This is a genomic window from Peribacillus sp. NPDC006672 (assembly GCF_050274955.1).
Lineage (GTDB): Bacteria > Bacillota > Bacilli > Bacillales > DSM-1321 > Peribacillus.
Genome location: NZ_JBNNOR010000018.1, coordinates 1 through 57,671 on the forward strand (window position 1 = coordinate 1; position 57,671 = coordinate 57,671).

General features: G+C 40.1%; 49 protein-coding genes and 1 pseudogene (1 of these 50 running past the window's edge). 16 read left to right on the forward strand and 34 right to left on the reverse strand.

Annotated elements, in window-relative coordinates:
- Nucleotides 1-907: 907 nt before the first annotated feature.
- Together ACQKKK_RS21935 and ACQKKK_RS21940 are read left to right on the forward strand one after the other, a co-directional pair.
- Entirely contained in the window at nucleotides 908-1,666 is a 759-nt protein-coding gene (locus ACQKKK_RS21935; protein WP_427619083.1) for an alpha/beta hydrolase, read from the forward strand.
- 78 nt (nucleotides 1,667-1,744) lie between these two features.
- On the forward strand, nucleotides 1,745-1,915 hold the full coding sequence (locus ACQKKK_RS21940; protein WP_081108663.1) for a CsbD family protein: 171 nt from the start codon (nucleotides 1,745-1,747) through the stop codon (nucleotides 1,913-1,915).
- Between the two features lie 106 nt (nucleotides 1,916-2,021).
- On the opposite strand, the gene ACQKKK_RS21945 is transcribed toward ACQKKK_RS21940, so the two are convergent.
- From ACQKKK_RS21945 to ACQKKK_RS21965, 5 genes are all read right to left on the reverse strand, one after another.
- Complete coding sequence (locus tag ACQKKK_RS21945; protein ID WP_427619085.1) at nucleotides 2,022-3,164, reverse strand: SpoIIE family protein phosphatase; 1,143 nt, start codon at nucleotides 3,162-3,164, stop codon at nucleotides 2,022-2,024.
- A gap of 283 nt (nucleotides 3,165-3,447) precedes the next feature.
- Nucleotides 3,448-4,281, reverse strand: a complete 834-nt coding sequence (locus ACQKKK_RS21950; protein ID WP_427619087.1) for a CheR family methyltransferase — start codon at nucleotides 4,279-4,281, stop codon at nucleotides 3,448-3,450.
- Nucleotides 4,282-4,309: 28 nt separating this feature from the next.
- A complete protein-coding gene (locus ACQKKK_RS21955) occupies nucleotides 4,310-7,111 on the reverse strand; it encodes a response regulator (protein WP_427619089.1) in 2,802 nt (933 codons plus the stop codon).
- Between the two features lie 309 nt (nucleotides 7,112-7,420).
- Entirely contained in the window at nucleotides 7,421-8,719 is a 1,299-nt protein-coding gene (locus tag ACQKKK_RS21960; protein WP_427619091.1) for a hemolysin family protein, read from the reverse strand.
- A gap of 199 nt (nucleotides 8,720-8,918) precedes the next feature.
- Nucleotides 8,919-9,290: a MerR family transcriptional regulator gene (locus ACQKKK_RS21965; protein ID WP_427619093.1), complete on the reverse strand. Its 372-nt coding sequence runs from the start codon at nucleotides 9,288-9,290 to the stop codon at nucleotides 8,919-8,921.
- Nucleotides 9,291-9,849: 559 nt separating this feature from the next.
- On the opposite strand from ACQKKK_RS21965, the gene ACQKKK_RS21970 reads away from it, so the two are divergent.
- On the forward strand, nucleotides 9,850-10,074 hold the full coding sequence (locus ACQKKK_RS21970) for a DUF4395 family protein (RefSeq protein ID WP_427619095.1): 225 nt from the start codon (nucleotides 9,850-9,852) through the stop codon (nucleotides 10,072-10,074).
- Nucleotides 10,075-10,243: 169 nt separating this feature from the next.
- Here ACQKKK_RS21970 and ACQKKK_RS21975 read toward each other — a convergent pair whose 3' ends face one another.
- The 4 genes from ACQKKK_RS21975 to ACQKKK_RS21990 form a co-directional block, all read right to left on the reverse strand.
- Nucleotides 10,244-11,998 carry an FTR1 family iron permease gene (locus ACQKKK_RS21975; RefSeq protein ID WP_427619097.1) on the reverse strand — a complete coding sequence of 585 codons (1,755 nt, stop codon included), beginning with the start codon at nucleotides 11,996-11,998 and terminating at the stop codon, nucleotides 10,244-10,246.
- Nucleotides 11,999-12,085: 87 nt separating this feature from the next.
- A complete protein-coding gene (gene efeB / locus ACQKKK_RS21980; RefSeq protein WP_427619099.1) occupies nucleotides 12,086-13,372 on the reverse strand; it encodes an iron uptake transporter deferrochelatase/peroxidase subunit in 1,287 nt (428 codons plus the stop codon).
- Nucleotides 13,373-14,218, reverse strand: a complete 846-nt coding sequence (efeO, locus tag ACQKKK_RS21985) for an iron uptake system protein EfeO (protein WP_427619101.1) — start codon at nucleotides 14,216-14,218, stop codon at nucleotides 13,373-13,375. It lies immediately after the preceding gene.
- 142 nt (nucleotides 14,219-14,360) lie between these two features.
- The gene (locus ACQKKK_RS21990) at nucleotides 14,361-14,834 is read right to left on the reverse strand and encodes a MarR family transcriptional regulator (protein ID WP_427619103.1); all 474 of its coding nucleotides are present in this window, start codon (nucleotides 14,832-14,834) and stop codon (nucleotides 14,361-14,363) included.
- Between the two features lie 129 nt (nucleotides 14,835-14,963).
- Here ACQKKK_RS21990 and ACQKKK_RS21995 point away from each other — a divergent pair, with 129 nt between their 5' ends.
- Both ACQKKK_RS21995 and ACQKKK_RS22000 read left to right on the forward strand, forming a co-directional pair.
- Nucleotides 14,964-16,475 carry an MDR family MFS transporter gene (locus ACQKKK_RS21995; protein WP_427619105.1) on the forward strand — a complete coding sequence of 504 codons (1,512 nt, stop codon included), beginning with the start codon at nucleotides 14,964-14,966 and terminating at the stop codon, nucleotides 16,473-16,475.
- Between the two features lie 125 nt (nucleotides 16,476-16,600).
- On the forward strand, nucleotides 16,601-17,302 hold the full coding sequence (locus tag ACQKKK_RS22000) for an SGNH/GDSL hydrolase family protein (protein WP_427619107.1): 702 nt from the start codon (nucleotides 16,601-16,603) through the stop codon (nucleotides 17,300-17,302).
- Between the two features lie 44 nt (nucleotides 17,303-17,346).
- On the opposite strand, the gene def is transcribed toward ACQKKK_RS22000, so the two are convergent.
- The gene (def, locus tag ACQKKK_RS22005; protein ID WP_427619108.1) at nucleotides 17,347-17,925 is read right to left on the reverse strand and encodes a peptide deformylase; all 579 of its coding nucleotides are present in this window, start codon (nucleotides 17,923-17,925) and stop codon (nucleotides 17,347-17,349) included.
- A gap of 256 nt (nucleotides 17,926-18,181) precedes the next feature.
- On the opposite strand from def, the gene ACQKKK_RS22010 reads away from it, so the two are divergent.
- A complete protein-coding gene (locus ACQKKK_RS22010) occupies nucleotides 18,182-19,906 on the forward strand; it encodes an AAA family ATPase (RefSeq protein ID WP_427619110.1) in 1,725 nt (574 codons plus the stop codon).
- A gap of 236 nt (nucleotides 19,907-20,142) precedes the next feature.
- Here ACQKKK_RS22010 and nagE read toward each other — a convergent pair whose 3' ends face one another.
- A complete protein-coding gene (gene nagE, locus ACQKKK_RS22015) occupies nucleotides 20,143-22,053 on the reverse strand; it encodes an N-acetylglucosamine-specific PTS transporter subunit IIBC (protein WP_427619112.1) in 1,911 nt (636 codons plus the stop codon).
- A 308-nt stretch (nucleotides 22,054-22,361) separates the two neighbouring features.
- Here nagE and nagA point away from each other — a divergent pair, with 308 nt between their 5' ends.
- The 4 genes from nagA (at nucleotide 22,362) to ACQKKK_RS22035 (ending at nucleotide 25,797) form a co-directional block, all read left to right on the forward strand.
- Nucleotides 22,362-23,540 carry an N-acetylglucosamine-6-phosphate deacetylase gene (gene nagA / locus ACQKKK_RS22020; RefSeq protein WP_427619114.1) on the forward strand — a complete coding sequence of 393 codons (1,179 nt, stop codon included), beginning with the start codon at nucleotides 22,362-22,364 and terminating at the stop codon, nucleotides 23,538-23,540.
- Nucleotides 23,540-24,274, forward strand: a complete 735-nt coding sequence (gene nagB, locus ACQKKK_RS22025; protein ID WP_427619116.1) for a glucosamine-6-phosphate deaminase — start codon at nucleotides 23,540-23,542, stop codon at nucleotides 24,272-24,274. Before nagA ends, nagB begins: the two co-directional genes overlap by 1 nt.
- A gap of 15 nt (nucleotides 24,275-24,289) precedes the next feature.
- Nucleotides 24,290-25,012 (forward strand): GntR family transcriptional regulator, encoded by a 723-nt coding sequence (locus tag ACQKKK_RS22030; RefSeq protein ID WP_427619117.1) that lies wholly within the window; start codon nucleotides 24,290-24,292, stop codon nucleotides 25,010-25,012.
- Nucleotides 25,013-25,074: 62 nt separating this feature from the next.
- On the forward strand, nucleotides 25,075-25,797 hold the full coding sequence (locus ACQKKK_RS22035) for an SIS domain-containing protein (RefSeq protein ID WP_427619119.1): 723 nt from the start codon (nucleotides 25,075-25,077) through the stop codon (nucleotides 25,795-25,797).
- Nucleotides 25,798-25,882: 85 nt separating this feature from the next.
- Here ACQKKK_RS22035 and ACQKKK_RS22040 read toward each other — a convergent pair.
- A pseudogene (locus tag ACQKKK_RS22040) lies at nucleotides 25,883-26,080 on the reverse strand (hypothetical protein); the annotation flags it as partial.
- Nucleotides 26,081-26,280: 200 nt separating this feature from the next.
- Between ACQKKK_RS22040 and ACQKKK_RS22045 the strand changes: the two are divergent.
- The gene (locus tag ACQKKK_RS22045; protein ID WP_427619121.1) at nucleotides 26,281-26,805 is read left to right on the forward strand and encodes a YtxH domain-containing protein; all 525 of its coding nucleotides are present in this window, start codon (nucleotides 26,281-26,283) and stop codon (nucleotides 26,803-26,805) included.
- Nucleotides 26,806-26,873: 68 nt separating this feature from the next.
- Here ACQKKK_RS22045 and ACQKKK_RS22050 read toward each other — a convergent pair whose 3' ends face one another.
- The 10 genes from ACQKKK_RS22050 to ACQKKK_RS22095 all read right to left on the reverse strand — a co-directional run bounded on the left by ACQKKK_RS22050 (nucleotide 26,874) and on the right by ACQKKK_RS22095 (nucleotide 38,355).
- Complete coding sequence (locus ACQKKK_RS22050; protein WP_427619122.1) at nucleotides 26,874-27,764, reverse strand: peptidylprolyl isomerase; 891 nt, start codon at nucleotides 27,762-27,764, stop codon at nucleotides 26,874-26,876.
- A gap of 291 nt (nucleotides 27,765-28,055) precedes the next feature.
- Entirely contained in the window at nucleotides 28,056-29,129 is a 1,074-nt protein-coding gene (locus ACQKKK_RS22055) for an ABC transporter substrate-binding protein (protein ID WP_427619124.1), read from the reverse strand.
- Complete coding sequence (locus ACQKKK_RS22060; protein ID WP_427619126.1) at nucleotides 29,126-29,929, reverse strand: ABC transporter permease; 804 nt, start codon at nucleotides 29,927-29,929, stop codon at nucleotides 29,126-29,128. The genes ACQKKK_RS22055 and ACQKKK_RS22060 overlap by 4 nt, the downstream gene beginning before the upstream one ends.
- A 1-nt stretch (nucleotide 29,930) precedes the next feature.
- Nucleotides 29,931-30,734, reverse strand: a complete 804-nt coding sequence (locus tag ACQKKK_RS22065) for an ABC transporter permease (RefSeq protein ID WP_427619128.1) — start codon at nucleotides 30,732-30,734, stop codon at nucleotides 29,931-29,933.
- The gene (locus tag ACQKKK_RS22070; protein ID WP_427619130.1) at nucleotides 30,724-31,833 is read right to left on the reverse strand and encodes an ABC transporter ATP-binding protein; all 1,110 of its coding nucleotides are present in this window, start codon (nucleotides 31,831-31,833) and stop codon (nucleotides 30,724-30,726) included. Before ACQKKK_RS22070 ends, ACQKKK_RS22065 begins: the two co-directional genes overlap by 11 nt.
- A gap of 67 nt (nucleotides 31,834-31,900) precedes the next feature.
- Nucleotides 31,901-32,443: a helix-turn-helix domain-containing protein gene (locus tag ACQKKK_RS22075; protein ID WP_427619132.1), complete on the reverse strand. Its 543-nt coding sequence runs from the start codon at nucleotides 32,441-32,443 to the stop codon at nucleotides 31,901-31,903.
- Between the two features lie 475 nt (nucleotides 32,444-32,918).
- Nucleotides 32,919-34,304: a protoporphyrinogen oxidase gene (locus ACQKKK_RS22080; RefSeq protein ID WP_427619134.1), complete on the reverse strand. Its 1,386-nt coding sequence runs from the start codon at nucleotides 34,302-34,304 to the stop codon at nucleotides 32,919-32,921.
- 186 nt (nucleotides 34,305-34,490) lie between these two features.
- On the reverse strand, nucleotides 34,491-35,003 hold the full coding sequence (locus tag ACQKKK_RS22085; protein WP_427619136.1) for a GNAT family N-acetyltransferase: 513 nt from the start codon (nucleotides 35,001-35,003) through the stop codon (nucleotides 34,491-34,493).
- Between the two features lie 117 nt (nucleotides 35,004-35,120).
- Nucleotides 35,121-37,154, reverse strand: a complete 2,034-nt coding sequence (locus tag ACQKKK_RS22090) for a Na+/H+ antiporter (protein ID WP_427619138.1) — start codon at nucleotides 37,152-37,154, stop codon at nucleotides 35,121-35,123.
- Nucleotides 37,155-37,467: 313 nt separating this feature from the next.
- Nucleotides 37,468-38,355, reverse strand: coding sequence for a diacylglycerol/lipid kinase family protein (locus tag ACQKKK_RS22095; RefSeq protein WP_427619140.1), 888 nt, complete (start codon nucleotides 38,353-38,355; stop codon nucleotides 37,468-37,470).
- A 507-nt stretch (nucleotides 38,356-38,862) separates the two neighbouring features.
- Here ACQKKK_RS22095 and yhfH (ACQKKK_RS22100) point away from each other — a divergent pair.
- From yhfH (ACQKKK_RS22100) to yhfH (ACQKKK_RS22115), 4 genes are read left to right on the forward strand one after another with little or no spacing between them, the layout of a single operon-like run.
- The gene (gene yhfH / locus ACQKKK_RS22100) at nucleotides 38,863-38,997 is read left to right on the forward strand and encodes a protein YhfH (protein WP_427619141.1); all 135 of its coding nucleotides are present in this window, start codon (nucleotides 38,863-38,865) and stop codon (nucleotides 38,995-38,997) included.
- A gap of 45 nt (nucleotides 38,998-39,042) precedes the next feature.
- Complete coding sequence (yhfH, locus tag ACQKKK_RS22105) at nucleotides 39,043-39,180, forward strand: protein YhfH (RefSeq protein WP_081108660.1); 138 nt, start codon at nucleotides 39,043-39,045, stop codon at nucleotides 39,178-39,180.
- Between the two features lie 29 nt (nucleotides 39,181-39,209).
- Nucleotides 39,210-39,347 (forward strand): protein YhfH, encoded by a 138-nt coding sequence (gene yhfH / locus ACQKKK_RS22110; protein ID WP_081108659.1) that lies wholly within the window; start codon nucleotides 39,210-39,212, stop codon nucleotides 39,345-39,347.
- A gap of 28 nt (nucleotides 39,348-39,375) precedes the next feature.
- The gene (gene yhfH, locus ACQKKK_RS22115) at nucleotides 39,376-39,516 is read left to right on the forward strand and encodes a protein YhfH (RefSeq protein ID WP_284469059.1); all 141 of its coding nucleotides are present in this window, start codon (nucleotides 39,376-39,378) and stop codon (nucleotides 39,514-39,516) included.
- Between the two features lie 127 nt (nucleotides 39,517-39,643).
- Here the strand turns inward: yhfH (ACQKKK_RS22115) and ACQKKK_RS22120 are convergent, their stop codons facing one another.
- From ACQKKK_RS22120 to ACQKKK_RS22175, 12 genes are all read right to left on the reverse strand, one after another.
- Nucleotides 39,644-41,275 (reverse strand): PucR family transcriptional regulator, encoded by a 1,632-nt coding sequence (locus ACQKKK_RS22120; protein ID WP_427619144.1) that lies wholly within the window; start codon nucleotides 41,273-41,275, stop codon nucleotides 39,644-39,646.
- 267 nt (nucleotides 41,276-41,542) lie between these two features.
- Nucleotides 41,543-41,758, reverse strand: coding sequence for a hypothetical protein (locus ACQKKK_RS22125; RefSeq protein WP_427619146.1), 216 nt, complete (start codon nucleotides 41,756-41,758; stop codon nucleotides 41,543-41,545).
- 16 nt (nucleotides 41,759-41,774) lie between these two features.
- Entirely contained in the window at nucleotides 41,775-43,259 is a 1,485-nt protein-coding gene (locus ACQKKK_RS22130; RefSeq protein ID WP_427619148.1) for an NCS1 family transporter, read from the reverse strand.
- Nucleotides 43,260-43,301: 42 nt separating this feature from the next.
- Nucleotides 43,302-44,720 carry a dihydropyrimidinase gene (hydA, locus tag ACQKKK_RS22135; protein WP_427619149.1) on the reverse strand — a complete coding sequence of 473 codons (1,419 nt, stop codon included), beginning with the start codon at nucleotides 44,718-44,720 and terminating at the stop codon, nucleotides 43,302-43,304.
- A gap of 14 nt (nucleotides 44,721-44,734) precedes the next feature.
- On the reverse strand, nucleotides 44,735-46,021 hold the full coding sequence (gene preA, locus ACQKKK_RS22140) for an NAD-dependent dihydropyrimidine dehydrogenase subunit PreA (protein WP_427619151.1): 1,287 nt from the start codon (nucleotides 46,019-46,021) through the stop codon (nucleotides 44,735-44,737).
- Between the two features lie 26 nt (nucleotides 46,022-46,047).
- Nucleotides 46,048-47,406 (reverse strand): NAD(P)-dependent oxidoreductase, encoded by a 1,359-nt coding sequence (locus ACQKKK_RS22145; protein ID WP_427619181.1) that lies wholly within the window; start codon nucleotides 47,404-47,406, stop codon nucleotides 46,048-46,050.
- A gap of 693 nt (nucleotides 47,407-48,099) precedes the next feature.
- Nucleotides 48,100-49,362, reverse strand: coding sequence for a GTPase HflX (gene hflX, locus ACQKKK_RS22150; RefSeq protein ID WP_427619153.1), 1,263 nt, complete (start codon nucleotides 49,360-49,362; stop codon nucleotides 48,100-48,102).
- A 392-nt stretch (nucleotides 49,363-49,754) separates the two neighbouring features.
- On the reverse strand, nucleotides 49,755-51,878 hold the full coding sequence (locus ACQKKK_RS22155) for a heavy metal translocating P-type ATPase (RefSeq protein WP_427619155.1): 2,124 nt from the start codon (nucleotides 51,876-51,878) through the stop codon (nucleotides 49,755-49,757).
- Nucleotides 51,871-52,242 (reverse strand): ArsR/SmtB family transcription factor, encoded by a 372-nt coding sequence (locus ACQKKK_RS22160; protein ID WP_427619157.1) that lies wholly within the window; start codon nucleotides 52,240-52,242, stop codon nucleotides 51,871-51,873. Before ACQKKK_RS22160 ends, ACQKKK_RS22155 begins: the two co-directional genes overlap by 8 nt.
- A gap of 556 nt (nucleotides 52,243-52,798) precedes the next feature.
- On the reverse strand, nucleotides 52,799-52,999 hold the full coding sequence (locus tag ACQKKK_RS22165) for a cold-shock protein (RefSeq protein ID WP_034304915.1): 201 nt from the start codon (nucleotides 52,997-52,999) through the stop codon (nucleotides 52,799-52,801).
- A gap of 341 nt (nucleotides 53,000-53,340) precedes the next feature.
- Nucleotides 53,341-55,035 (reverse strand): methyl-accepting chemotaxis protein, encoded by a 1,695-nt coding sequence (locus ACQKKK_RS22170; protein WP_427619159.1) that lies wholly within the window; start codon nucleotides 55,033-55,035, stop codon nucleotides 53,341-53,343.
- A gap of 13 nt (nucleotides 55,036-55,048) precedes the next feature.
- Nucleotides 55,049-56,218 (reverse strand): ATP-grasp domain-containing protein, encoded by a 1,170-nt coding sequence (locus tag ACQKKK_RS22175; protein WP_427619161.1) that lies wholly within the window; start codon nucleotides 56,216-56,218, stop codon nucleotides 55,049-55,051.
- 495 nt (nucleotides 56,219-56,713) lie between these two features.
- On the opposite strand from ACQKKK_RS22175, the gene ACQKKK_RS22180 reads away from it, so the two are divergent.
- A protein-coding gene (locus ACQKKK_RS22180; RefSeq protein ID WP_427619162.1) for an ABC transporter ATP-binding protein crosses the window boundary here: on the forward strand, nucleotides 56,714-57,671 show its 5' portion. It continues 788 nt past the right edge of the window; only the first 958 of its 1,746 coding nucleotides appear in the window; the start codon lies at nucleotides 56,714-56,716; its stop codon lies off the right edge, out of view.

Genomic DNA, 57,671 nt, shown 5'->3' on the forward strand with positions numbered 1-57,671 from the left:
GTTTGACTTGCTCATTTTGCTTTTTTAATAGTGTGTGCTCACTTAAAATTTAACGTTGGCGCTTTGTTTTGTTCAGTTTTCAAAGAGCAATTTTCAACAATCATTCTTTCGAACGGCTTGTTTATTCATCATAACATCTTATTGATTAGTTGTCAACTTCTGCGAAGTTTTTAACTTATTTTAAATCGCCGTGTTTTTCAGCGACCATTTCATCTTATCATCTTCATAATAAGAAGTCAATAGTTATTATTTTCTTCTAGCAATCTGCCAAAAGCGGATGAAGTTTTTCGTTTGTCTTAGTTGGTGCTTATTTATATTAATCCTATTTCACCTTAAAGTCAACGCTTTTTCTCTATTTATTATATTTATTTGAGTGCACAGTTTATTAGCTTCTTCAGTTCATAAACAATTCCATGACAGTACTTATATAATAGAAAGAGATGTAACTATACATGATTACTTTTGTGGATTATGTATTATCATTCTGCAGGGATGTTAAAGTATGAAACAGAGCTCCTTCACTTGTTTAATTAAATTGACTACTCCCTCTCCCCTCGAATATTCATTGGTTTTTCCTTATTCTTGAATGACTTGCTAGTATACCTATCGGTTCTTTCTCCCTCGGAGGTAAAAATTTGCGAAGAACAGATAGAGTTATCAACAAGAAAACTCAGAATTCCTCTGTAAACATCCATAAACATATAATAGGCCTAATAAGTATCTGTATATCTTTTTTATGAATGACATCTAAATCTAATGGGAGCATGGAATATAACCAAGTTGACTTCAAAATTTCCATTATGTTAATATATAACCAAGTAATATAATCGGAATAGTTAATATTTATACTTTTTACAAGCTAACTTTTAATTAAACTTAACTATATAGCTAAAAGGAGATGGGGAATATGAAAGCAGCAATGGTAATACCAGGTGCGGAATCTTTTTTCTTACCCGGCAATTCTATCGGTATCCTTATTTGCCATGGTTTTAATGGAACACCACAAAGCGTAAGGTATTTAGGTGAAAAATTCGCTGCCAAAGGATTTACTGTCTTCGCCCCCAGATTGGCGGGCCACGGAACGAATGAAGGTGAAATGGAAACGAGTCATTATCAAGAATGGATACAAGATGTTGAAATGGCCTACGCAAAGTTAAAGCGAACCTGCACCAAAGTATTCGCTATCGGCCAATCAATGGGAGGAGCTCTTGTCCTGGATTTAGCGACAAAAGTGGCTTGTGACGGGATTCTAACCATCAATGCCGCTCTTCAAGTTCCTGAATATGAAATATACCGTAACCAATTGCTTCCACGCTTCATTCCTGAAGGCAAACCAGACATAAAAGATGATACAACCAAAGAAGTCACATATGACCAAGTTCCGTCAAAAGCGATTAATCAATTGCTCGATATAATGGAACATAGCAGTCAACTACTTAAAAACATTACGTGCCCAATACTCCTCTTCCATTCTCCAGAAGATCATGTTGTACCAGACCTATGTTCCTATCAGATTTACGAAACTGTCATGTCCAGTGATAAGGAAATGGTGCCCCTTGAAAATTCATATCATGTGGCCTCGTTGGATCATGATAAAGATCATATCATTGAACGGTCATGTCAATTCATTCAAAAGCAAAGTAAAAGGGCAACAATCGCTTCTTAACCTCCTTTCACTATAAATTGGGTTTACCCATAAACTTCAGGGGTATATAAAGTATATAAAGAAAAAGGAGGTAACATAATGAGCGGTTTATCAGACAAAGTAAAAAGTACTGTAAATAAGGTTAAAGGCGAAACAAAAGACCAAGTCGGTAACGCGAAAAATGATCCTCACTTACAAGCAGAAGGTAAAGTCGATAAATTAAAAGGCAATTTACAGGATAACATTAGTAAATTGAAAAATAACCGTTGAAGCAATAGCTGGATACATTATTCACTCAATACTCTAAACGGACATTCTCAAGTGACCCCCCTTATATAGAGAAGAGGCGGCAGATAATCTGCCGCCTCTTCCTTCTTCAATTTGCTTGAATAACAACAACACACATATCATCAGGTTGATCTTGCTGCATTTCCGGGGACATCAAAAAATCGATAGGGGGAGATTCTTTACAATCAAACCATCTCGTCGAGACCGCTTGTTTTATTTGGTCGAGTCCTTCTGTCCCTTCCCGGTCTATAGCTTCCATGACTCCATCCGTAAATAGCATAAGCTGAATCTTCTCTTCATAATGAATGATGGACTTTTCAATTTTCATCTCGGTAAAGAAACCAACTGGACATGTCCCTTTTGAAAGTAATGCCACTTTTCCATCATCTATTAAAGCAAAGCCTGGAGGATGTCCAGCATTCACATATTCCACTGTCTTTTGCTCTGTATCAATGATCAAATAAATCGCGGTAAAATAATAATGCACAAGGTTGTCTTTTTTATTAAGGGTACTCATCCAGCGATTCATTTCGTTTATGACTGCCACTGGATCAGTATGTGTCCTGATGGCATCTCTCAAAACTGAAGAAATGAACATACACACAAGTGAGGCAGATATGCCATGCCCCATCATATCCAACAGGATGATCCCATACCGATTTTCATCGATACGGTGCCAATAGTACATATCCCCTGCCAATTTATTCGCAGGTAAGTATGATGCTCTTATAGTTAAGTGATCATTTCTAATGGGCTCACTTAATAAACTGCTTTGAACTTGCATGGAGAGATCCAATTCGTTGCGAATTTTTTCATCCTGCATTTTATGCCAATCTTTTTCATATTTAAGTCTTAAACCCACGCGAATCCTCGCAAGTAAATCTATTTTATTGATAGGCTTCATTATATAATCAATACCGCCCACATCAAGTGCCTCGGCCACCTTGTTTGAATCTTCAAGAGCGGTCACAAAAATAACCGGTATATCTTTAAGGTGAGGAATACTTTGAAGCCTCTTGCATGCCTCTATCCCATCGATCTCCGGCATCATGATATCAAGCAGAATGATATCAACTGAAGTCTGTTTAGGTTGAGGACTATCCACCTGTAAATATTCAAACATCTCAACAGCTGAAGTTAATGATAGAAAGTCCGTATAGCCAGCTCGCTTTAGAATTTTCTCTATAACGAAAAGGTTAACCTGATTATCATCTACGATTAGAATCTTCATTCTTTCATTCCCCTTTTGGCTTATATCGAGCAGCAACATTTATCTTTATAATATGGATTAGTTTAATAAAGCTCCCATAACAAGTATTTTCCCATTATATTATAACGAAGTTCAGTCTCTTTTAATAATAATAAACCACAACAACGAATATTAACTGAAGACCAACTCATTGTTTATACCCCTTCTTCCGACACCATAAACATAGAAATCCAAAAAAGTGAAAAATATAGTATATGCTCTAAATTAAAAAGAAAGAGTCCGCATATATGCGAACTCTTTCTCTTTACAATTTCCGATAAATTCGTTCCTTTGAGTCAAAGTCCTCATAATCTTTCGAAAAGGATGATGTATGAAGTGTTTCCTTACTACCAACTGCAAGGAAACCGTCTTTACAAAGACTGTCATAAAACAGCTGATTAACATAGGTCTGTAATTCGCCAGTAAAGTAAATCATCACATTCCGGCACATTATGATATGAAATTCATTGAACGAACCATCAGTAACTAAATTATGCTGGAAAAACACAATGTTTTTAAGGAGATCCGAATCAAGATAAGCATTTTGATAATCGGTTGTATAATACTCCGAAAATTCCTGGTTACCTCCAGCTTGCAAATAGTTTTTCGTATAAGACTGCATTCTGTTTAAAGGTAATATTCCTTTTTCCGCATGACGGAGGACTTCTTCATTCATATCAGTGGCATAAATCCTTGCCCTATCATAAAGTCCTTCTTCCTTGAGGATGATCGCCATGGAAAAGGCTTCTTCACCGGTCGAACAACCAGCATGCCATATTCTGATTTCGGGAAGGTTTTTCAAAAGCGGAACGATATTTAAACGAAAGGCTTTAAAGAAATCCGGATCGCGAAACATTTCCGTGACATTTATTGAAAAATCTTTCAAAAGCTTCTCGACATACCCTTCTTCATATAAAACCATTTCTATCATTCCGCTAATCCTTCGAATATGGTCCAGTCTCATTCTATTTTCAACTCTTCTTTTTATTGAAGAACGCATATATTTGCGAAAGTCAAAGCCAGAGACGGAATAAATGGCCTCTAACAATAACTCGATTTCTAAATCTTCTCTTTCTTCAATCGTTAAAGTATCCTTCATGCAAAACCTTCCTTACAGGTACTATCAATCAATTAGTCAGCCATACTCTAAGGACGGATAGCAGCTGATCCAATTTTAATGGCTTGCTGACATAATCGGAAGCTCCGGCCTTCAGACATTTTTCCCTATCGCCTTTCATCGCTTTCGCAGTTAGCGCGATGATTGGAAGATCCTCGAACTTACTTTGCTCGCGAATTCTGGTCATCGTTTCGTAACCGTCCATGCCCGGCATCATGATATCCATCAATATAACATCTATATCGTTCCCTTTTTCAAGGAGTTCCAAACATTCGTAGCCATTTTCAGCTGTAAGGATCTCCATCCCCTCATGCTTCAGCGCATTTTTCAGAGCAAATATATTACGGTGATCATCATCGACGACTAGTACTGTTTTATTGCAGAACGGTTTGACCTTATCCCGGTTTTCTTCATCCATTATAACTACATCCGGTTCTCCCTGACCGTCAAATGGCGCGGCAGAATCCTCGTGATTGGCTGCTGCCACTTCTGGAGAAGCAGCTATTGCTTCGTCAATATGTTTGAAGCCCTCTGGCATGCTCGGAATAAAGAGGGTGAAGGTGCTGCCTTGCCCTTCTTCACTATCTACAATCACCCAGCCTCCCAGAAGTTTGGCAAACTCCCGGCAAATCGATAGCCCAAGTCCTGTACCGCCATATTTTCTCATTGTAGCTCCGTCACCTTGCTGGAACGCTTCAAAGATAAGTTTTTGCTTCTCTTTTGAAATTCCGATACCCGTATCCTTCACCTTAATTTCAACCCAATTGCTAGCTCCTTTTGTCTGTATCCATTGTGCTACATTTTCTTCATCAGCTTTTTTGATTTGGATAGACACAGAACCTTTTTCCGTGAACTTAAATGCATTGGATAACAGGTTTTTCAAAATTTGCTGGAAGCGCTGTTCATCCGTAAAGAAAATATCCGGAACGTTTTTACTTTTTTCTATTATAAAGTCAATGTTCTTTTTCTTTGCTACGTGATCAAAGTTACGGTGCAATAACTCAGGAAGTTCACTCAAATTCATTTCGTCAAAGACCACTTCAAGCTTTCCAACTTCAACTTTTGATAAATCCAAAATGTCATTGATCAACGTTAATAAGTCTTGGCCTGATGAATTAATGACACGAGCGAATTCCTTTTGCTCTTCATTTAATTTACTATCATTCGGATCTGAAAGCATTTCTGATAAAATCAGAATACTATTGAGCGGTGTCCGCAATTCATGGGACATATTTGCCATGAACTCGGATTTATATTTTGAACTTAACTTTAATTCTTCCGCTTGTTTTTCAAGATTTTGTTTAGTGACTTGAAGCTCTTTCGATTTTTCTTCCGTTTCACGATTTCTTTCTTCTAATTGTTCATTGATCATTCGCAACTCTTCAGCCTGTGTTTGCAGTTCCTCTGATTGGGCTTGCATTTCCTCTGACTGTGATTGCAATTCTTCCGATTGAGCCTGTAACTCTTCGGTCTGTGCTTGTGATTCTCTCAATAAACGCTCTATTTCCATCCGGCCCTCTACATTATTAATCGTGATGCCTAGAGTATCAAGAACCTGGTTCAGGAAAGTTTTTTGCAACTTCGTAAAGGCCTCCAAACTTGCCAGTTCAACCATCGCCACAACTTCATCCTCAAAAACAACTGGTGCAATGACAATACTTTTCGGGTTGATTTCCCCTAATCCTGTAGTAACCAATTGAAAATCTTCAGGGATATCTTCAATGACTTTCGATTTTTTTTCTAGGGCGCATTGTCCGATCAAACCTTCTCCAAGACGGAATTCACGTCTGCCCGAATCTTCACCATCTCCCGCAAAGCTAGCAAGCTTCACAAAACGCATATCCACACCCTCACCCCGTTTGACGTAAAAAGCTCCAATTGAAGCTCCCATCATCGGTGTAAGTCTTGTAATGAACCGATCAGCAAGAACTTCCACATCAACAATGCGCTGATACATGGTAGCTATATCTGCAACACGAGTCTGGATCCAGTTCTGTTCACTGATCTTCTCGGTGAAATCTTTCTCTTTTTGATTATAGATTTCAAGCGATTCCGCCATATCATTGAACGATCTCGCTATATCACCAATTTCATCAGTAGTTCGAACCGGAATTCTTGGTACGACCGATAAATTTTTAAAATCGATATTTTTGATGACCTTCGTAATCGATTGCAGATCTTTCGATGTACTGCGAAGCATCCAAACAACCGTTAAGGAAATAACCAAAATGCTGAGAATGACCGCAAAAATCACAAAACCGACCATATCTTCATAGGTTTGTTTCGAATTACTTAAGGTATCTTTCATGACACCTTCTTGGTAATCCTTAAAGTCCTCCATCGTCCTGATGACTTTCGTTCGTTTTTCCCTCTGGTCTTCCATCAGGCTTGAAAGATCAACCGAAGAACTTCCCGATTTTATCTTTTGGATGATTTCAGCCTCTGTTATGGAGTAAGAAGCATATTGAGTCTCGAACTCTTTCAATAATTGCTTTGCTTTCATCCTTTGTAAACTGCCTGATAACTCAGCAATTTTCGATTCAATCAAACTATGATTCTCATTGATGATTTCGAGGCTCTCTGCTCTTTCTTCTTTGTTTGTGTCATTAGCTGCAAACAGAATCTCACGGTCCGACCTAGAAAAAAGCTGACGGATTTCCATTGAAGCTAGAACTTTTTCATAGCGATTTTCAACTATTTCAGTCATACTGCTCTTTAAATTGTTAAGCGTAACCATCATGAAAGAAAGTAAAATAGCCAAGAAAAGCAAGATCAAACCAAATCCCAACATTTGCTTCTTCTTAAAACCCATTTTTCCCGCCCACCTTCAATACTTATTTATACCAGCCCGAAATAAACGGCATTGCAAAAAATCGAAATACAAGAATTCCACTTATATTCCTTTGAAATTTAAAATGATATATAAATAGATTCATGCTCAAACTCAATTTTAACATTTTCAATGCTAAATAGTTACCTACAGTGTTATTTTAAATGAATTCCTTTTCCAATTAAGTAACAGTCTGCCTTACCCATTATTATAAACACCAAATTGACTTGTTCGTACCTAAGAACATTAACAAGCCGAAAGTTTTCACCTTCGGCTCATGTTGCGAATCTGTTATTGAATTTTCTTCACTTCCACATATAAAACATGGTGGCCGTCCATTTCCTTTACAGTAAATTCATATCCGGCATATTCAATTCTATCCCCGACCGCAATCTCAAATCTTCCTGTCAGGAACCATCCACCCAATGTATCGATATCTTCCTCTGGCAAATCGATTGCAAGGGTATCATTGACATCTTCAACCAATGTTTTTGCATCGAAAACATAATGCCCTTCATCAATTTTTTGAATAAGTGGACGTTCATCCTGGTCAAATTCATCTCGGATTTCCCCAACGATTTCTTCAAGGATGTCTTCAACCGTAACAAGGCCGGCAGTTCCGCCATATTCATCAGTCAAGACCGCCATATGAATCCGTTCCTTCTGCATTTTCAGCAGCAGATCATGAATGGCAATCGTTTCAAGAACACGGATGACGGGTGTTACAAAGGAATCCACTGTCAGCGCTGTTACATTTTCTTCTGTAATCGTCGCTGTATAAAGTCTCTTGATATTGACCATTCCCACGACATTATCTTTATCCCCGTCTATGACCGGGTACCTTGTGTATTGTTCTTCTTGAATCACTTCAACAACTTCCAATAATGGCATGCCCTTTTCGATAACGGTCATTTCCGTACGCGGGACCATGATCTCATTCGCAATACGCTCATCAAATTCAAATATCTGGTTTACATATTTGTATTCCGACTGGTTGATCTCACCGCTTTTATAGCTTTCCGATAAAATGATGCGCAGTTCTTCTTCAGAGTGGGCCATTTCGGACTCAGAAGCAGGCTTTAATCCGAATATGCCAGTTAGGAGACGGGCAGAACCATTCAGTAACCAAATAAATGGGTACAAAATGCGGTAAAAGAGAATTAACGGCTTTGAAAAAAGCAACGTTACCTCTTCTGCCTTTTGGATCGCAACTGTTTTTGGTGCCAGTTCCCCCACTACAACATGAAGGAATGTTACAGAACCGAATGCGATTACGAAAGAGATGATATGACTTACCGATTCCTCTAATCCCCATTTATTGAACAATGGTCTTAAGATCGCCTCAACTGTCGGTTCACCCAATACCCCCAAACCTAAGGCGGTTACTGTAATCCCCAACTGACAGGCAGATAAGTACTCATCGATATGGGTAGTCACTTTCTTAGCCGCAAGTGCATTTCTATGCCCTTCTTCAATCAACTGATTGATTCGGGAACTTCTGACTTTCACGATTGCAAATTCCGATGCAACGAAAAATGCGGTTAATGCTATTAGTACAGCTACTGCTAATAATTTTATAAAAATCTCCAATATGTGCGGGTTCACCATATATAGTTGCCTATCCTTCAAACATTCGGATTAGACATACACGGTTTAATCCCAAGCACCTCCTGTATAAATGGGTTTTTTCGTTTCAAAAAGCGATTTCGCCTTAATATGAACCAAAACCATTTAGCCTTTATCGTTAATATGCACCTTTGCACACAAAATAATAGGGAATAAATTTTAATCATCCCAGCAACACTAGTAATGATTGGATCAAGGCCATGCTTTCATGGGAAATCTGTTTTTTTAGAAGAAGCTCATTTTTTTCGTCCTTTTTAATCAAGCTGATGACTTCTTGAAGTTCTTCGTTCAGGCCATCCATTTTGTTTTTCAGTTGAAGGCCTGTTTCCTCAATTGCTGATGCGACTTCCTTTTCCTGTTTAAATATATCTTTTATGTCTTCCAATGAAAGGTTCTTTCTTTTATATTCCTCGATAAGGCGGAGCCTTTCAAGTTCACCGACCGAATAATAACGGTAATTAGAGGCGGAACGTTCTGCTTTAAGCAGACCTAAGTTCGTATAATAATCAACGGTTCGTTTTGTAACATTCGCCATTTCCGCCAACTCGCCAATTTTTAATGTCTCGTTCCCAATATAACCCCTCCAAACCGTCACGTGATGGTTTAGACAAACTTAACATATGTCTTTTCCGCCATGACTTTTTATTCTATCCTCTAATCGTACATTATTTTTATTGAAATTAAAAATATTTTTAATTGGATAAAAGGATAAATATTGTTTTATTCACATCTTTACCCTCCATTGGATAAACAAAAACCGATTAATTGAATAATCGGTTTAATTTATGATTTAATCCATGGATTCTATTTGTTTGTAGCTGAAAATTGATTGCTCAATATCTTAGGACCGCATTGGCATAGGGAAGAATGCTTTAGCCTTTTTATTGGTTTTCCGCATGTTTCACAGACTTTTGCTACCATTTATACTGTCCTCCTCGCTTTAACTGCTTGTTATTCATATTATACTACTTTAATAATGATAATCAATACTAAATTAAAATAATTATAAATTAGAGGGTGACTTTGCATTTTTATCACTGTTATTAAAATAAAGATAAAGTACAACACAACACATCAGGAAGATTGATATTAGTATGATGAGTGAAATTGGCTTCATTCCCCGCCCATTAGTACGGACGAAACAATGGGTCATTTTGTTAAGCGTAGCCACTGCCTTAATAACGGGACAAATATGGATTTTGGTGATTCCTTTAGCAGCGGGGATTTTAGGTCTTCTCTTTAATTTCAATCCAGTCATGCGTCTCGCAAAGCTTTTTTTGAAAAAGAAGCCCTCCGATTCTATTCCTGTCTTGGTTTGACTTCTTTTTTGCTTGGCTTTAGATGTTACCGGTTATATATTCACTTAGATGGTCGGAATGGCTTCTCCATCGGCTGCTTTATCCTTTATCAATGGAAGCAATATTCCTATCGCCGATTTCTTCGCTAAAACTACACAAAATGGGACTGACATACGTCAGTCCCATTTCTTTATTCAGTTGCATGTAAAGAATTACTCCTTTTAACCCAATAGGTCGCCAATACGATTAAAAGAATTAAAACAGCTTGCGGCACCAGCGTTTCCATTGTTGGATAGAGACCTATCCATTCTACAAATGGGAAGGAGCTGATCGTATTTGTCTGTATCACTTGCGAAACCTGAAGCGAATGGATAGAGACCCCAAGAATCTTGAAAGCCAAGGCATATATGAGTATCGTTGCGACTTTAAAGAATAGGGTCATCGGTAATTTCACACTATAGCGCAACATGATAAATCCAATTACCACTAATATGAGGAAGGCAAGGAAAATCCCGCTCATCAGCTGCTTTAATTCCATATAAGGAGCCATTCCAGCATAAAAGATAATGGTCTCCGCACCTTCACGGAATATGGATAGAAAACTGATTAAGGCAAAAGAGATGATGCTTCCCATCGCAATGGCTTGGTTCATTTGCTTGCTGATATACCGGTTCCATGCATGGACATTCGATTTACTATGAAGCCACAGACCAATTGTCAACATCATCAATACAGCTAGTATCCCAGTGATTCCCTCAATATATTCCCGGCTTGACGCAGCCGTGATCTGAGAGAAAACGATATTGATTATGACCGCCAATATGGAACTGGCAACTAAACCTACACCAACCCCTGTCCAAATCCATTTTTGTTTGTCCGCTTGCCCAATTTTCTTTAGGAAAGACAATAATGTAGCTACAATCAAGAGTGCCTCCAACCCTTCCCGTAAAAGAATCAGGGCGGCATCCCATGTTGTATAACTCGTATCATCAATCAAAGGGAGTAACCTTGTGTTTAAATCGGATACGATTCCCTTCGCCTCCTCAGCCTTTACCTTTTTCGATTGCAATAGGCTGATTGCAGTAGGGACTTTCGTTTCCATATCGCTGTAAAGCTTGCTGTCCCTTGTGGAGACCTCCCCTTCGACATTAGGCCAAATTGTTAAAATTTCATTTAACTGATCAACGGCAGAATCGATGTTATCCTTTTCAATATCCGTTGCACTTCTTTGTAAGAGATGCGTTACATCCCCAAGTGAATAGGTCTTCTTCTGGCTTCCTTCTTCAACTTTACCAGCAAGGAAATCCTCCATTAGACCCTTCAATTCAATTAGATTCTTTTTGGCTTTTTCCGAATCAGGGGGATCTTGTGTAATCGCTATTCGTACAAAGGCCATATTTGTTTCAATTTCACCATACGCAGCAACACTTTTCTCCCTGACAACTACCTCTGCGTCGGTCCATTGATTCAGCAGGTTCGTATATTGAACTTTTGCTAGATCAAAGTCACCTTTAGTTACCGTTGCGTTCAACTCATCTATTAAAGGAATTACCGCTTGTAACCTTTCTTGATAATCCGTCTTGTCAACTGGATTTTCATTAGTATCATATGTAACAAGAGTACTTGATAAAGCCGATAGCCGCTTTTTGATTTCATCTGTGGTGGCTTGATCTCTCAAAGCGCTTTTTACAGCGGATAGTTGCTCGTCGACTTTCCCCGCACTTTCACTGTCCGTTTTTATCGTTTTCCATTCTTTCTCGAATAGATTGATATTTTTCGATACTTCCTCAAGGTCCCCGGATTTTACCTTCATTAAACTATCGCCAATATAAACAAAAAGCTGATCATGGTTTTCACCCGCCGAAACGATCCTTACAGCAGATGAAAGAAATAAAAGACTGACTATTAAAACCAATATCCCACTCTTCCATTTAGAAACGGTCATACCGGTCCCTCCTTTTTCATGAACTAAAATCGCCAACCCGGATAATATCCATGCTGGCGATTTTCACGTCCTCATTTGTAATCCAATTTATCCAAAAAGGGAATCCCCAATATAGCCACCCTTTTTCACACCTGGTAAACAGGCGAACATGGCACTGCCCTTGTGAACGATATATTCGTTGAGCTTATCATTTTTCGCTAGTCGCTCCTGTATGGGAATGAATTGTTTACTTGGGTTTCGCTGAAAACAAATGAATAGCAGGCCCGCATTGAAGCTTCCTGTTTTAGAATCCATTCCATCTGCATATGAATAAGGACGTCGCAGTATCTTTGCTTTTCCGTCCCCCCTAGATAGACTCATATGCGAATTTTCGGGAATGATCCGATTTCCATTTGGGTCTTTAGCTTCCAGGTCAGCGCTATCAAACTCATTCTTCATTCCTAGTGGAGCTCCACTATCCCTATGTCGGCCAAACGTATTTTCTTGTTCTTTCAATATTGTGCGGTCCCAAACTTCAATGTACATCTGGATTCGGCGTACCACCATATAACTGCCTCCAATAAGCCAGTCTGGCCCATCATCAGCCTTTACCCAAACATGCTCATTCATTTCACTGTTATTATTCTTATCCGGATTGGCAGTCCCATCCTTAAACCCAAATAAGTTTCGCGGTGTCGTTTTTTGTAAATCGGCTTGCTTAGTCCGTTGAAAACCTGTCTGTGCCCAATGAATGATCGTTTTCCCTCTCCCGATTCTCACTAAATTCCGAACCGCGTGAAAAGCCACTTGAAGATCATCTGCACATGCTTGAATACAAATATCCCCACCGCTCCATTCATCTTCTAATGCATCTAAAGGGAATTTGGGCAGGTCCTTTAATTCAGCAGGTCTTTTCGATTTCAAACCAAATCTATCTTTCCCATCTTTCGAAAATAGGGTAGGACCCACTCCAAAAGTAATCGTTAAATTGGAAGGTGATAATTCTTCCGCTTCCCCCGTATCTTTTGGGGGCATATTTGTATTAAGAGATGATTCACCAATTAAATTTCCTGCTGTCATCTGAGCCGCAGCCTCTGTCCAATCCTTAAACAGCTGGATTAAGTCAGACCTATTATCTGTCGTTACTTCCAATGATGCAAAATAAAGGTTATCTTGCGCTTCAGTGGTGATACCAGCCTGATGCGCTCCATAAAAAGGAACAATATCTTTAGTTTGCCCCTTTGCCTTTTTATCAGAAAGAGTCAGCAGTCCTCCAAATCCAGATGCCCCTATCGCGACTCCGATTCCACCGACTCCTGCCGTTTTCAACATATTTCTACGGCTTACTTTTTTTGAAAAAATACCAGTTTCATCTTTTGATGTGTTTTCTTTCAATTATGATTCCTCCGTTACAATCCCTATTTGTGAAAGTGGTTCAGCTAATGCATCAATTGCTTGGCTCAACTCTTTGACCTCGGATTCCTTTAAATCCGTATATGAGATGTAGCCATTCCCTTCTTTATGCTTTTCAAGCAAGCCGTATACGTTGTCAAAACGTTGTTGGATTTCCGTAGCAAGCTTCGCATCCTTTTCTTTCAGCGCTGGGGTAAGCAGTTCATAGATTTTTTCTGCACCTTCTACATTTGCAACGAAATCATATAAATCCGTATGAGAATATCGGTCCTCTTCTCCTTTAACTTTACTGGTAGAAACTTCATTCAATAAATCCACTGCACCCGTGATTAACACATCAGGTGTGACCTCAACCGTTTCAACTTTGGCACGAAGCAAATTGACATCACTCATTAATTGATCTGCATACTCTTCGTACCCCTTCGTTGTATTTTCTTCCCATAACCCCATTTCAATCCGGTGGTAACCGCCCCATTCTGCATCTTTGACGTCCCCTTTACGTGCATCAATTTTCGGATCAAGATCCCCAAATACTTCTGCGATTGGTTCCGCTCTCTCATAATGCATGCGGGCTGGTGCGTATGCTTCCTTCGCTTTTTCAATATCTCCGGAAGATACCGCTGTAGTAAATTCTTCCGTTGCGTTTACGAACTCTTCTATTTCACCAATTGCATATTCCCGATACTCGTTAGATACATCATCAAGCTTACTCGCACTCGCTTCTTTGGCGTTATCATCTGCCGGCTTAGTTTCTTCCTTTTCCTGCGTACATCCAAATAATAGGCTGGTTGATAGTAAGACTGCTAATGACGCCTTTGCTTTCTTCATATTGTTTTCTCCCTTAGAAATGATTTGTAGATTCATATTATCAGACAATGAAAATCATTATCAATATATATTTTAATGGAAATGCGACATTTTTCATTCACTTCGAAAAAATCCACCAAAAAAAGGCAGCCTTAAGCTACCTCTAACGATCACTCATTAACTTGTCATTTTCTTTGTCCATGATTTTTGTGATGTCCCGAACAAATTGAGTGATAAATATTAGCTCTTGCTCATTATAAGCGGAACATAAATCTTTGGTGGCCATAGAGAGTGATTGATAGTGTGATTTAATATGATCCTGTCTTTCGGATATCAGTGTAATCATTACCCGTCTTCCGTCCATATGATCTCGTTCTCTTTTAACATAACCGGATTTCTCAAGGCGATTGATCAGTGCCGTAACCGAGCCCGTACTCAATCCTGTAATTTTGGATAGTTCACCAGCAGTTATTGGTCCTGTTTCATTCAATATTTCAGCACTTTTTAGATCTGTATGGGACACCCCAATTTTCTGAGCCATGTTTTGTTGAAATAAAACGGATCTCATTCCATACCTTTGCAAACTGTGTGTTAAAATCTCTAACAGAGCTGCATTCGCCCCATTATCGCTTGACATAAAATGCCACCCCTTTTACACTTGAATTTATCTTGATTTTCAAGATAAATGTTTTGTTTCATCTTAACGTTTACCCTTCAACCATGTAAAGGAAATTCATGAGCTGGTTGATGCGAAGGAGGAAAATAAATGAACGATCAAAAAAAACAAAGATTCATTGTTGCCGGTTTATTATTGGGTATCTTGATGTCAGCAATGGATAATACGATTGTTGCGACTGCAATGGGAACGATCGTTTCTGATTTAGGCGGGTTCGATAAGTTTGTATGGGTAACATCTGCCTATATGGTCGCCACGATGGCAAGTATGCCGATTTTCGGTAAGCTTTCCGACATGTATGGAAGAAAAAGGTTTTTCATTTTTGGACTCATAGTCTTTTTAATCGGTTCCGCTTTATGCGGTATGGCTCAGAGCATAGTGCAGTTAAGTATCTTCCGTGCCATCCAAGGTATAGGCGGAGGAGCTTTGATGCCAATCGCCTTTACGATCATTTTCGATATTTTCCCACCTGAGAAACGGGGAAAATTGACAGGGCTTTTTGGTGCTGTATTTGGGGCCTCCAGCGTATTGGGACCACTTTTAGGTGCTTATATTACCGAATATTCCAGCTGGAACTGGATTTTCTACGTCAATGTTCCGATTGGAATCATCTCTTTATTTTTCATCTGGAAATATTACAGGGAGTCAGCCAACACCCAAGAGCAAAAAATTGATTGGGGTGGTGCAGCAACTCTTGTCATTGCCGTTATCAGCTTAATGTTCGCTCTCGAACTGGGCGGAGAGTATGGCTGGGGTTCCTCACCTATCATAGGTCTGTTTGCTAGCTTTGTGGTTTTCTTCATTTCCTTTTTCTTTTTCGAAAAAAGGGCAAAGGATCCAATCATCTCATTATGGCTTTTTAAAAGGCGATTATTTGCCACTTCTCAAATTTTAGCCATTCTTTATGGCGGTACATTCATTATTTTAACCGTTTATATCCCGATTTTCGTACAAGCGGTTTACGGTGGTTCCGCAACGAATGCCGGATTGATCCTTACCCCTATGATGCTCGGTTCGGTATTCGGCAGTGCAATTGGCGGGATATTCAATACAAAGACAAGCTTTCGCAACTTAATGACGATTTCTGTTATCTGCTATTTTTCAGGGATGCTTTTATTAGGGACCATTACTCCTGATACCAGCAGGACTTTATTAACTTTGTACATGATTCTGACTGGGTTTGGCATGGGCTTTTCCTTCTCCCTTTTGCCTATTGCCTCCATTCACAATTTGGAACCAAGATTCCGGGGGTCTGCCAACTCAACAAACTCATTCCTTCGTTCTTTTGGGATGACACTCGGTGTAACGATTTATGGAGCGATTCAGAACAATGTGTTCACAAGTAAAATGGCGGATGCATTTAAAGGTATGAAAGGAAGCCCGGATACAGCCGGATTAATCGAGGACCCACGTCAACTCTTCCAATCGGACGCACGTGCCGAGATTCCCGACTTTGTCCTGGATAAAATCGTTCATGCGATGTCCGATTCGATTTCACTAATATTCACCTTGGCCCTCATTCCGATTGGTCTTGCAGCAATCACTGTATTCTTTATGGGAAAAACAAGAGTGAAAACAACTTCAAATGAGGAATCATTATAATAAAAAGCGCTGGACTTCCAGCGCTTTTTATTATTTCATCCCTTCTATTTAGGAGATGAAGATTGCCGAAAAATCAGTCTACTACTAAAATATAAGTAACACATTCACATACCGAGGTGAGAAGTTTGAAGATCGTATGTTTTGGTGACAGTTTAACCAGAGGCATTTCTTATGTTAAGGGACGGCTTCGCATTATTAAAGAAAATTATCCGAACTCTTTAGCTAAGCTTACAGAATCATTTCCTTTCGTGGAAGTTTTGAATAAAGGGGTTTTCAATGACAACTCCGACCTGTTGGTTAGCCGAATCGAGAAAGACGTGATGTCAGAAAATCCCGATATCGTATTAATAGAGGTCGGTGGAAACGACTGTAACTTCCATTGGGAAGAAGTAGCCAAAAATCCAGAAGGTAACCATGAGCCCATCGTTCCAATCGAACGTTATCTGGAAAATATCACACAACTTGTCAAGCAGGTTCAGGACGAGCATGTAACACCTTTCCTTTTAACTCTCCCACCTTTGGACCCTGCCAGGTATTACAGATCTATAGCTGATAAATTCGGGCATTCTATCGGGCATTTCGTTTCCCATGTCGGAGGTATTGAACATTGGCATGGGATGTATAATCGCCAATTGAAAAACCTTGCTGAAGAACTTAAGGTGCCTTTGATTGATGTCCGTTCCCATATTAAGTCCTCCGGCGACTTGGGTCTCTTGATTAGTGATGATGGCATCCACCTCACTTCCGAAGGGTATCAGCAAATGAGTATGGCTATATTCTATGATTTGCGGAAGTATATGGCAGAGGAAATAGCTCCTCGGCCTTAAAACAGAAAAAAGGCAAAGCATGGCGCTTTGCCTTTTTTGGTTTTTTATAAACTTTTCACTTCCACGTTTTCCGGAAGCTTGAAAGGGTTCTCGGTATTGATCCGGTCATAAAACATCATCCCGTTCAAATGATCTAGCTCATGTTGAAAAACGATCGCAGCAAAACCCTTCAGCCGCATCTCTATTTCCTCACCATTACCGTCCACCGCTTTTATTTTAACCCGTTCATAACGCGGTACATATCCTTTAATATCACGATCGACAGAAAGGCAGCCCTCACTTTGCGGTAAATAGATCATTGTGGCAGAATGACTGATAATTTTCGGATTCACAAGGGCATATTCAAACAGATTCCCCTTTTCGTCTGGAAAATACATGACGAACATGCGTTTATTCAAGCCTATCTGATTTGCAGACAACCCAACGCCTTCACGCAAGTTGTACTTCTTTTGGAGTTTTGGGTCCTGGCTATTTTTAAGGTATTGCATCATGCATTCCAACGTTTCACGATCTTCATCCGAAATCGGCAGGCTAACTTCATCCGTTACCTGACGCAGAATTGGATCCCCTTCTCTAACGATATCCTTCATCGTAATCATATAGTCTTTTATAAATTTACTCATAGAACTTCACACTCTTCTACCATTTTATTTTTTCATGACTTAGACCATTTCACTTTAGCATTTCGCATTTAAAAAGTCTAATATGCAGGTTAGAATAAATATCCCTAAATTACGGAGTCCAGCCCTAAAATTGTCATTCCTTAAATGATATTTCTTTACTCTGACATTATTTACCTTAATTTTAAGGTACAAAGACCTATAGATTACACGTTTAAAAATTCTATACTGAATATATATTCTTAAAGGAGATGAAAATTTGAATTCGAACTCTAAATTAGTTTCGAAGTTGCTGCCGTTCTTGACGGCTTTCATTGTGATAATTGCTGGAATCAGTTGGTATGTTGTTACACAGTCAAAGGATATGGTCATTCCTTTTTCTTCTGTAGAAAAGACAATTAAAGCTCAAAATGGAGCCCCTGTCGCCATTGAAGAAAAAAAGAATGGCACTCTTCACATCTCCACACCAGATGGAGAATACGTTTCTAGTATTCCTCCCAACAGTCAAATGATCAATAAACTTGTCGAAACATATAACGTTCAATATTCTTTTTCATCAACTAATAAATCAGCATTATGGATTTTAGGCGGATTGATGGCGGCTCTCGTCACAACCGGTGTCATTATACAGAAAAGATCAAAAGGCGGATTACGGATCGGCAGCAAGAAACAAAGCCTTTCCACCCCTAAGCCTCTACCAGAGATAACCATGGATGATGTAGGCGGTTTGCAAACCGAAATAAAACAGGAAATTCTACAGACGCTCACTACACTAAAAGAACCTGAACGTTCAGCAAAGATTGGAATTAAGCCGCCTCAAGGCATTTTATTATACGGCCCCCCTGGGACGGGGAAAACGCTGCTTGCCCAGGCAATCGCAAAAGAGCTTGGTGCAAACTTCTTCTCTACGAGCGGTTCAGCCTTCAACGAAATGTTCGTTGGAGTCGGTGCAGCCCGTGTCCGCAGTCTTTTCCAAAATGCACGTAAGCAATCGCCTGCTGTCATTTTCATTGATGAAGTGGACGCGTTGGCCGGCAAAAGGAAAGCTCATGGCGGCGAAGAAGGCGAAAAAACGTTAACTGAACTGCTTGTGCAATTGGATGGAGGCCATCCAAATGAAGGCATTTTATTTATTGCAGCGACCAACCGGAAAGATATGCTCGATGAGGCATTTCTACGTCCGGGCAGGATCGATTTCTCTTTCCAAGTCCCACTTCCAGATACACAAGGAAGAAGGGAAATCATCGATATCCATACGAAGGGAAAGCATTTAGCAACAGATGTCCTTGCCTCCTTGGATGAATTGGCTGAAAGTACATCCGGTTTCTCCGGTGCTGACTTAAGTTCTCTATTCGATACTGCCTCACGTCATGCCCTGAGGAATGAACAGGATATGATTCGTAAACAAGATCTTGATTATGCCATTGACCGTACGATACTTGGAGCCACATCACGCACTTTGAATGATGTAGATACGAAGCGGCGTGTGGCCATTCATGAAAGTGGACATGCCCTGATTGCAGCTTTGACAAAGCCTGGTTCTGTTCGAAAGGCGACCATCATTCCGCGTGGGGAAGCCCTTGGATATGTAGCGCCGATACCAAAAGAACTCCATCTAGCTACAGCAAGCGAATTGCTTGATCAAGTCAAAATGATTTTAGCGGGCGGCGTGGCGGAAAGAATGTATTTAGGGGAACACAGCATTGGTGTAGGCGGAGATGTACAGCAAGCGAAACATCTACTTGAACAAATGGTCGATACCGGAATGCTTCAAGATGGATTCACCCTCACCTTTAATAAAGGCGAGAAGGAGCAAAAGATGCAGGAATTATTCACCAAAGCGATTTCTGAAACGGAAATGTTGATTGATACGAATCGCCAACAGTATGATAAGCTCGTTAATGAGTTATTGAAAAAAGAGACACTCGATGGATCAGAAGTACAGCGTATCGTTGATGCTTCAGAAATAACCAGCGTATGCTAGAATGCTTAACACTATTTTCTGCGGAGTGTTTATAAGACCTACTCTATGTGTAGAGCCTGTTTGAATCGAACAGGCTCTTTTTTTGATTATATTCGGAAGCGAGCCTTAAAACCAAGAAGTGAAGAAAAGGGAATGAACCAGAAGGAAATTACGTCCACTCTCTAAATGTGAATGGACTTCAGCATAAAAAAGGGCTGTCGGTCGACAACCCTTTTTCTAAATTTGCACCTATCATTTTATAGTTTTTCCAACTGAATGATACCTGGAGTGTTTTGTTTCTGGATCCCTGCCTTTTGCAATTTCACTGCCGTTCCTTCTGGTAAGTTAGTGAATATGATAGGAGTGACCGTCGACGGAGCATTCCGTTTTATGAAATCTAAATCAATTTCCAAAAGAGGTGTTCCTTTTGTTATCCTTTGACCTTCTTGCACAAGAGATGTAAAGCCTTCTCCATTTAATTTAACTGTATCTAAGCCAACATGGATCAGAATTTCCAGTCCATTATTCATTTTCAATCCCAATGCATGATTTGTTGGGAAGATACTAAGCACTTCCCCATCGATTGGTGATACTAGTTTCCCATTGACTGGCTCGATAGCAAAGCCATCGCCCATCATTTTCATCGCAAATACTTGATCGGGAACTTGTTCTATCGGTAAAACGGTTCCTTCAAATGGAAGGACAAAGTCATTTGCTCCCAAAGCTTGGTTTTCTTCCACTCTTTCCTCTGCCACTTGTGCAGATGGATCTGTTTTCACTTGGATTGGATCGACACCATTTTTGACAAGTTGTTTCATTGCATTTGCAACAAATTCAACATTCGTTCCAACAATGACTTGCACACTTGATTTATTCAATTTCATTACACCGCGCGCACCATGCCTTTTTAAGGCGGCTTCATTCACATTACCTGTATCGGCAACTTCTAAACGTAAGCGTGTTGCACAGTTATCAATTAGCTTTATATTTTCTTTTCCGCCAAGATCTTGAATGAAAAGCGATCCCATATCGGTATATTTGTCCCCTGTTTTCACAATAGTTTCTTCTTCCACATCTTCCTCATCATCTTCACGGCCAGGTGTTTTTAAATCCATGATCTTGATAACAAAATAGAAAATCACGAAGTAAACGACAGCGTATGCTAAGCCAATCGGTATTAACCATAGTGGTTTTTGCGCAATGCCAAAGTTCAAGAAATAATCAAGGGCTCCTGCAGAGAATCCAAAACCATGATGGATATCTAACATAACAGCAAGTGCCAGGGATACCCCGGTTAATAGGGCATGTATTACATATAACACTGGTGCGATGAACATGAACAGAAATTCAATCGGTTCAGTGATTCCTGTTAAGAACGAAGTGAAAGCTAACCCGAGTAGCATCCCCGTCACCAATTTACGTTTCTCTTTCTTAGCAGCTGCAATCATCGCTAATGCTGCAGCTGGAAGGCCGAACATCATGATTGGGAAAAAACCAGTCATGAAAGGCCCAGCAGTTGGATCACCCTTGAAGAAACGATTTATATCACCAGTTGCTCCATTGTATTCACCAAATACAAACCAAACCAAACTATTCAAGACGTGATGTAAACCTACTGGAAGCAATAAGCGATTCAATACGCCAAATACGCCGGCACCCAATGCTCCTGCACCTGTAATCCAGTCTCCAACGTTATTGATTACATCTTGAATCGGAGGCCATACAAAACCGAATATTCCCGCAAGTAAAATCATCGCCAGAGATGTGATGATCGGAACAAATCGTTTCCCTGAAAAGAAGCCAAGCCATTCAGGTAGTCTTATCTCAGAGTATCTATTATAAAGGAAGGCAGCAACTATACCCGATATAATACCTCCTAAAACAGCCATGTCGATATCTTTATTAATTGCTTGTGTACCATTCGTCAAAACAAAATAACCAACAAGACCAGCTAATGCGGCTGCACCGCTACCATCTTTTGATAATCCTATCGCTATACCTAAAGCGAACAGTATGGCAAGATTATCAAAAATCGCTTTTCCTGCGGCAGCCATAAATTCAATATCAAGTAAATCCGGTTGCCCTAACCGAAGCACTAAAGCAGCTGCTGGTAAAACAGCAATTGGTAACATCAAAGCTTTCCCAATTTTTTGTAGAAAATTTAACATCTAACTCATCTCCTTTGTTCCTAACATCTTTTGATTCAGCAGAATAGACACGACATATAAAGCGTTTTCATTTTGTCAATAGAATAATTTTTCTTTGGCTTATACTAGCACAGAAAATATATAGATGTCTATACCAATTTACTTGGAAATATACTATATTCTTAGAATATAAGAAGAAAACATCATTTCCCCTTCAACTGGTCTAGACAACTATAAATAAAAACGATAAAATGAGGGCAAATTATAAGAGACCAATTCCTGACTCATTCATTAAGTATTAAGTTTTACTTTCATAAAGGAGATTATGTATGAAAACATTCATTATTAATGATCTGATAGTTCATAGCGAAAAAGAAACATACAAAAATGGGTACATTAAAGTAGTTGATGGAAAAATTGCCGAAGTTGGTCCAGTAAACCAATATAAACATGAAGATGATGTTAAGGTAATTACTCTTTCATCAGATTATCAGGTAATTCCCGGTGCCATCGACATTCATATTCATGGAGCATCCAATTCCGATGCAATGGATGCCACATATGAAGCATTATCCACAATGGCAGAAACACTTCCACGAGAAGGAACCACAAGCTTTCTGGCCACTACAATGACTCAATCGACCGAAGCCATTGAATCAGCACTTCTTAACGCAGGTAAATATATCCAAAACCAAACACAAGAACACGCTGAAATAGTTGGGATTCATTTAGAAGGTCCTTTCATTTCACCAGCCCGTAAAGGAGCACAGCCTGAGGAGTATATCGTTGATCCTGATGTCCCTTTATTCAAAAGATGGCAGGAAATGGCACAAAATCAAATCAAACTTGTAACACTTGCACCTGAACAACCAAATGGATTAGATCTTGCCACTCACTTAAGGGGGACAGGCATAGTCGCTTCCATTGGACATTCAGATGCAACGTATGACCAAATAGATGAGGCAATTCAGGCAGGGACTACCCACGTTACACATCTTTACAATGGAATGCGGGGACTCCATCACCGCGAACCTGGTGTATTGGGCGCTGCTTATCTTCGAGACGAGCTGTTTGTTGAACTTATTGCTGACGGGATTCACTGCAGGCCAGAAATGGTGAAGTTAGCTTTTAACCAAATTACTAGTGACCGTATGATATTGATAACGGACTCTCTTCGTGCCAAATGGCTTGAAAAGGGCACCTATGATTTAGGCGGTCAGCCTGTGTATGTTAATGAAACGACAGCAACTCTTTCAAACGGTACACTAGCTGGCAGTATATTGAAAATGAACGATGCCATTAAGAACACCTTGCAATATACCGATTGTTCCATGACTGACATTATAAAAATGACGGCAGAAAATCCTGCCAAACAGCTTCGGATTTATGACAGAAAAGGAAGCATCAATATCGGCAAAGACGCCGACCTTGTTATATTGAATGACCGATTGGACGTGGAAATGACGTTCTGCAGGGGTAAATTAGCTTTTAAAAAGGAGAATGTATAATGAATATCATTAAAGTGCAGGACTACGCAGAAATGAGCCGGACAGCCGCAGAAATAGTAATCGGAAAAGTCAAAGGAAATCCGGATATCAAATTGGGCCTTGCAACAGGCGGTACCCCTAAAGGGATGTATGATAATTTGATTGAAGATTATGTGCGTAATAATACTTCTTATGAAAATGTAACATCTTTTAATCTTGATGAGTATATCGGTTTAAATCCAAATGATCCAAACAGCTATCATTATTATATGGATGACTCCTTATTTACTCACATCAATATAAATGAAGAGCGCACTCACATTCCAAATGGCACAGCCGATGACACCACCGGAGAATGTAAACGGTATGACGAAATGATTGATTCCGCGGGAGGGATCGACCTTCAGATACTTGGCATTGGGCAAAATGGCCATATTGGTTTTAATGAACCTGGAACTTCTTTCACATCCGGTACACATGTAGTGACACTTGAAGATTCAACGCGCCAAGCGAATGCACGTTATTTCGACTCCATAGACGAAGTTCCCACACATGCCGTTACGATGGGAATTTCAACAATTATGAAGAGTAAAGAAATTCTGCTGCTGATATCTGGCGAAGAAAAAGCCGAAACCTTGAAGAGATTGATACACGATGACGTTTCAGAGGAATTCCCTGCATCTATCCTAAAAAAACATAATAATGTTACAATTATCGCAGACCAAAAAGCGTTATCCGGAGTGATAATACCCTAAAAGGAGCGAAAGTCGATGATTGATAAAAACTCACCTCTTCCGATTTATTTTCAAATCGAAGAACAAATAAAAAGACAAATAGAAAACGGTGAGTTCCAAGCGCACAATGCCCTTCCTTCTGAACGTGAATATGCCGAGCAATTCGAAATTAGCCGGATGACCGTCCGGCAAGCCATAAATAATTTGGTTAATGCCGGATACTTATATCGGCAAAAGGGCCGGGGAACCTTTGTTGCCGATAAGAAGTTGGAGCAGCAGCTCAATGGGCTGACCAGCTTTACAGAGGATATGAAAGCCAGGGGGTTAAATCCAAGCAGTAAGCTATTGAGCTTTGAAATCATTCCTGCTAATAAGAAAATTGCCAGTGAATTGCACATTTCCCTTTATGCTCCCGTTTATGAAATAAAACGCATTCGCTTGGCTGATGATGATCCCATGGCACTCGAGACCGTGTACATGTCTGCTAATTTAATTAAAGGACTAACGGAAGAAATCATTAACCTTTCCCTTTACCAATATGTGGAGAATTACATTAAACTTAAAATAGACTATGCTTCACAAACATTGGAATCATCGATTGCTTCTGAATTAGAAGTGACCCATTTAGCGATCCCAAAGCACTCACCCATATTATTCATTCAAAGGAATACATTCTTAATAGATGGAACTCCTCTTGAATATGTTAAATCGGCTTATCGTGCAGACAGGTATAAGTTCACTATCACTATAACCAGGTAACTTGAATATTTTTGCCATCACTATAATCTTTTCTTGCTAAAGGTAATCGGAGGGTGTCATATATGAACTCATATTTTGAAGAAGTGCAGGCTTTACTATCAACTGTGGTTGAACAGGAAAAGCATTCTATTAAGGAATCTGTGGAACATATCTCAAGAGCAGTGATGTCGGATGGAGTCATTCATCTATTCGGAAGCGGACATTCTCATATTTTGACGGAAGAGGTATTCTACCGGGCAGGTGGGTTAGCCGCCATTCATCCTATTTTCGTTGAAGATTTAATGCTTTTTAAGGGAGCATCTAGGTCATCGCAACTTGAAAGGCAAAATGACCTATCTGAGAAATTCATGCTTGATGAGGATATCCGTCCTGGCGATGTCTGTATTGTCATTTCATCGTCTGGTGTGAATCCCGTACCCATCGATGTCGCTATAATCGCAAAAGAAAAGGGCGCCTTTGTCATTGGACTTACATCACCGGAGTATGCTAACAGTTGTCCTTCACGGCATAAACAGAAGCATTATCTCCACGATGTCGTTGATTTGGTCATAGACAATCATATTTCCAAAGGTGACACATTACTGAAATCAAATAATATATCCTTTGGTTCCGGATCGACCGTAATCGGAGCCGTCCTCCTCAATATGATTTTCACACAAGTCATTGAAACGATTATTGAATCAGGAGTGACCCCTCCCGTATTTCTAAGCAGTAATATCGAAGGGGCAGATGAACACAATCAAAAATTAATTACGAAATATAAAACAAGAATTCCCCAATTGTGAATCGATATAGAAAAAAAAGCATACATAAGCTTTTATGTTCCACATGATCAAAATAATAAAGAAGGCATTCATTCGAATGCCTTCTTTATTTTAAGAGGTACTCCCTTTTACTTCTTTTTTTCAAAAAAGGCCACCAATTCGCGATTCCAAACGTCGCAACCATTACTGGGATAAACAATGGCAATATGACAAACGCATATAAAACAAGTCCCACCAATAACGTGGCAATCTCCAAGAGCGATAAAACCCCCGCCGGCATCATGGCAGCAAAAGTTCCCCCAACTTATTGACATAAAAGGAAGCTTTCATGTACCGATCAATCAACATCATTGCACCTCTCAAAAAGTAGTTCAGTCATTAAACTCTATGTAGCTTACTACTGTTGTATTTACCATATCGATTTACATTTCCAGTTTAACTTATGGTAAATAAGGGAAAACCAAAGTAAGCAAACAATCTACTATTATAAAGGAGGAAATATAAATGACTCAAACAACTATCGAAACTCAAACGAATGGCAAACTGTTAAAAGGGATTCTAATTGGAGGACTTGTTGGTGGTGCGTTAACCTTGCTTGACTCCAACACAAGAAATAAAGTAAAGCGTTCAGCCGTCCTTTTAAAAGACAACTCCAAGAATATGATTGAACAGGTCAAGGAGAATCCCGGCGAAATGAAGGAACAAATGGTATCAGGAGTCAAAGGCGCAACAGAGACGATTAAAGAGGCAATTAATGACGTTGAAAGCTTATATGAAACTGTCAATGAAGACGTGGTGGGTAAAGTATCCGAAGTAAAAGATATCTCCACTAACGCCCTTGGTACAGCTAAGGACGCAACAAATGAATTAAAGGACATCAGCTCAAAAGTGGTCGTTGCCGGTAAACAACTGAAAGAAACACCAACACAATCATTGAACTCAGATAATAAAAAAAGTGAAAAAGAGAGCGATGATATTGTTACAAAATCAGGATTATCCAATGAAAAATCTATTTCATCTAACTTCTAATATATATAAAAGCTGAGGCATTACGCCCCAGCTTTTTGTTTTTCCATATATCATTTCACTTGATAGCCTTATTCAGAACCCTCTAATTTATTCGTTATCTCATGATCCTTTTTCACTTCAGCTAACCAAGCTGGATATTCCTCTTGTAATCTCTCAGAAAGAAGCGTTGCCTTAATTACTTCTTTACTGTCTTCTAAATTAGCTTTTTTTGCTTCCTTCTTACCGGTTACTTTTATGATGTGATAACCATAATCGGTTTTGACTGGTTCACTGACTTTGTCTATATCAAGATTAAAGGCAACATCATCGAATTCTTCCACCATATCACCTTTTCCAAAATATCCTAAGCTTCCACCGTTATCCGCCGTTTGCGTATCAGTAGAATATTCAGCTGCCAATTTAGCAAAGTCGCCGCCCTCTGCAATTTCCTTCGCAACCTTTTTAGCCGTTTTTTCGTCCTCGACTAAAATATGACTGGCCTCCACTTGTTCAGGTTTTGCAAATGTATCTTTATTATCTTCAAAATACGTACTGATTTCATCATCTGTCACGGTAATTCTCGGTTCGATCATTTTTTTCGTTTGCAGATAAACCACGATGTCATTTTTCAAGGCTTCCATGGACGAACCGCTTGCTTCCAATTGCTCTTTTAAAGCCTTTTCATCACCATAGGACTCAGCCATAACATCTATTTCTTTCTGGATTTCTTCATCCTTAATTTTAATTCCTTCTTTTTTCGCTTCCATTTCAACCAATTTATTCGTAATCAACAGGTCTAATGTATCTGCTCCGTACCCTTTAACAAGCTCGTCATACAGCTCATCCTTACTGATTTTCTCGCCATCGATACTTGCCATTGTCTTATCCGTAGACGAAATCATCGCAAATGCCATGATCCCGGCAATGATTAAAATGCTCCCTGCCCAAACATATGCCTTCGTGCTTCTTAATAGTTTCATGAATGCTCTCCCTTACTTTTTCTATTATGATAGCTTGGAAATATTAATTAATCCTTAAAAAGATTAGTTCCACCTGTGGTATTCACTAATCCCATCATTATACTAACATACTTATATCCCAACTGATATTTTAGAGTATTTTCTGACCTAATTCATTATTACAAAGATCTATACTGTTATATTGACTTTGATATATAGGTAATGAAGGTGAAGCAACGGAGATCATCTTGTCAAAAACTTAGAAAAAAAAGCATGGTATAAGGGGGATACCTTTACACCATGCTTTTTCTGTTATTTACGATGCATCTTAAACTCAAGGAAGAGTTCGTTGTAATGGGCCAAGTTTTTCTTCCCAAGGTTTTCGTACACTTCCAGCTTCTCTGTCAGTTCTGGTGATGGATAGAAACGTTCATCCTTCACCACTTCTTCAGGCATATATTTCAGTGCTTCTTTATTAGGGGTCGAGTAGCTTACATATTCAGCATTCTGTGCCGCAACTTTTGGGTCCAGCATGAAATTGATGAATTGGTGAGCCGCATCGACATTTTTGGTCGTTCTCGGAATGACCATATTATCAAACCACAGATTCGACCCCTCTTTTGGAACCACATATTCGAGATCTTCATTTTCAGCCATGATTTCAGAAGCCACTCCAGACCAAACCAGACCAATCGCCGCTTCCTGGGTTTCCAATAGCATGCGGCTTTCATCTCCAACGATCGCTTTAATATTCGGAGTGAGTGCATCAAGCTTGGATTTTGCCTCTTGAAGGTGAGCTTCATCGGTATCATTCAATGAATAATTCAAAGAGTTCAGGCCCATGCCCATCACTTCTCTAGCCCCATCCGTCAAAAGGATTTCATTTTTTAAATCTTTATCCCATAAATCCGCCCAAGCCTTTATCTCTTTGCCACCGAGCATCTTGGAGTTGTAAACAATTCCAACTGTTCCCCAGAAATATGGCACGGAATATTTATTCTCCGGATCGAATGGCAGATTGATGAACCGCTCGTCGATATTTTTCAAATTTGGTAGCTTGGAATGATCCAAGGGAACCAGCAAGTCTTCTTGTCTCATCTTATCAATCATATACTCAGATGGAATGGCAATATCATAAGTCGTACCGCCCTGCTCGATTTTAGTCATCATTGCCTCATTTGAATCGAACGTCTCATAAATGACCTTTATACCCGTTTCTTCTTCAAAACGTTTGATTAGATCCGTATCGATGTAATCGCCCCAATTATAGATGGTAAGCGTATTACTGCTCGTAAACCCCTGTGATGAGTTCAATCTTGAAATTGCATATAGCAGCAAGGCGGATACGAGGGAAATGATTAAAAACATTTGGACCAGCCTTTTCATCGTTTCCCCCCCATTCCCGTTTGCCTTACACGTTGAGTTATAAAGTAATAAACGACAACCAACAATAGTGTCACGGCGAACAGCAGTGTCGATAGTGCATTGATATTCAATGAAATCCCACGGCGGGCCAATGAATAGATTTCCACTGATAGAGTGGAGAAGCCATTACCGGTCACAAAGAACGTAACCGCAAAATCATCAAGTGAATAAGTCAAAGCCATAAAAAAACCAGCAAAGATACCTGGTAAGATGTATGGCAGGATGACCTTCGTCAATACATCCCACCGGCTTGCCCCTAAATCTCTGGCCGCATCAATTAAGGTAGGGCTCATTTCCTGAAGTTTCGGAAGGACCAGCAGCACAACGATCGGGATGCTGAAGGCGATATGCGACAACAGTACTGAGTAGAATCCAAGCTTGATCCCAGCCATTGTGAATAGAATCAGGAAGGAAGCACCGATGATCACATCGGGACTGACAATCAATACATTATTCAATGACAATACCGTATTCCTAGCCTTACTGCTCGTAAAGGAACGAATTCCAATGGCTCCAATCACCCCAATGATCGTGGCGATCAGTGCAGATAATAAAGCGATCACAAGCGTATTCAATACAATGATCAACAGTCTTGTATCTTGGAACAGCTCCTTGTACCACTCCATGGTGAACCCTTTAAAGTCATACATCGTTCCACCGCTGTTAAATGAGTAAAAGACTAAAAAGAAAATCGGTGCATAGAGTATGAGAAAAATCAAAACGAGAAACCCTTTTGATATTGGTGATAATTTACTACCCAATTTACACACCCTGCTTTCGGTTACCCGTTACAAACATAATCAGGAACATTATAATAATCAAAAATACCGCGATTGTGGAACCCATTCCCCAATCCTGTGTCACAAGGAAGTGCTGCTCGATAGCCGTACCAAGCGTAATGACTCGATTACCGGCAATCAGTCTTGTAAGCATGAACAATGAAAGTGCCGGGATGAAGACTACCTGGCATCCCGTCTTTACACCATCTATCGTCAAAGGAAAAATCACGCGGCGGAACGTCATCCACCGGGACGCTCCCAAGTCATTGGCCGCATCCAAAAGAGTTGGATTCATTTCATCCAGCGCATTGAATATCGGTAAGATCATAAACGGGATGAAAATATAAACCGAAACGAATATGAAGCTGAAATCCGTAAAAAGAATTTGCTGCTTTCCGATTCCTACTGCCTCCAGAAAACCATTCGCCACACCATACGTGCCAAAAATTCCAATGAAGGCATAAGCCTTTAAGAGTAAATTAATCCAGGAAGGCACGATTATCAGCAAAAGCCACAACTGTTTATGCTTGGTTTTCGTTAACAAATATGCAGTAGGGTAAGCCACTAAAAGGGATATTCCCGTAATCAGAAAAGCATACCAAAATGAGCTTAAAGTCATTTTTAAATATACTGGTGTAAAGAACTTTTGATAGTTAATTAAAGAAAGATTACCTTCAATGTCGAAGAAGGAATAGTAAAGGATTAACAAAATGGGTGCGACAACGAATAGAGCAATCCATAAGACATAGGGTATGAAGTAAATATTCCGTGATATTTTATTCTGCATGACTTTCCCCATCATGATACGCTTCTAAACGCTTATCGAATTCCTCTTCAGTTTCACCCAATCGCATGACATGAATCGCTTCGGGATCGAAATAAAGACCTATTTCATCTCCAACTGTTGCCTTTTTCGTTGATTGGACAAGCCACTCATTTCCATCATGATCATAGCAGCTGATTTCATAATGCACACCGCGAAATAGCTGAGAATCCACCCGAACTTGCAGTTTCCCGCGATTGACGGAAGTAATCTCTAAATCTTCCGGGCGGATGACTATATCAACAGCTTCATCACTATTCAAACCTTGGTCTACACATTCGAACTGTCTACCGACGAATTCCACCAGGTAATCTTCAATCATTTTTCCTTTTACAATATTCGACTCACCAATGAAATCAGCAACGAATCGATTCAGCGGTTCATCATAAATATCCGTAGGGGTCCCACTTTGCTGAATTTTCCCTTTGTTAAGGACAAAAATCTCATCTGACATCGCTAATGCTTCCTCTTGGTCATGAGTGACGAAGATGAACGTGATTCCAAGCCTTTGTTGTAGCTCTCGCAATTCATATTGCATTTCTGTACGCAATTTCAAATCAAGGGCAGAAAGCGGTTCATCCAGCAGAATGACTTCCGGCTCATTAACAATTGCCCTGGCAATCGCTACACGTTGCCGCTGACCGCCGGACATTTCCCTGATCTCCCGTTTTTCATAACCCTCCAAATTAACAAAGCTGAGGGCTTCCTTCACCTTTATTTCCACTTCGGCATTTTTCATTTTTTTGATACGAAGTCCGAATGCTACATTTTCAAACACATTTAAATGTGGAAAAAGTGCATAATCTTGAAATACCGTATTTACTTGCCTTTTATTGGCTGGTACATTATTGATCTTTTTTCCTTCAAAGTAAATATCACCTTTGGAGGCTTCCGTAAATCCGGCAATCAAGCGAAGGATCGTTGTCTTCCCACAGCCTGAAGGACCCAAAAGCGTATAGAACTTCCCTCTCTCGATTTCAAAACTAACATTATCGAGAATTACCGTATCATCATCAAATTGCTTCGTAACCTGATCGAAGCGTATTATAATCTCGTTTGACATCTACTTCCCTCTTTCCATTACCTTACTTCATCCATCCTTACACAAACGATAGCAATTGCTTTGAATTCTACAAGTATGATTCCGTCACCACAAGCAATAACTCGGATGGACCCCCAAAATCATTGATGATTTGGTGTTCATCGGATGCATGAAAATAAATTGATTCCCCTGCCTTGGCGAAATACGTATGAGAACCAAGCTTTACAATGACTCTTCCGCTTATTACATAACCGAATGTTTCCGATAAGGATGGTTCAAATTGTTTGAATTCCCCTTTTTCCTGAAGGGTCAGGCGAATCGGTTCCATTTCCTTCTCATTCGATTCAGGCACAAGCCACTGAATTTGATACCCTCGTTCCTCATCGATAAAAAATGTTTGTGCTTCTTCTTCATACACTACTTTTTGGACCTGATCCTCTTCGTCGAAGAATTGCTTCGGCTTACAGCCGAGTACTTCTAAAATATTGAAAAGAGTTTCAATGGAAGGGGAACTAAGATCCCTTTCTAACTGTGAAATATATCCTTTACTTAAATCCGTTCTTTCTCCCAATTCTTCCTGGGTCAATCCTTTTTTCAAGCGAAGGTTTTTTATTTTTTTTCCAATTTGCATCCTATTTACCCTCAATCAGTTTACTTATAGTAAACCCATAGTAGATAAAGTTTTATATAAGTAAACTCTCAGTTTAATTTTACGGATTTTATTATACAGGAAATGCTGGAAACTTCAAACGAAAGTTTCAATAATGCATAAAAAAAAGACCGCCCTTTTGGAGTGAACCCAAAAAGTTAGACCCTTTATTCAAATTAGGCAGCCTTGAGGGCATGAAATCCGGGCTCATGTATTAATGGATATATTTTTGCTGATTTGCCCTTTTTATGAACGGTATTTCTTCATGTAACCCAAAGACTTCAATCCTAGTCCATTCATCCTTGTGCAATGGATTTATGGGGCTTTTCCCCTTCCAAGCACTCTAAAACTGAATGTGATTTTTCGTCTATCGCATATTTAGTCAAAAAAACTGCACCTCCAATTGTTAGATGATGTCTAACAATTGGGGTGCAGTTTACTTTTTGCAGTACTCCTTTTACAACTTCAGACAAATCTCTTGCGCTTTTCTTTCGCCATCTGCAATACAGTCCGGTATTCCAACACCATTGTATGAACAGCCCGCAAGTAAAACATTCGGATAATTCCCGGAGATTTTTTCCTCCAGGGATTGAACGATTTGAGGATGTTTTATATGGTAGTTCGGCATATTTTCATGCCATTTCGTCACTTCACTTGTAATTGGAGTCCCAGAAATACTTAAACTGCTTTTAATGTCTCGTAAAGCCACCTGGATTAATTCCTGATTTGTAAGGGAGCGTAACCGTTCATAGTCCGGACTTGAGCTTTTATAAAAAAGCCTTACTAAAAGCTGACTGTTTTCAGAAGTATGCTCCCATTTCCGGCTCGTCCACGTACATGCATTGCAGATCAAATCACTATTATCGCCTGCAATGAAACCTGTCCCATCATTAGGAAGCATGCTGTCCGGGATATCGAATCCAAGGTAAACGCTTATCATTGAACTATTGATCAAGCCAGCGAAGTCTTGATCCAGCTCCCTATCACCCAATAGTTTCTGGGCAATTGTATGCGGTGTACTCAATACGATGAAGTCCGTTTCCAGCGATTCACCGTTTGCCAATGAAATTATATACCTCTCATCATTCTTTCTGATTTTTTCCGCCTTGACCCCTTTTATAATTTCCACCATATCGAGGCTTTCCTCAATACGTTCAATCAATACCGATAAGCCATTTTTAAACGAAAGGAACTTCTTATTTCCCTTGCTTTGATATTTCTGCTTATTTTCCGATAGACCGCGTATTATACTGCCATATTCATTTTTATAATCCAGCATCTCCGGCAGTGTTTTAGCAATGGTCAATTCATTTAATTTTCCTGAATAAACACCCGATAGGACAGGTGATATCTGTTTTTGCACCAATTCCTTACCTAAGAAACTTTCAAGAAATAAACCGATTGAATCGTTTTTCGTAAACGTCTCATTCTTTGTATAGAAATCCTTTAAGGCATCGACCTTTCCTTGTGCAGAAACCAGATCACTTTTCGCCAGGGACTCCAGGCTCATTGGAATTCCGAATAGTGCATCTTCAGGGATTCCCTTCAGCACGCCATCGGTATGGATAAATGATTTTCCCGTCGCATTATAAACAACTTGATCCTCTAGGTTCAATTCTTTAAGAAATGGTTTTATATTTTGTTTCCTGGCGACAATCGAATCGGCACCCGCTTCTATTTTAAATGGACCATCATGCACTGTCCTGATTTTACCGCCTAGTTTCTCATTTCCTTCTATTAATATTAATCGTACGGAGAGACTGTTCGCTTTAGCAGCTTTTTGTAAATAATACATGGTTGATAAACCCGTAATGCCTCCACCTACAACTACGATCGTTTTCATTAGACTACACCTCGATTAATGAAATTTACATTAAGTAAAGTGTACCATAAGGCAGCAGCATTATTAAAAGCGACCCTCTATTTCATTAGTTTCGTAATGAAACCTGTAACAAATTGGACAAAAAAAAGACCTTCCCTCATTCGAAAAGTCTACATGCCTCATAACGATACTTTGTATCTCAATTCCTTATTCCATATCCATGTTCACCTTATCTAACCTATATTCCATTATCTCCATCAACCCGCTTCTGCCTTCTTTTTGAATTCCTGTATCCTGATATCCCGATTTCGTATAAAGAGTTTTGGCAATCACATTCTTGACGTCCACTGCCAGTACAATCGAATCCTTGTTTGGAAAAATCCCTTTTGCGAATTCCGGAAGGATTTGCATGGCTTTCTTTGCAATCCGTTTCCCTTGATGCTGTTGATCAACAAGAAATCCACGGAGTAATATCGCTTTTTTATTGTTGGTGAAAGGGCTAATGTTCTCCCCAATGTGTAAAACGAAAAAACCGACCGGTATACCCGCAGCTAATATAACGAAAGGGTGTCTGTCAACATCCTTTCGGCAATATTTCAGCGACACTTCCGGCAAAGCTGAAAAAGGGGTTTGTGTATCCGGTAAATAAAACTGTGACAGCTGGTGATGATGTTCCGGTAAATAAGGCGTAATGGTGACGATTTCCTTGTCCTGTTTCATTGGGCACACCGCTTTCACAAATATTGGATACCTTAATGATTCGATGCTTCACCCTAAAATCCCTCCACTAAACGAAAGAAGCACTGCCGAATATATCGGCAGCGCTCCTTAAGTTAATCAATGGATGTTTTCATTGATTGTCAGTGCTTCTCGTAAATTGATTTGCTGGCGGAGTATATTGGCAACCTCACGGGAAATTTGTCGTTTTTCAAACATATCCTGTACTTCGTCCCGTTCTGCCTGGATCGCTTTATAGAATAGCTCCCTTTCATAATCGACCATTTTACTAGGGATACGGCCTCTATTTTCACGTTTGCATTTTAATATCAACACTTTATACTCTTCTATTATCATCGAAGACGTCTCATGATTTTCAGAAGTGATACCCGCTTGTATCTCTTGGATGGCGGCTTTATACATCCTGATTTTAAGGTCCCTCACCTTTTCCAATCTCTCTATATTGATCCTTCTTACTTCACTTTTATTAGGGAAAAATAATTTAAAAACCCTCAGCATACTTCTTCTGAAAAGCGTTACAGACCTGAAAAAGCGGAATTTCATTCGGTTTGTGACCGCGCCTTCCATACGCTGGATATATTCTTTGCATATAAATGCCGTTTCCCGGTCCACTTTCTCATCCTTAATAAGTTTATCAAGAAATCTTTGCTCTGCTTCAAGGGCTTTAAAGCGAAGACCTTTTTCTTCTTCCCTTAATGCAGCTGGCTCTTTCTCCTGTTCTACATAGGACAGTTCATTGATCTTGGTACAGTACCTCGAAATGATCGATAAAGCCGCTTCCCGGTTTTCATCTGTCATTTGGGATTCTACAACTTTAATCGCCGCTTGATGTGTGTGAATGGCAGCCGCTTTCGTTTTATCAGCCTGCTTATCCACGACTTCCTCTTCTTCTGTCCGTGCTATGATTGGCAGAAATACGCTGGCAACGATCAAAGTCAGCAATATGACACCTGCTGCAATGAAGATGATTAACGAACGCTCCGGGAAAGGACTTCCATCTGCCAACACATACGGAATCGAGAACGAACCCGCTAATGTTACAGCTCCGCGAACACCGGAAATGGTAATGATTCCAGCCGCTTTGAAGTCTGGTTTTTGGACGCCTGCTTTTTTCGTCATCCAGCCAATCGACCAGGCAGCAGTAAGCCAAATGAATCGTAAAGCAAAAAGGAAAAGTGTAATGACCACGATATATAGGATCACTTGCCCATTATTGAAGAGTGGATCTTGAAAGATAATTTTCGCAACGCTTGGAATTTGCAAGCCTAGCAAAACGAATACAAGACCATTCAATACATATAAAATAACGGCCCATGTACTCTTTGAAACGACCTGAAGTTCTACCGTTGGTGATATTTCCCTATCTCGTTCAATGGCATGGACAATACCCCCAGCCACGACCGCTAAAATCCCAGAAAGGTGGAAATGTTCCACAGCGAGGAAAATAATAAAAGGGGTCAGGATCTGGATTAACATGTGCATCGTAACATCTTCCATTCCTAAACGGCGAAGAAATACACGGAGCCTGATTATGATGAAGGCAACAATTGCTCCTCCTATAAATCCACCAATCGAGATCCATATGAAACTGAACGTTGCGTCCACTAATGAGAAAACACCAGTGACTGTAGCTGCAACGGCAAATTTAAAGGCAACTAGACCTGAGGCATCATTCATGAGCCCTTCTCCTTCAAGAAGGTGCATTATGCTCTTAGGTAACTTAACTCGACTCGCCAAAGCGCTTACTGCCACTACATCTGTAGGAGACAAAATGGCTGCTAAGGCGAATGCGGCTGGCAATGGAATCGAAGGAATCATCCAATTAATTAAATACCCGCCTGCCCAAACCGTTATGAATACTAGGCCTAGTGCAAGCATGAGAATGGGTGCTCTCAACTTCCAAAGTGCAGTGCGGGGTACATTTTTGCCATCATTGAATAAAAGGGGTGCGATGAATAACAGCAAAAACAATTCCGTCTCCATCTCTACATGCATACCCAGGGGTAAAAGTGCCAGTATGACACCCAGTGCTATTTGTATTAATGGTACAGGTATAAAGGGTATAAAGTGGTTAATTACATTAGACACTCCAATCAATATAAGAAGGGCTAATATAACAAGCAAAAACTCCATTCAAACATCAAACTTCCTCTCTCATCTATTTTCATAATTATAAGCGTAACATATTCATACCCATTCATTCATGCATTTACTATTCTAACCTAGAATCCTCTTGAATAATGATACCTGTTGCATGATGGATCACCATGAAAATTGAGGTGATTGAATGAATGCAAAATCAACTCAAATCAGCATTGGATTTCCAAAGAAAAAAGCTGATTGGCTTACCCTAATCAGCTTTTCCCACATGATCAATGAGCATGGTCTTTTGTGAAAAGACTACCCAACCAGACAAGGTTGGCACTGCTTTATGTTAAAACACCATTTAGTTTCCCGGGACAAGGAGACGAAGATGTTTGTGCAGTACATTTGATTGAAATGGAAGGAGAAAGCCTTCATCTCCATCGATATTGACTGCAAGTTCGTCTGATGTGGATAAATTGAGCTTGGATGTTTGAATATATTCAACTTCGTCATGCCCCTTGATCTCTCCTCTCATTAAACTGGAAATGATCTTGACGATACGAGGAAGTGATAAATCCTTAATGATGAATGTGTGCAGCTTTCCATCATCCACTTCTGCTTCGGGTGCAAGTTGTTCGAAACCGCCGACAGAGTTAGTCATTGTTGCAATCAGTAAATGAGCCTCACCCATCCACCTTCCCTGATCATGTTCAACCGTTAAAGGAAACGGATTCTTTTTAATCATCGCTTTTGCTCCTTCAATGAAATATGCAAAAGACCCCAGACGGGTTTTTTGGTCCACGGATACATTATAGGTGGCCTCAGCGATCGCCCCTACTGCCAACACATTCATGAAATAACGGTCATTGACCTTCCCTATGTCCGATTCCTTAATATGCATGTCCTTTAATATCTCAATGGCCGTATTGGGATTCAAGGGTATGCCCAAAGATCTGGCGAAATCATTAACGGTTCCTAGCGGGATGATCCCGAAAATTGGCCGATGCTGCTGCTCGCCCAAGCCATTCACTATCTCGTTCACCGTTCCATCCCCACCCATGGAAATGACAGCATCGAACCTCTCTTCGCAGGCCTCCTTAGCAAAATCCGTAGCATCCCCCTCTCCTTCGGTTTGACGGACGGACACCTCATCATATATCTCACCAAGTGCTTTTTCCGCTTTCGGCAAAATCTTTCCTGACTTTTCCCTACCTGAAGATGGATTTATGATAATCATCACTTTCGACATATGCTACCTCCCATTATTGTTCATCTACTAGCAAGTTACCTCTTTACTGAAGTAATAAACCACACGGACAATTTTTCCGGTTGTTGAATAAAGAAGTCCTGGCAGGAACTTTCGTAATTGCTGCCGCTTGACGGTTTGCTGACATTTTAGAACAGCTCTTATATGTTCATGGACTGTGAAACAAGTAATCATCACCTCTGAACCTTCTGTTCCTCATCTGTTACATTAATTCCTATTCTAATCAACTGAAAATTGTCTGTCCCTTTCGCCCCCCTTTGTTTTTCCCCTTTTATAAAATCTATTTTTTCTTCATTTTCCAAGTTTCCGTGAAGAGAAATACAAAAAATAAAGTTAAAAAACTCCCTATCTATAAGGTTTTCAGACTCTTCTCGAAATAAATTTCAAATTTTCTGTTAAATACCTATACATTTTCCAAATTCGGGTATATACTGTATTATAACAACAAACAAACAATAATAACTGTACTATAAAGAGGAGGAGCGAGACATGCAAGCAAATCAATCGGATACATTCATAATTGATACGTTTAAATATTGCCCAGAATGTGGTGAAACACATGTGGACCACTCAGATTCCTATCTGTTGGAGTGCGATCGCTGCCTTTCCAAACGTGAGGAATAAATCGACCGAAAAAAATAATAAAACATTATAAAGGAGGAAATCATTATGCAAATGAAAAAATCCATTGAATTTTTTAACAATATCCCTGCTAAACATTGTCCCGAGTGCGGTGACCATATTATAGAACAAGCTGAATCCTACTTAATGGAATGTGACCGCTGCCTTTCCAAACGTGAAGACTAATTTACTCAAATCAAAAAGGAGGAACCATCATGCAAACTAAAAACCCATTGGAATTCTTCAGGACACTTCCGCCTAAACAATGTACAGAGTGCGGAACCCATATCACTGAACAAGCTGAATCCTACCTCTTGGAATGTGACCACTGCCTTTCCAAACGCGAAGAATAACTAAACCAAATCATAAGGAGGAATCATCATGCAAACTAAAAACCCATTGGAATTCTTCAGGACACTGCCACCTAAACAATGTACAGAATGCGGTACTCCCATCACTGAACAAGCTGAATCCTACCTCTTGGAATGCGACCACTGCCTTTCCAAAAAAAATGAATATTAATAAAAGATGCTGACATCAAGATGCTTTAAAGGCCATTTTGATGTCAGCATTAACTCTTGTATTAGTTTCCCTTTCCTTGCATTCAAAAAAGGATGTCCTCGGGACACCCTTAATCGTACTTATTTTTTTAATTTCCAATATATTTATCTACATATTTTCCACTGACTTTCCTGCTGCTGTACTGTAAGAAATCCAATGCAAAAATCATGAATTCAAGTCCTAGACGCTTATCTGAACGCATAAAATCCGTGCCTAACAGTTTTTCTAATTTTTCAAGCCTATGATATAGCGTTTGCCGGACAATGAATAGTTGTTTTGAGGTTTCCTGTTTAGAACCGTTACAAGCAAGATAGGTCTTCAGGGTAGGCATTAACTCACCATTGTTTTGCTTGTCATATTCAATGACAGGACCTAAATATTCGTGCACCGTTTCCTCCAGATTACCATGTTTATTTATGAGCGAAATCATGCGATGCATATGTAAATCCTGATAAAAGAAGCTCCTGTTACCCTCTGGTAATGTATCCTGAAGCAGCAGGGTCTCGCGGGCCGTTTCATAACTTTTATAAATCTCACTTAACCTTCGAACATGCTTTCCAAAACCAATGGAGAGCAAATTCATTCGATTACGCCCGCTAACATCCATTTTCATGATTCGATCCACTGCGCTTGTCACCCTTGATTTCCAATCTTCAGATGAACGATTATCACCTAAAATAAAAACTAGATGCTGATGAATTTCCATAGAAAATATCTGAAAGCCGTACTGTTCAAAAACCGTCTTAAACATTATCTTAAAATAGGTTCCATCTAATTTTGCAGAACGTCTATTATACCTTGTGTGTTGTTTGCAAATGCAAACAATTCCCCCATCCAACTGCATTTTCGGATCAATATAGGAAAGCCTCTCCCGGATTGCTTCGTCACTATACTCACCTTCAATCCAATTTGTAAGCCATTTACTCTCTTCCGACATTTTCTTTTCTTCTATATATAACTCCCTTAATAGATGCTGTGCCAAAGCGGTAGCCGTTCGATCCAAAATCAGTGAATCAAAGTCCGTCAACTCTCTGTCGTTGCTGCAAATGAGCAGTTCCGCATAATTTTCACCGAGCACTTGAATTGGCTGTCTATGAACGGTTTTATTGAATTTCTTTTCTTCATATACGTCCGATACCATTTGATAGGTTATTTTTTTCTGCGCTTTGGGAATGCTGGCTATATCGTTTTCATTAAAGATAAGAATAACCTGTACATTTAAATAGCTGTGGAGAAATTTTAGAATTGGTTCATAATGGTCAATTTCGAGGAGATTTTTATTTAACTGCTGGGAGTAGTTTTCTAAGTTGGAGATCATTTGATATTGTTTATTAATGATAAGGGAATGAATATCCTGAGTGATTTCTACGAAAGGGACTTCCTCATGAAATAGGATGATAGGGAATTGCTGTTCATTTGCAAGATCAATGGCACATTGCGGCACTGCCATGGTGTTGGCGCCAATCTCTATACAGAGTCCAGCTGCCTTGCATTCAATTAACTGTTTTAAGTAGGATAGAAATGTTTCATCGCAATCTTTCCACCCTAAACCGGTAGTCAGAATCAGTTCATTTCCATTTAACAAATGGCTGATTTGAGTGACTTCCATGCAGTGGACCCACTTCACTTGACGCTTTATCCCACTGCTACCTGCAATTATATCCGTCAGATTAAAATGCTTGCGTGTTAGAATTTCCTCGATTGTAATCGACGTATTCATCCATCCACATCCTTTTATAAAACTGCTTTAAAATCTATTATAAACGGACAATCCTTAAATCTCCAGACACTTGTTAGAAAATCTAACGTCAAAATTCTACAAAAAATTCGACCCTTTCCACTCACATGGCTGCCGGGAAAACAAAAACTCATTAGATTACCTGCTCATTCACTTTCAGCATCTATCTTTTCCTCTTAGAATGAAAATCTAAACATGCACAAAAAAAAGGACCCATTCATGAGGAATAGGCCTGGTCCATTGCAAATTTCAATTTAACTTCTTGTAAAGCAACGTAGAGAAGTATTTTCTTCCTTCCGGGGTTTTCACTTCCAATTGCTTCCACTCCTGATTCGTTCCTTCAATCAGTTCAAAATCGAGAAAAGCTCCGCTTAAATTTTCTGAAACCCGGGTGATTCGATATCCTCTTTCAAGTAAAAAATCGATTTGTTCCCTTTCTAAGCGATAGTCTTGATATTCGGACATTCCCATTCCCCCTTTTTTATACGTTCTCCTTGCCAGTTGAAGCCGTAAAAACCGTCTCTTCTTCTAGCTCTAGACCTTTTTCGATTTTCCAATCCCTTCCGACGGAAATACCCAAATATTTTTCATCGCTGGGATCAATGATTTCAGCCTGTTCATATTTCTTGAACCACCAATATTTAGCCAATATATAATAACTTGCACTGCCAAGAACAAAGCCAATAATAAATGAGTAATTCGAAAAAATTGTTGCACCAATTCCTCCAATCACCCAAGAAATGATTCCTGCCCAATTAACTCCATTCAAGTATTTATACTGGCCTTCACTCTCATAGAGTTCTTGTACATTAACCCGCCGTTTACGGAGAAAATAATAATCTGCTACAAGGATGCCGACAATGGACGCCAGGATTCCACCTATTATTAATAAAACTTCTATTATTATTCCGAACAGGCTCCATGGCTGAACTACTATCCCAATAATCCCCGCTACAACGACTCCCGCCCAAAATGGCAATTTAGGACCCATGATATTGGAGAAAATGGTAGCTGCAGGAATGACATTGGCCGTAGTATTCGTCGACCATTGAGCAAATACGATCATGATTAAAAGGACGCCGAGAGCAATCCCACTTGCTGATCCCTGTATAGCAACTACGGGATCATAATTGGAAACAGCCATATATGAAACCGCACCGATAATGACCATGAACGTCTGAGTGATGGGATAGGTGATAATATTCCCAATTATCTGCCCCTTATTGCGTTTGAACCAATTTTTTTCATTTTTTGGTGCCTTTATATAGCGGGAGAGGGTCGGCATATCTGCAGTCAATGTGCCCCAAAATCCCATATTTGCCATAATGACGACCATGAAAGCCGTAGCGGCAGCCCCGCCAGTGACCGGACTTTCAATCCAGGACCATACATCTCTTCCTTGGGCCACAGCTTGATCGGAAAGGGTAAAATACATCCAGCCAGAAATTAAAATGATAACGGGCGCTGCCAAGTCGGCAAAACGTTCTATCGATTTTATTCCCATTGCCGTGTTGACCAATTGTAAAACGGCAAAAATGAGGAAGCAGATAAACCAATTATCAAAATCAAAAAGGGTTGTAAAGATAGCATTCATTGCAGTAGCTCCAAAGTAAGTGTTAAGACCAAACCAGCATGAAGCTACAAACCCCCGTACAACCGAAGGGATATGGGTTCCTATCGTACCGAACGGCGCCCTCATATAGACTGGGAATGATATTCCATGCTCAACACCAATATCCCCTGTCATTGTCATCAAAAAGCCGAGAACCACACAGGCAATGACCGTTGCAAGAACGACCAGGCCTAAGGACAAGCTTTGAACACCATTCCCGCCAATCGCGAAGGCAGCCAATACTACGGCCATGCCCACCCAAATAAAACCAAATCCGGCTGCACTTATGTTTTTCTCACTATGGGGTATAGGCAGCAAATCGGGAGACTTTAAATAATCTTTCTTCTCACTCATATAAAATCCCCCTATATTAATTTGCATGATTCCTTACCGGAGTTAGACTGAAAGCTTTTTCCCTGTATCCTGCTTCAGTGCCGCATTATATTTTGCCCGTTTCAAGAATTGCCCTTTTCCAGCTTCGCCTACAAATTGTTTGTCTTTAATGACGAATTGACCTCTGGATAAGACGGAAACCGGTTCACCTGTAATTTCCATACCTTCAAACGCATTATAATCCACAGCCATGTGATGAGTATCTGCAGAAATGGTCCTTTCAACTTCCGGGTCAAAAATGACAATATCAGCATCCGAACCTACTGCAATCGTCCCTTTCTTAGGGAATAATCCAAATAGTTTGGCAGCACGCGTAGAGGTCATATCGACGAATTGATTCAAGGTAATACGCTCTTTCATGACCCCTTCAGAAAAGAGGATACTCATGCGGTCCTCAATCGTTGGGCCGCCGTTCGGTATTTTCGTGAAATCTTCACGTCCAAGGTCCTTCTGACCCTTAAAATCAAAAGAGCATTGATCGGAGCCGATCGTTTGCAACTGTCCCATTTTCAAAGCATTCCATAGCACGTCCTGGTTTTTCTTCTCCCTTAATGGCGGGGACCATACATACTTAGATCCTTCGAAATGGGGCTTTTCAAGATAAGACTGGTCAAGGACCAAATATTGCGGACAAGTCTCCCCCCAAATATCCACCCCTTTATTTCTTGCCTCGATAATCTTTTCAACTGCATCTCCACAGGTGACATGAACGACATAAAGCTGACCGTTTGCCATTTCCGTCAGTTTAGCTGCCCGTCCGGTTGCTTCACCTTCAAGCTCCGGCGGTCTTGTTAAGGCATGGTAAATTGGATCGGTGTTACCTTCAGCAAGCGCCTTCTTTGTAAGATAATCGATGACATCACCATTTTCAGCGTGAACCATGACTAGTGCGCCAAGTTCCTTTGCTTGCAACAAAGTGCGGTATAGTGTGGCATCATCTGCTTGAAAAACATTCTTGTAAGCCATGAACACTTTAAAGGAGGAAATCCCTTCATTATCGATGATACTTGGCAACTCAGCCAATACATCATCATTAATCTCACTGATCATTAAATGAAAACCATAATCTATGGCGGCCTTTTCATTTGCCTTTTCATGCCATGTTTCAATCGCTTTCTTTAACGGCGCCCCTTTTTCGGTCAAACAAAAGTCGATGACCGTTGTCGTACCTCCATATGCAGCGGCAATCGTTCCTGTTTCATAATCATCCTTTGTGGTTGTCCCGCCAAACGGCATATCGAGATGGGTATGTGGGTCAATGCCCCCCGGAAAAATATAAGCTCCTTTTGCATCTATTACTTCAGCCCCCTCAGCAGGCAGGTCCTTGCCAATCATTGCAATCTTCTCATTTTCAATTAATATATCTGCTTGATACGTATCTGCGGCCGTTGCGATCGTTCCATTTTTAATGATTTTCTTCAAATTCGATCCCTCCATCATTTTACGAAATCAACACTTTCACTGCCGATGCCCCCAAGGAACGATTGGCGTTCATTCCACGTCATTGGCGGTAATTCATTTGTCAATTCAATCATATCGATCGCCCCATCGACCGGACATACGATCGAGCAAAGATTACATCCTACGCAATCTTCTTCGCGCACCCTCAAGTAGGAGCTGCCTGATGTGTCCTTTAACATATCTATACATTGATGAGAAGTATCTTCACAGGCAATATGGCATTTGTTGCAGTTAATGCACACATCATTATTAATGCGTGCAACTACCTTATAATTAAGATCTAAATTCCCCCAATCGGAATAGCGCGGTACAGACTTACCGACAATATCCATCACAGACGATATCCCTTTTTCATCAAGGTAATTGGACAGGCCATCAATCATGTCCTCCACTATCCTAAAACCGTGATGCATGGCAGCCGTACAAATTTGCACTCCGGTTGAACCCATCAGTAAAAATTCCACTGTATCCTGCCAATTTGAAATGCCGCCTATTCCTGAGATGGGAACATTAATCATTGGATTCCTTGCACACTCTGCCACCATGTTCAATGCGATTGGCTTCACAGCAGGACCACAATACCCTCCATGAGCCCCCTTGCCTCCTACATGGGGAATCGTATTCCATGAATGAATGTCCACTCCTGCTAAGCTGTTAATCGTATTGATCATACTTATTGCATCCGCACCGCCGCGCACCGCCGCTTCAGCCGTAACCGTAATGTCGGTTATATTCGGTGTAAGCTTGACGATGACAGGTTTGGATGCTGCTTCCTTCGCCCAATATGTTTGCTTTTCCACAAGTTCGGGAACCTGTCCCGAAGCAGCTCCCATCCCACGCTCAGCCATACCGTGCGGGCAGCCAAAGTTCAACTCGTAACCATCAACACCTACATCTTCTATACGCTTGATGATTTCATGCCACTTTTCCTGTTGTGGCTCCACCATTACTGATGCAATGATTGCATGATCAGGGAACCTCTTCTTCGTTTCATATATTTCTTTCAAATTCACTTCAAGCGGCCGATCCGTAATTAATTCTATATTGTTGAACCCGGCGACTCTTTGTCCATTAAAGCTGACCGCTGCAAAACGTGATGAAACATTCAGGATGGGATCACCCAACGTCTTCCAAACAGCTCCGCCCCAGCCAGCTTCAAATGCCCGCTGTACTTGATAACCCGAATTAGTAGGTGGTGCTGAAGCAAGCCAAAAAGGATTGGGAGATTTAATACCTGCAAGATCAATTGATAAATCAGCCATGATAAGCCTCCTAATTTTCATTATTATTAAGCAATATCCACCGCTTCACCCATTAAAACCGAGTCAATTTCATAGGCTGTCTTCTTCCCTTGCTGGGCAGCTGAAACAACCATTGCTTCACCTTGGCCTTTTCCGAAAATCACGTCACCGCACGCAAAAACTTTTTCATTCGATGTTCTGAAGGAATCTCCTTCCAATGTAACTACACCGCCATCATGTTGTATGCCAAACTGTTCAATCAATCCTACATACCTGGATTGGCCTATAGCGCGAATGACCCCATCGACCGGTATGACGAACTCTGATCCGGAAATTGGGACTGGACGGCGCCGGCCATCTTCCCCTGCCTCGCTAAGCATCATTTTTACACACTCGATGCCCGTTACCTGACCGCTTTCATCCGACAGGATCCTGGAAGGGTTAGTCAGCCAGTGAAACCCGACACCCTCTTGTTTGGCAAACTCATATTCAAAATCATAAGCTGTCATTTCCTTTTGGGTACGACGATATATAATGCTCACTTGTTCGGCACCTAGGCGTACAGAACAGGTCGCAGCATCGATCGCCGTATTTCCAGCCCCAATTACCGCCATCTTCTTCCCAATGAATTTATCAGTGATGCCCTCCGTTTTCGTTGCCTTGACGAAATCGATTGCATCATAAACTTCAGCCAAATCTTCTCCTTCTATTCCAAGCTTCGGAACAGCGGACATGCCAATAGCTAAAATGACCGCATCATAGTCGGCAGTCAGCTGATTTACGGAAACATCAACCCCGACCCGTGTATTCGTTTTAATTTCAACATCCAAACTCTTTACTTGTTCGACCTCCCAATAAGAAATGCTTTGAGGCAAACGGAACGATACAATTCCGTAAGTATTTAATCCGCCTGGATTTTTTTCAGCTTCGAAAATGGTTACACTGTAGCCAAGCAAGGCTAATTCCCTTGCTGCAGATAAGCCCGCTGGACCGCTTCCTACAATGGCAACTTTTTTGCCATTCTTCTTCCCGGTCTTAAAAAGGGCTTGTTTATTTTTGATGGCCCAATCTGTGGAATAACGCTGGAGATTGCCAATCATGATTGGCTTTGTAGAATGGTTCAGGACACATGCCCCCTCACATAACTCTTCAGTCGGACATACCCGCGCGCAGCTGGCACCGACAGGATTGGCCGTCATGATCGTCTTGGCCGACCCTTTAAAATTACCTGAAGCTATCTTCTTGATAAAACTCGGAATATCTATCCCTGTCGGACAGGCTTGAATACATGGGGCGTCATAGCAGTATAAACATCGATTCGATTCTTCCAAAGCTTCCCTTGGGGACAGCCCCCTCTCCGCTTCCTGAAAGTTAATCTCTAGGCCACCTTCTAACGGGCTCGTCATACTCATCTACTATTCTCCTTCCAAAAATTTATTTTTTGAAAAATAAAAAGGAGGAATTGCATGCATTTCTCCAAAAATACAATCCTCACATTTAAAGGATTGAAAACATAGCAACATGGTTTTACATCAATTTATTCGACAGACAGTCATGACGATTTCCTTGCCAAAATTCTCACGTTCATTTTATTATTTTCTCACTGGCCACGCCTGGCCCCTTCCTTCGGCCATAAAAAGCCCCCCTACTAATCTTAAAAACTCAAATCCTGATGGTTGATATGAGAAATGAGTTATTCTTTATTTTATAATGTTAAAAAGTAAGTTACATTATACAAAGTGTAAAGTATTGCCAACTGTCAGATATGCAATATGTAATATCCATGTTTCCTAACAATAAATGATAAACATCGTCATTTTTCTACATTCAAACTTATTTTCATGATACTTTCTGAAATTCTTTGATGATTTGTTCTGAAAACCTATTTATCAACACTTTGTCCACATAAAAAAAAAGCCCAGAAACTTTATTCAAGTTTTCCTAGGCTCATTATTTTTATCCACAACTTATACACATAATATATTGATTTATTCTCTTTATTTTTGCGGAACAAAAGCATTACAACCAAAGTTATCCACATAATTATATTTATATTCCCACTTATCAACAAACCGTTAACAACTTATCAACAGGAAGGTTCATTCTGGATGAATAACGTAACGATTATATTTCTCATAATCCGTTTTCTTGCACTCAAGCTTAATTCGATATCCGTTTTCCTCATATTCAGTTTCCGTTATATGACCATTTTCATTGAAATAAGAAACCAGCTGTCCTTGATCAAATGGAATCAGCATTTCACAATGAGTATAGTCGACAAAAATATGTCCGCGAATTTGATTGATCAATTCCTCGATGCCGACTTTATTTTTTACGGACATATATACAGATCCACGATTCACCTGCGGAATTTCCAAATCGGTAAGGTCCGCTTTATTATAGGCAAAAACCGTTGGAATCCCTTTAATGCCTATCTCTTCTAAAGTCTTATCAGTTATCTCTATTTGCTGCTCATGATTAGGGTTGGAAAAATCGACAACATGGATCAACAGATCCGCTTCTACCACTTCTTCTAATGTGGATCGGAATGCTTTCACAAGATGATGGGGCAATTTAGACACAAAGCCCACCGTATCCGTCAATAAGAATTCCTTTTTATCCGGCAGCGGAATGTTTCGTACGGATGTCTCAAGAGTAGCGAACAGCATATCCTTTTCCAAAACCTGCTTCTCGGCTGTCGGATGGAACATTCCGATCAGGGCATTCATGATTGATGATTTCCCTGCATTGGTATAACCTACTAAGGATACAACAGGGACGGAATTCTTTTTCCGCTGTTTTCTCTGCGTTTGCCGGTGTGCAACAAGCTCTTCCAATTCTTTATTCAAAACACTTATATTTTCCTCGATTCTCCTGCGGTCAAGCTCTAACTGCTTTTCACCTGCCCCTTTGTTTGTGCCGACTCCACCACTTTGACGCCCTAATGACTCCCTTAAACCAACAAGACGCGGGAGCATGTACTGAAGCTTTGCCACTTCTACCTGAAGCTGTGCTTCCTTCGTTTTCGCCCGGTGCGCGAAGATGTCAAGAATCAAGATTGTCCGATCGATCACCTTGCAATCCATGTCCCTCTCCAGGTTCCGAAGTTGCGAAGGTGAGAGCTGATCATTAAAAATGACGACGTTAGCTTCTTTATACTCAACGAGATTTTTTACTTCCTCAATCTTCCCGGTACCGATAAAATGTGATGAGGTCACCCGATGCAAATTTTGTGTGATGGTCCCTGCAACCTCGACCTCACATGCTTCCGTTAAGTTCGCCAATTCCTCCATTGAATACTCAAAATCCTTTTGACCGTTGAGATTAACTCCAACCAAGATTGCCCTCTGCTGTAATTCCATCCTTTCAAATCCCTTCCTACATACCTTACTCCCTAAAGCCTTACACATAGCCAAACCTATCATGCTGCACTAAAAGTCAGCCACATTGTAGCATACTAACCATCACTTGCATAACGATTCTTAGCCAAGCAAAATGTTCTTATTAGAATTCCTTTTACTAATAAATAAATTCAACTAAAAATAACAGGACTAAACAAAACCTGTCATGCTATATATCCTATTGATATTATTACTTTGGTTGATTAGAATGATTTTCCCTTGTAAAACTTTCCCTGATCAAATCTATTTACGTTTTGCATATTTTCAAAGTTTCACATGAAACAATTGGAAAGTGCATAACAAAAGCTCCCCAACACTTTAGGGAGCCCATATTCTTTTATTCTTTTATTCTTTTATTCTTTTATTCTCAGTAATCTTAGACTGTTCAATGTAACTAATAATGTTGCACCCATGTCGGCAAAAATCGCCATCCAAAGTGTCAACCAGCCCGGCGCTATCAATAATAAGGCCACGATTTTAATCACCAACGAAAACGTGATGTTCTGCTTAATGATTTTTAAGGTTTTGCGACTTAAGCTGATTGTATAAGGCAGCTTCGATAAGTCATCACCCATTAAAGCAATGTCTGCTGTTTCAAGGGCCGTATCAGTACCCGCCCCGCCCATTGCAATCCCTACCGTGGAAGCTGCCAAGGCAGGGGCATCATTGACACCATCGCCCACCATGGCCACTCGATCATATTTTTGTTTCCATCGTTTGATGATGGTCAGTTTATCTTGTGGCAATAGCTCCGCCTCAATCTCCTGAACCCCAGCTGCAGCTCCAATCGCTTTTGCTGTCCCGATATTATCCCCGGTCAGCATTATCGTTTTTTCAATGCCCAATGCATGCAGTTTCCGAATTGCTTCCTTACTGCTTTCCCTTATTTCATCAGCCACCGCAATGAGTGCCAGGAGCTTCATTTGATCACCTAGAACCATCACTGTTTTCCCTGCATTTTGAAAGCCGCTGATCAGTTTAAGGACGTCATTAGAGAAAACTATACCTGCCACTTCTTCAAGAAGATGGGGTTTACCAATGTAATAGATTTCTTGATTGATTTTCCCTTTTATACCTTTACCAGTGATTGCTGTAAAATCCTCGACCAATAAAGAATGATAGTCCACGTCATGGTTTTCTGCCTTTTGAAGTATGGCCGTGGCAAGGGGGTGCTGTGATCTGCTTTCTAAAGCGGCAGCGATCGCTAACACGTCCTGTTCATTCAACACATCAGACAATACTGTGAAATCAGTCACTTCAGGTACGCCCTTTGTTAAAGTACCCGTTTTATCAAACGCAATCGCCTTTAAGGCTCCCGCTTCCTCCAAATGGACCCCGCCTTTAATCAGCACACCATGTTTAGCAGCATTTCCTATTGCTGTCACAATAGCGATGGGCGTTGAAATGACCAAAGCACAAGGACAACCGACAACCAGTACAGCCAATCCCCGGTAAATCCATTCACTCCAGTCCCCGTTGTTCACAAGCGGGGGTAACACGGCAATGACCAAGGCAATGAGCATAATAGCCGGCGTATAAAATTTTGCAAACTTATCCACGAAAGCTTGGGAAGGGGCCTTTTCTGCCTGTGCTTCTTCAACAAGGTGGATGATTTTTGCAATCGTCGTATCCTCGACCCGCTTCGTGACCTCCACTTCGAGCAACCCTTCCCCATTTAAGGTTCCGGCAAATACTTCACCCTCAACCGTTTTGAAAACCGGCTCGGATTCCCCTGTAATGGTTGCTTGATTAAGTGTCGAGGCCCCTTTCATGATCCTGCCATCCATAGCAATCTTTTGGCCGGGTTTAACGATCATGATATCGCCCACTTCAATCTCACCAACAGCAACCATCATTTCTTGATGCCCTCTTAGGATCAAGGCTTCTTTAGGTGCGATATTCATTAAGGATTCTATGGAATTACGCGCTTTATCCATCGAATATTTTTCCAGTGCTTCACTTATTGCAAATAGAATGACGACAGTTGCCCCTTCGCCCCATTCTCCCAGCACGGCCGCTCCGATGATGGCAACCGTCATAAGGGTGTGCATATCAAACCGAAGTCTGGCAAGATTTTTCAACCCATTGAAAAATAATGAATATCCTCCAACTATGATTGCAGCCGCATAACCGATTACCGGCATGGTGCTTCCATCAACATATTGCTTATCCAATACCCAACCGATTAGCAGAAGGATAACCGAGAACACCACTTTAATATTTTCTTTTTGCTTCCAAATTGGTTCTCTTTGCGTCACCTGTTCCTGTTCATCCCGGATTCTCAGGTTATCAAAAGCCCCCGCCTTTTCAATCTCTTCAATTGTCGCGCTTCCCTGTATAGAAATCTTTGAAGCACCAAAGTTAATTTTGGCTTCCTTCACACCCTCCAGATCACGGACATTGTTCTCAAATTTAGCCGCACAGTTCGTGCAGGATAGACCCTGAATACGATACGTTTTTAATGGGGACTCAGCCATTGATCTTTACCTCCTGCTGATGTTCTAATGCAATGAGAATCAATTGCTTTATATGGTGATCATCTAAAGAATAAAAAGCTAATTTTCCTTCTTTTCGGTATTTTACGATTGCATGTTTATAAAGTGTACGAAGATGATGTGACGTAGTTGCCATCGAAGCACCAATGATATTGGCCAGATCGCACACACACAATTCCTCGTCCGTACAGAGCGCATAAGCTATCTTCGCCCTATTTTCATCACCTATGACTTTAAACAGCTTCGACATGCTGGATATATTCACCTGGCTCATCTCTTCTTGAATGCGATTAACCTTCACTTCATCATGCAGGTGGACATCACATACATCTTTCAGTTCCGTCATCTTCTCACACCCCTCATTCAAATCTTTGTTTGATTATAATATAACATAATTCCCTGAATATTCAAATCCATATTTGAATGTTTAAGAGTCTTTCTCCTTTCTCCAAACGCTTAGTGAAAGTACCCTATATGTCTTTATATGTGGGTATCACTTTTTTGTTTCACATCCTCGATTTTGCTCGCCCCCCTAGAATGTTGCTGAACAAAAAAGGACAGGCCCCAGAATATCCGCCTGTCCTCTTTCCAGAAACCCATCCATCCTTCTCGAATCGCGTGAACCGAAACTTTTATCTGCCGATGACAAAAAAAGGAGTCCTTCACGCCCCTTCAATCCAATGATTTCAGTAATTCCCTATCTGTACCTTGGTAAGTATAATATATTTAATTTAGTATTTTCTTGAAGAACTATGATATACTTAGTCAAACCTTTTTAAGCGTTTTACTTTACTTGTACCATTTACCCTGCTCAACGTTGAGCAGGGTTTTTTGTTATGTATTTTCACAAAACAAAAAAGACAGACCCTATAACTAGGATCTGTCTTTATTTGTTTTTGAAATTATGCTTTTTGAACGTTAGAAGCTTGAGGTCCACGTTGACCTTGCTCTACTTCAAAAGTAACTTCTTGACCTTCGTCTAAAGATTTGAAACCTTCGCTTTGGATAGCTGAGAAATGTACGAATACGTCGTCTCCGTTTTCGCGTTCGATGAATCCAAAACCTTTTTCTGCGTTAAACCATTTCACTTTACCTTGTTCCATTGTTGTTGCCTCCTAGTGCATTTAAGCACATTGTATTACTATCCTTGCTCTAAGTCATCATCGAAAACGAAAAGTAGTACTTTTAGTATCCTTAGTACCGAACAAAAATAATTAAGACTAAGCATAACATTAAATGGCAGCGATTGCAAATAGTTTGGGCAAACTTTTTTCAAGCAATTTTTAATACTCTTTAAATTCATCAACAAATAAGCATGAACTAATTTGGACTCTTTGTGTTATATCTTGATGGCCCACATGACATCTCACATGCATTTCCACAAACAAAAACATCCCGTAAACAAAGCTTACGGGACGTTTTTGTAGATGTTCACATCAAAAAATTATTTTTTCGTAATAAACTTTTCTACCATTTCTTCTAATATGGCCGCTTCGTTTGCTAACTCTCCGTTTTTTTCTTTCAATCCAGTCATTATGGAATTTTGTTGAATTGCAGCCGCAGAGATTTGCTCCGTCGTTGCGACTCCCTCTTCTGAAATCGCTGCTATTTCCTGAATGGATGCCAGGCTTTCATCCGAAGACTCGTTGATTTTTTTCGAATGGGTCGCTAATTGTTCTGTGCCTTCCAACAATTTCTCTACGGATTCGAATATCTTATTGAAAATCTCGCCATTGTTTTCCACTAAGGAAACACCATTTAATATATCCTGGAAACTTCCATCATTATTTTGGATGACTTTGGCTGTTTGTTCATTAATCCGCATGATCGATTCTGAGATGATATCGATGGATTCATCTGTTTGCACAGCCAATTTTTGCACCTCTTGAGCGACTACAGCAAAACCTCTGCCGGCATCCCCCGCCCGTGCCGCTTCAATGGAAGCATTAAGGGATAGCAGGTTCGTTTGAGAAGCAATGACCCTTATTAAACCAATCACTTCATTTATCTTCACTACATCCTCTTCAAGGCTCACCAAATTGGCTTTATTCGCTTGGCCATTTTCCAAGATTTTATCCATCTGGCTCGTTACATCTTGCACTTGTTTACTTCCTTGTTCAGCAAGTGTATTGGCATGCATGGTAAACTCATTCATTTTATTCGTTTGCTCGTTCATTAAACGGATTGTATCCGTTAAGTCACTGATCATACTAGAAATTCGATCAATATGATGGGCACGTTCTTCTGAAGCTTTTGCCTCTTCCGTTGTCCCCGTTACTATCTGGCCATAGGATTCCACCATCTCGTCAAAGGATTGGTGAATGGACACTGTCGTTTGATTCATCTTTTGAGCATGTTCACGGACATTCTGAATTATATGGGACAAACTTAATCTCATATCTTCGAATCCATGTGACAGATCGCCAATCTCATCCTGTCTGCCAATGGGAATCGGTTTACTTAAGTCCCCTTCTGCCATTTCATTCGTGTAACCAACAAGCTCATTGACGGGTCCCGAGATCTTTTTACCGATGACAACGGCGCATAGCACGCCTAATATAATGGCACTTGCAAGAAATAAGATATTATAGAATATCATTGTGCTTTTCAATTCATCAATGAATTTTGCATCCATATCGATTCCGACAATCGCGTCCGTTCCCTTGATTGGCGTAAAGTATGACTTGTGTGTACCCCACTTATCTTTATATAATTCACTTAATACTTCTTTGTTTCCATTTATCGATTTTGCCTGTTCCGGCGTGAAAGGGGATTCCACCATGTAGTCCTCGCTGCCGCTCAAGGCTGCAATCATGTCGGCATCATTCTCCCGCTTCAGTACATAAACATATTCAATGCCCTTTTTATCTTCAACAAAGGCATCTAATTTCCGCTTAATCTCTTCTCCCCGCACCGAAGCATTGTTTATCAAAGTGGGATTGAGGCTTGCTGCTAAACTGTGGGCATTTTCAGAAAGACGCTCATCGAATTGCGGAAGGACATTCTCATTGATCATTTTATTAGTAATATAGGAAAAGCAAAGGCCCATGGCCCCTGCGAAAAGTACGAATGGAATAATATAAAACAAGAATAGTTTTGCCAGCAAAGATTTTTTAGGATTCAGCTTTAAAAATCTCATTTCCATGCCCCCCTTAGATGAAAACCAGGTGTTTTATAGTCAAATATGATATTAAGTCCAAATGAAGCAATTCAAGATTTTCATTCAAATCCTCACTTCTATAAAAGATGATTGCCATGCTCCGGTCTTTTTGGAAAGGAAGCTGCCTATATTCCAAAACATGTTCGAACTCATGATGAAGTCCATCATGATCAATACATGAAACATCTTCCAGATTTATTTCCAGTGGAACCTCTGCAAAGAAAAAGCTATATATATGATCGTCCATCTCTTCCAATATCCGATTCCAATCGGGTTTCGTTCCTGAAAAATAGTGTTCATACATATTCATTCCATAGGCATGGTAACCTAGATCCGTTGTACCCGCCCCAGCAAAACGCAGGGGATTGATTTCGATGGGTATCACCCGGTTTCCCTTTTTGCGAATTTCAAAGTGTACTGGATAATTCCTAAGTGGAAGGACCGTTTGGATATTCTTCATGAACTTTAGTGCATCATGATAGATTTCATTAATAGCCAACTTCGAAGTATAATAAATCCGATCTGAAGTATCGTAGTCATCCTTGAATAATCGTTTGAAGACATTCAAAATGACCGGTTCACCATCTTGATTGTAATAACCATCAATGGCATACTCTTCACCCTGAATCCACTCTTCTATTAAAACGGTCTGGGAACCGACCACTTCTGAATCATATAATCCATCCGAATGAAGTAAATCCGCTTTAAGCTGGTTCACGGCTATTTCCCAATCCTGCTCATTCTTGACTTTGTGCACCCCTACACTTGAATAGCCAATATTGGGTTTGATAACCACTGGATACGGTATTTGATTTTTATCCAGGTCACTTATTATGGATAAATCGATATCTTGGAAATAGAAATCAGGATATAAAGATTTCGTCAAATTTCGCACCTGACTCTTATCCTTCAATAACTTTGACCAAATGTATTCATTGCTATTTGGTTGAAAATGACCTAATACTGTTATGCCACTTTCAGAGTTTGTAAGAATTCTTTTTTCCTTTTCCATGGACTTAAAAAATTCTGTATCTTTTTGAATATTTAGCTTTCCTGTTGTTAAAGTGTCTCCCCATTGCCCTTGTTCCAGTACTGGAATTTGCTGTTCCTCTAACACCTTTAAAAGAATTGGCGACACAATGGGCTCATTCAAAATAATCATTCTTTTCACCTAACTTATCTGTTTTTTGTATCTCCATATTTAATCGGATAAAACCGGTAAGTATTTAGTTTATGTAGGTATTTATTATTACAATTACACTGAAATGTATATTTTCAGTGTATCCTTTTACCCATTTACCCGCAAATCGAAACTGATTTTTAGTACTTATCAAAAGCTAAAGCCATAAGTCCTACGTTCTTTTCCCCTAAAATAAATTTCTATGATTGAGTTAGATTTGCAAGCCAATTGAAAAAAGGAGATATCACTATCTCCCCTCAGTTTGTCGGCATTTTTTCAATGTCGGCTTTATATTTTTTCAACTTTACCAATCACCAATATTAGATTAGCCTTGACTGATTTTATTTAGATAAAATGTGATATCCTGTTTTTATCAATTGAAGGAAATTCTGCTAAGTCTAAAGAAGTTCATATTTAATTCATAACTTCTTTATATACTTGCTCTGTAATAAAGATCAAGAAAGGATGTATTTACGTATGTCAAATGAAAAAAAGCAAAAAGGATGGCGCCAGTTCATTCGGTTAGTTCAACAAACGAAGCCTTCTAAACTAATGATAGGAATTGCATTAGCATTAAGCCTAGGTACAACAGGTGTAGGTTTATTAGTCCCTTTATTTACAAAAAATCTAATTAATGATTTTTCAGTCAGTTCACTAAGCACTGAACGGATCACACTTCTCGTTCTTGCTATCATTATTCAAGCATTGGCCAGTGGATTTTCCATCTATTTGTTAAATCGGATCGGTCAAGCTGTAGTGGCGGGTATCCGTGATCAACTATGGAGAAAAATACTCGTATTACCCGTGAGTTATTTTGATGAACATCCATCGGGTGAAACGGTCAGCCGAATGACAAATGATACAACTGTAGTGAAGGGATTAATCTCTGAACACCTCTCTAATTTCGTTACAGGAATCATTTCCATCGTTGGCTCCATGATCGTGTTATTTGTACTGGATTGGAAAATGACATTGTTAATGTTCATTGCCATCCCACTCTCTGTTTTGATATTAATGCCACTAGGGAAAAAAATGCATAAAATTTCAAAAGGGATGCAGGACGAAACAGCAAGCTTCACCGCAGTCCTTCAGCAGGTGCTAACGGAAATCCGTCTTGTTAAAGCATCGAATGCAGAAACATTTGAATATCAAAATGGAAAAAAAGGAATCAACAAATTATTTCAATTTGGATTAAAAGAAGCAAGAATCCAAGCTTTGATTGCGCCGCTTATGAGTTTTGTCATGATGGCTTTACTCGTACTGATTTTAGGTTATGGGGGAATGCGAGTTTCTTCAGGAGCCCTGACAGCTGGAGCTTTAGTTGCATTCATTATGTATCTTTTCCAAATAATTATGCCAATGGCTCAATTAGCCAGTTTCTTTACACAATTCCAAAAAGCTACGGGTGCCACAGAGCGCATCATTTCCATTTTGG

What these genes read in the sequence shown, in the direction of transcription:
- ACQKKK_RS21935 (WP_427619083.1), top strand. Translation starts at nt 908, where the DNA reads ATGAAAGCAGCAATGGTAATACCAGGTGCGGAATCTTTTTTCTTACCC.
- ACQKKK_RS21940 (WP_081108663.1), top strand. Translation starts at nt 1,745, where the DNA reads ATGAGCGGTTTATCAGACAAAGTAAAAAGTACTGTAAATAAGGTTAAA.
- ACQKKK_RS21945 (WP_427619085.1), bottom strand. Translation starts at nt 3,164, where the DNA reads ATGAAGATTCTAATCGTAGATGATAATCAGGTTAACCTTTTCGTTATA.
- ACQKKK_RS21950 (WP_427619087.1), bottom strand. Translation starts at nt 4,281, where the DNA reads ATGAAGGATACTTTAACGATTGAAGAAAGAGAAGATTTAGAAATCGAG.
- ACQKKK_RS21955 (WP_427619089.1), bottom strand. Translation starts at nt 7,111, where the DNA reads ATGGGTTTTAAGAAGAAGCAAATGTTGGGATTTGGTTTGATCTTGCTT.
- ACQKKK_RS21965 (WP_427619093.1), bottom strand. Translation starts at nt 9,290, where the DNA reads ATGGCGAATGTTACAAAACGAACCGTTGATTATTATACGAACTTAGGT.
- ACQKKK_RS21970 (WP_427619095.1), top strand. Translation starts at nt 9,850, where the DNA reads ATGATGAGTGAAATTGGCTTCATTCCCCGCCCATTAGTACGGACGAAA.
- ACQKKK_RS21975 (WP_427619097.1), bottom strand. Translation starts at nt 11,998, where the DNA reads ATGACCGTTTCTAAATGGAAGAGTGGGATATTGGTTTTAATAGTCAGT.
- efeO (WP_427619101.1), bottom strand. Translation starts at nt 14,218, where the DNA reads ATGAAGAAAGCAAAGGCGTCATTAGCAGTCTTACTATCAACCAGCCTA.
- ACQKKK_RS21990 (WP_427619103.1), bottom strand. Translation starts at nt 14,834, where the DNA reads ATGTCAAGCGATAATGGGGCGAATGCAGCTCTGTTAGAGATTTTAACA.
- ACQKKK_RS21995 (WP_427619105.1), top strand. Translation starts at nt 14,964, where the DNA reads ATGAACGATCAAAAAAAACAAAGATTCATTGTTGCCGGTTTATTATTG.
- def (WP_427619108.1), bottom strand. Translation starts at nt 17,925, where the DNA reads ATGAGTAAATTTATAAAAGACTATATGATTACGATGAAGGATATCGTT.
- nagE (WP_427619112.1), bottom strand. Translation starts at nt 22,053, where the DNA reads ATGTTAAATTTTCTACAAAAAATTGGGAAAGCTTTGATGTTACCAATT.
- nagA (WP_427619114.1), top strand. Translation starts at nt 22,362, where the DNA reads ATGAAAACATTCATTATTAATGATCTGATAGTTCATAGCGAAAAAGAA.
- nagB (WP_427619116.1), top strand. Translation starts at nt 23,540, where the DNA reads ATGAATATCATTAAAGTGCAGGACTACGCAGAAATGAGCCGGACAGCC.
- ACQKKK_RS22030 (WP_427619117.1), top strand. Translation starts at nt 24,290, where the DNA reads ATGATTGATAAAAACTCACCTCTTCCGATTTATTTTCAAATCGAAGAA.
- ACQKKK_RS22035 (WP_427619119.1), top strand. Translation starts at nt 25,075, where the DNA reads ATGAACTCATATTTTGAAGAAGTGCAGGCTTTACTATCAACTGTGGTT.
- ACQKKK_RS22045 (WP_427619121.1), top strand. Translation starts at nt 26,281, where the DNA reads ATGACTCAAACAACTATCGAAACTCAAACGAATGGCAAACTGTTAAAA.
- ACQKKK_RS22050 (WP_427619122.1), bottom strand. Translation starts at nt 27,764, where the DNA reads ATGAAACTATTAAGAAGCACGAAGGCATATGTTTGGGCAGGGAGCATT.
- ACQKKK_RS22055 (WP_427619124.1), bottom strand. Translation starts at nt 29,129, where the DNA reads ATGAAAAGGCTGGTCCAAATGTTTTTAATCATTTCCCTCGTATCCGCC.
- ACQKKK_RS22065 (WP_427619128.1), bottom strand. Translation starts at nt 30,734, where the DNA reads ATGCAGAATAAAATATCACGGAATATTTACTTCATACCCTATGTCTTA.
- ACQKKK_RS22070 (WP_427619130.1), bottom strand. Translation starts at nt 31,833, where the DNA reads ATGTCAAACGAGATTATAATACGCTTCGATCAGGTTACGAAGCAATTT.
- ACQKKK_RS22075 (WP_427619132.1), bottom strand. Translation starts at nt 32,443, where the DNA reads ATGCAAATTGGAAAAAAAATAAAAAACCTTCGCTTGAAAAAAGGATTG.
- ACQKKK_RS22080 (WP_427619134.1), bottom strand. Translation starts at nt 34,304, where the DNA reads ATGAAAACGATCGTAGTTGTAGGTGGAGGCATTACGGGTTTATCAACC.
- ACQKKK_RS22085 (WP_427619136.1), bottom strand. Translation starts at nt 35,003, where the DNA reads ATGAAACAGGACAAGGAAATCGTCACCATTACGCCTTATTTACCGGAA.
- ACQKKK_RS22090 (WP_427619138.1), bottom strand. Translation starts at nt 37,154, where the DNA reads ATGGAGTTTTTGCTTGTTATATTAGCCCTTCTTATATTGATTGGAGTG.
- ACQKKK_RS22095 (WP_427619140.1), bottom strand. Translation starts at nt 38,355, where the DNA reads ATGTCGAAAGTGATGATTATCATAAATCCATCTTCAGGTAGGGAAAAG.
- yhfH (WP_427619141.1), top strand. Translation starts at nt 38,863, where the DNA reads ATGCAAGCAAATCAATCGGATACATTCATAATTGATACGTTTAAATAT.
- yhfH (WP_081108660.1), top strand. Translation starts at nt 39,043, where the DNA reads ATGCAAATGAAAAAATCCATTGAATTTTTTAACAATATCCCTGCTAAA.
- yhfH (WP_081108659.1), top strand. Translation starts at nt 39,210, where the DNA reads ATGCAAACTAAAAACCCATTGGAATTCTTCAGGACACTTCCGCCTAAA.
- yhfH (WP_284469059.1), top strand. Translation starts at nt 39,376, where the DNA reads ATGCAAACTAAAAACCCATTGGAATTCTTCAGGACACTGCCACCTAAA.
- ACQKKK_RS22120 (WP_427619144.1), bottom strand. Translation starts at nt 41,275, where the DNA reads ATGAATACGTCGATTACAATCGAGGAAATTCTAACACGCAAGCATTTT.
- ACQKKK_RS22125 (WP_427619146.1), bottom strand. Translation starts at nt 41,758, where the DNA reads ATGTCCGAATATCAAGACTATCGCTTAGAAAGGGAACAAATCGATTTT.
- ACQKKK_RS22130 (WP_427619148.1), bottom strand. Translation starts at nt 43,259, where the DNA reads ATGAGTGAGAAGAAAGATTATTTAAAGTCTCCCGATTTGCTGCCTATA.
- preA (WP_427619151.1), bottom strand. Translation starts at nt 46,021, where the DNA reads ATGGCTGATTTATCAATTGATCTTGCAGGTATTAAATCTCCCAATCCT.
- ACQKKK_RS22145 (WP_427619181.1), bottom strand. Translation starts at nt 47,406, where the DNA reads ATGACGAGCCCGTTAGAAGGTGGCCTAGAGATTAACTTTCAGGAAGCG.
- hflX (WP_427619153.1), bottom strand. Translation starts at nt 49,362, where the DNA reads ATGGAATTACAGCAGAGGGCAATCTTGGTTGGAGTTAATCTCAACGGT.
- ACQKKK_RS22155 (WP_427619155.1), bottom strand. Translation starts at nt 51,878, where the DNA reads ATGGCTGAGTCCCCATTAAAAACGTATCGTATTCAGGGTCTATCCTGC.
- ACQKKK_RS22160 (WP_427619157.1), bottom strand. Translation starts at nt 52,242, where the DNA reads ATGACGGAACTGAAAGATGTATGTGATGTCCACCTGCATGATGAAGTG.
- ACQKKK_RS22165 (WP_034304915.1), bottom strand. Translation starts at nt 52,999, where the DNA reads ATGGAACAAGGTAAAGTGAAATGGTTTAACGCAGAAAAAGGTTTTGGA.
- ACQKKK_RS22170 (WP_427619159.1), bottom strand. Translation starts at nt 55,035, where the DNA reads ATGAGATTTTTAAAGCTGAATCCTAAAAAATCTTTGCTGGCAAAACTA.
- ACQKKK_RS22175 (WP_427619161.1), bottom strand. Translation starts at nt 56,218, where the DNA reads ATGATTATTTTGAATGAGCCCATTGTGTCGCCAATTCTTTTAAAGGTG.